Genomic DNA, 57,073 nt, shown 5'->3' with positions numbered 1-57,073 from the left:
CTCGCCGCCAACCTTCCGCGACCGGCCTCCATCGTCGAGACGGTCTCGCTGGCTTTCGGCCGCACATATGTCCGCGCGACCGATGCGCTATGGATCATCTCCGAGGGCGTGGTGCTGGAGGACGTGCGCGCCGGGGTGATGACCCTCCTCGCCATCCCGACGGCCGACACGCTCGGCCCGGTCGGCATCTCGACCCGCGCCGGCCTGCCGCTGTCGCCCTCGGCTGAGCTGCTCCTCGCCAACCTGCGGCTGGTCGCCGCGGAGATCCGGGCAGAGCAGGCCAACTCCGGCGAGTGACCCGGCGCCGATGTTGCAATCACGAACTAGTTCGTACACTTTCGGAAAGACCCGCTGGGACAAGCGGGAGCCATTCTGGGAGGAAGTCGACGCATGTGCCCCCCGAACTGTCTGCATTCCGTCTGCGAGACGGCGACACGCCGCGGCCTCCTGAAGGGCGGCTTCGGCCTTGGCCTGGGGCTCGCCGCCGCCGGTCTCGGCCTCAGCCCGCCGGCGCAGGCCGCCGCCCCCGCACCCGAGTTTCGCTTCTCGAAGGTCCACGACCTCACCCACACGCTGTTCGAAGGCTTTCCGACCTTTAGCGGGGAGAAGTGGTTCACGGTCGAGAAGCCGGTGACCTGGGCGAAAGACAAGGTGAACCTCCACCGCTGGACGCTGATGGAGCACACCGGCACGCACATCGACGCGCCGCTGCACTTCTCGGAGAACGGCATGAGCGTCGACATGATTGATATCGCCGACCTCGTGGTGCCGCTGGCGGTGATCGACATCCGCGCCCGGGCGGCGGAGGACGCCGACGCGGCCCTGACGCCGGACGACATCAAGGCCTGGGAAGCCGAAAACGGCGAGCTTCCCGAGGGTTGCTGCGTGGCGATGAACTCCGGCTGGCACAGGCTTCTCGACCAGCCGAAGTTCACCGGGCGCGATGCCGAGGGCCGGAACCATACGCCCGGCTTCCACGCCGAGACGGCCGACTTCTTGATCACCGAGCGCCGGGTCAAGGGGATCGCCGTCGACACGCTGTCGCTCGACCGGGGCCTCGCCTCCGCCGGCGACTTTCCCGTCCACTACCAGTGGCTCGGCAGCGGGCGCTGGGGCGTCGAGGCGATCGCCGGGCTCGACGACCTGCCCGCGAAGGGCGCGATGCTGGTCGTCGCCGGCCCGAAGGTCCGGGGCGGCACTGGCGGCCCCAGCCGGGTCATCGCCCTCGTCTGAGCCGGCAGACGATCTGAAGACCGCCGGCCGGTGCCTCTTGCGACCCGGCCGGGTCCCTCGCCCAGCGGAGCCACGCCATGAAGACCTCGATTGCCACCGTCTCCCTCTCGGGCGACCTTGCCGACAAGCTGAGCGCCACGGCGGCGGCCGGGTTCGATGCCGTCGAGATCTTCGAGAACGATTTCCTCGCCTTCGATCTCGGCGCCCGCGACGTCGGCAAGATGGTGCGGGATGCCGGGCTGGAAATCTCGCTGTTCCAGCCGTTCCGCGACTTCGAGGGCCTGCCCGAGCCGCAGCGCGCGAAAGCCTTCGACCGGGCTCGGCGCAAGTTCGAGACGATGAACGAGCTCGGCACCGACCTCATCCTGATCTGCTCCACCGTCTCGCCGCTGGCGCTCGGCGGCATCGACCGGGCCGCCGACGATCTGCGTGATCTCGGCGAGATCGCGAGGGCCGCCGGCGTGCGCATCGGCTACGAGGCCCTCGCCTGGGGCCGCTATGTCAGCGACCACCGCGATGCCTGGGAGATCGTGCGGCGCGCCGACCATCCGAATGTCGGCCTGATCCTCGACAGTTTCCACACTCTTTCGCGCGGCATCGACCCCGGCTCGATCCGCTCGATCCCGAAGGACAAGATCTTCATCGTCCAGATGGCGGATGCGCCGAAGCTCGACCTCGACCTGCTCTCGTGGAGCCGGCACTACCGCAACATGCCAGGCCAGGGCGAGCTGCCGGTCGCCGACTTCATGGCCGCCGTCGAGGCGACGGGCTATGCCGGCTACTACTCGCTGGAGATCTTCAACGACCAGTTCCGCGCCGGCTCGGCCCGCCAGACGGCGGTCGACGGGCGGCGCTCGCTGTTCTTCCTGATGGACCGGCTGAAGGCGGAGGGGCGCGCCTTGAATGGCCCCTCGGAGAAGGAGCCGTTTCCCCCGCCGGCAAAGACCAGCGGCGTCTCCTTCTGCGAGTTCGCCACCGACCGTGCTTCGGCGACGAGACTTTCGGCGCTGCTGACGTCGATCGGCTTCCGCCATGCCGGGCATCACCGCTCCAAGGATGTCGACCTCTACGCACAAGGCGATCTGCGCGTCGTGGTGAACACCGAGACGGAAGGCCTCGCCCACTCGTCCTACGTCGTCCACGGTACCAATGTCTGCGCGCTCGGGCTTCGCATGGCCGATGCCGCAGCGGCGCTCAAGCGGGCCGAGGGACTGCTCGCCGCGCCCTTCCGCCAGCCCGTCGGCCCCGGTGAGTTGGAGTTGCCGGCGATCCGCGGCGTCGGCGGCAGCCTCCTCTATCTCGCCGCCGAGGACGATGCGCTGGAGCGGCAGTGGGAGATCGATTTCGCCCTCGAGCCAGGCTGGAACAGCCATCACGGCGCGGGGCTAGCAGTGGTCGACCATGTCGCGCAGACCGTGCGCTACGAGGACATGCTGTCCTGGACGCTGTTCTACCACTCGATCTTCGATCTGAAGGTCATGCCGCCGATCGAGGTACCCGATCCCGGCGGGCTGGTGCTGAGCCAGGTGCTGGAGAATGCCGATGGGAGCTTGCGCGTCGTGCTCAACGGCTCGCAGTCGGTCCGCACGCTGTCGGCCCGCTTCGTCAGCCAGTTCGTCGGCCCGGGCGTCCAGCATGTGGCCTTCCGCACCGAAAACATAATGAAGACCGTCGAGACTCTCCGCGCCAACGGCGTCGAGCTCCTGCGCATCCCGCAGAACTACTATGACGACCGCGAGGCGAAGTTCGACCTGGCGCCCGAGATGCTCGACGCGATGCGCCGCGCCGGCGTCCTCTACGACCGCGACGAGGCCGGCGAGTATTTCCAGATCTACCTGAAGGCGCTCGACGGCGGCTTTTTCATCGAGATCGTCGAGCGGCGCGGCTATCGCGGCCTCGGGGCGGCCAATGCGGCGATCCGGCTGGCCACCCAGTCCCGCTCCTCACCCGCCGGCATTCCGACGCGGTAGCCATCGCCCGAGCCGCCCGCGTCAGGCGGTCCGCAGCAGCGCCAGGACGGCGTCCTGCAGCAGCGACTTCTGGCGGGCGCGGGCCGTCGGCTCGGCGAGGTCGCGGCCGAAGATCGTGCCGAACGTATGGCGGTTGGAGACGCGGAAGAAGCAGAAGGACGAAATCAGCATGTGCAGGTCGATCGGATCGACCGCGCGGTTGAACACGCCGCTCTTCTTGCCGCGGGTGAGGATCGTCTCGATGGTCGAGATCACCGAGACATTTAGCCGGCTGAGGCTGGTCGACTGGCGCATGTGCTCGGCGCGGTGGATGTTCTCGATCGTCACCAGGCGGATGAAGGCGGGGTGCGCCTCGTCATAGTCGAAAGTGAAGTCGATCAGCCTTCGCATCGCCTCGACGGGATCGAGCTCGGCCAGCTTCAGCTCGTCCTCGACCTTGCGGATGGCCGCATAGGCGTCCTCCAGAACGGCAAGGTAGAGCCCCTCCTTCGAACCGAAGTGATAGTAGATCATCCGCTTGGAGGTGCGGGTGCGGGCGGCGATCGCATCGACCCGGGCGCCCGACAGCCCGTTCGCGGCAAATTCCTCGCAGGCGACGCGCAGGATGTCGCTCCGGGTCTGCTCGGTGCGGTCGCGCTGGCCGATGCGGACGGCGGCTGCCCCGCCACCGCTCTGGTCGCCGACGGGCCGCTCCGACACCCCGTCCGAACTCTCAGTTGTCATCTCGCCCCACGTGTTCCGGACCCGACTTCGACAGATATCACCTGACCGCCTATACCGTGACATGCCGAACACCTTCCGGCCTACCACGAAACTCAGCATTTGACCTAACGAACCGGTTAGTACATCTTTCTTCCCGTCGGGGCAGCAGGGTGGAGCGGCTGCCGCGATGACAAGTCTCCGCCGTGCGCGACCGGAACTTCCCGAGGGAAGCCCGCCGCGATGCAGGCGGGGGACAGAACAAGCGCGAATGCGCCGATCGGTTCGGGAGGACATCTGGTCATGAAGCGAATCGTCGATGCCTATTTCGCCCTGCTGAAGGTCGCCATCGTGCTGCTTCTGGCCGGCATGGTCGTGCTGGTCTTCGGCAATGTCGTGCTGCGCTACGCCTTGAACAGCGGCATCACCATGTCGGAGGAACTGTCGCGGCTCGCCTTCGTCTGGCTGATCTTCCTCGGCGCGGCGCTTGCCTTGCGCGATCATGCCCATATCGGCATCGACAGCCTCATCCGGGCTTTGCCGCCCCTTGCCGCGAAGGCCTGCGTCCTCCTCGGCTACGCCCTGATGCTCGTCGCTTGCGTGCTGCTGTTCCAGGGCGGCCTCGAGCAGGCGATGCTGACCTGGACGGCGGTGACACCGGCCGCCGGCATCTCGATGAGCTGGTTCATGATCCCGGTCGTCGTCTTCGCCGTCACCGCCTTCCTCGTCCTCGGCGTCGAGTCCCTCGCGATCCTCACCGGGCGGATCGACATCGCCAGCGCCGTTCTCGTGCAGGAATCCGAAGATCTCCTGGACGCCGACGCCGCCCACCCGCACCCCAAGCCGGCTGCCGCCGGTCCTGGCCGCTGAGGAGACGGGCATGGTCGTCGCGGTCTTCCTCGGTTCGCTTCTCGGCACGATGGCGCTCGGCATGCCGATCGCCTTCGCGCTCGTCCTCTCCGGCGTCGCGCTGATGATCCACATGGATCTGTTCGACGGCCAGATCGTCGCGCAGACCATCCTGCAGGGCGCCGACAGTTTTACCCTGATCGCCGTCCCGTTCTTCATGCTCGCCGGCGAAATCATGAACCAGGGCGGCCTCTCCAAGCGGATCGTCAACCTGGCCGTAGCGCTGGTCGGCCACCGCCGCGGCGGGCTCGGCTTCGTCTGCATCCTGGCGGCCTGCGTCCTCTCCAGCCTGTCCGGCTCGGCGGTCGCGGACGCGGCGGCCCTCGCCGCGCTGCTGATGCCGATGATGGTGCGGTCCGGTCATGATCCGGCGATGTCGGGCGGCCTCATCGCGTCGTCCGCGATCATCGGCCCGATCATCCCGCCCTCGATCGGCTTCATCCTCTACGGCGTCGTCGGCGGCGTCTCGATCACCAAGCTGTTCCTCGCCGGCATCGTGCCCGGCCTGATGATCGGCGCGGCGCTCTGCGTTGCCTGGCTCGTCGTCATCCGCAAGGAGAACATCGCGCTGCCGGTGCGCGCGAGCGCCGGCGAGCGGCGGCATGCGCTGGTCTCCAGCCTCTGGGCGCTGATGCTGCCGGTCATCATCATCTTCGGCCTGAAGTTCGGGGTGTTCACCCCGACCGAAGCCGGCGTCGTCGCCGCGGTCTACTCGCTGTTCGTGGCGATGGTGGTCTACCGCGAGCTGACGCCGTCCATGCTCTTCGGCGTGTTCGCCGCCGCGGCCAAGACGACGGCGGTGGTGATGTTCCTCGTCGCCGCCGCCTCGGTCTCGGCGTGGCTGATCACCGTCGCCGACCTGCCCGGCGCGATGGTGGCGCTGCTCGAGCCGCTGATGGATAACCAGACGCTGCTGCTCATCGCCATCATGGTGCTGATCGTCGCCGTCGGCACCGCCATGGACATGACGCCGACCATCCTGATCCTGACGCCGGTGCTGCTGCCGGTGATCCGGGAGGCCGGCATCGACCCGGTCTATTTCGGCGTCCTCTTCATCATCAACAACTCGATCGGACTCATAACCCCGCCGGTCGGCACGGTGCTGAACGTCGTCTGCGGCGTCGGCGGCATCTCGATGGCGAAGCTGATCCGCGGCGTCTGGCCGTTCATGGTGGCGCAGCTGATCGTCCTGATGCTGCTCGTCCTGTTCCCGGCGCTCGTCATGGTGCCGGCTGCCTTCTTCTCCGGCCGCTGACCGCGTCGCTTTTCGCCCGCGCCTGACCGCACGGGCCATCACACCGCCTTCGGGCACAACCGGGACGGAACAATCCGTCCCCCTCGGGAGGAACCACACCATGCGCATGAGCACCACCATCGCCGCCGCTCTCGGCCTCGCCACGATCCTCGGCTCGGCCGGGATGGCCGGGGCGGAGATTCAGGAGCGGACCATCAAGTTCGCCGCGCAGAACTCCAAGGGCCACCCGCAGGTGACCGGCATGGAGCGCTTCGCCGAGCTGGTGAAGGAGAAGAGCGGCGGCAAGATCACGGTGAAGCTCTTCCCCGGCGGCACGCTCGGCGGCGACGTCCAGACCCTCGCCTCGATCCAGGGCGGCACCGTGGAGATGAGCGTGATGAACGCCGGCATCCTGTCGGGCACGGTGAAGGAGTTCGGCGTCGTCGACCTGCCTTTCCTGTTCGGCACGCCCGAAGAGGCCGATGCCGTGATGGACGGCAAGATCGGCACCGATCTGATGAACCGGCTGCCCGAGCACCGCCTCGTCGGCCTCGGCTTCTGGGAGCTCGGCTTCCGCCACCTCAGCAACAACCGCCACCCGGTCGAGAGCGTCGACGACGTCAAGGGCCTGAAGATCCGCACCGTGCAGTCCGCCGTGCCGCTCGCCACCTTCAACGCACTTGGCGCCAACGCGGTGCCGCTGCCCTATCCCGAGCTCTACAGCGCGCTGGAGACCGGCACCGTCGACGGCCAGGAGAACCCGCTCTCCAACATCGTCAACGCCAAGTTCACCGAAGTGCAGAAGTACCTGACCCTCACCGGCCACCAGTACAACCCGCAGATCGTGCTGATCTCGAAGGTGTTCTGGGACAAGCTGGACCCCGAGGAGCAGACGCTGCTGCAGGCCTCGGCCACCGAGGCCCGCGACTACCAGCGCAAGGTCTCGCGCGACGCCAATGCCGGCTTCCTCGCCGAGATCAAGAAGACCGACATGGCGGTCATCGAACTCTCGCCGGAGAAGCTCGACGCGTTTCGCAAGGCGGTCGAGCCGGTCGTCGCCGAGTTCCGCGAGACGATCGGCGCCGAGACGGTCGACGCGGTGCTCGCCCAGCTGAACACCCTCCGCGGCACCAAGTAAGCCGACGCCCGTGGCGGCGGGCACACGCCCGCCGCCACGGCATCCCCCTTTGCGCGAAAGCCACGTCATGCTCGACACCCACACCAAGGCGATCCAGGTCGGCCTCATCGGCAGCGGCATCCAGCTCTCGCGCTCGCCGGCGCTGCACGAGGCGGAAGGACGCGCCAACGGCCTCGCGCTCCGCTATGAACTGATCGACCTCGATGTCCGCGGCGTCGGGCTCGCCGCCCTCCCCGCGCTGCTGCGGGAAGCAGAGGAGCGCGGCTTTGCCGGCGTCAACATCACCCACCCCGCCAAGCAGGCGGTGATCGCCGAACTCGACACGCTCTCGCCGGAGGCCAAGGCACTCGGTGCGGTCAACACCGTGGTGCTGCAGGATGGCCGGCGCATCGGGCACAACACCGACTGTTCAGGCTTTGCCGAAAGCTTTCGCCGCGGCCTGCCGGACGCCGATCTCGCCGATGTCGTCCAGCTGGGTGCCGGCGGCGCCGGGGCGGCCGTCGCCCGCGCTCTGCTGCAGCTCGGCGCGCAGAAACTCACGATCTTCGACCAGGAGCTCGCGCGGGCCGAGCATCTCGCCGAAAAGCTGGCGCGGCAGTTTCCGGACGCAGCCGTCGGCGCCGGCACCGACCTCTGCACCGCCATGGGCGAGGCACGGGGCCTCGTCCACGCCACCCCGACCGGCACCGCCGCCCATCCAGGCCTGCCGCTCGACGCGGATCTGATCGAGCCGCGCCATTTCGTGGCCGAAATCGTCTACTTCCCGCTGGAGACGGCGCTGCTACGCCTCGCCCGCGGCAAAGGCTGCCGGACCGTCGACGGTGGCGGCATGGCCGTCTTCCAGGCCGCCGGCGCCTTCCGGCTGTTCACCGGCGTCGAGCCCGACGCCGAGCGCATGCTCGCCGCCTTCGCGGCAATGGGTGCCTGAGAGCGCAACGGGTGGACCGCGGCCGATGGAGTTTGGGGGGCGGGGTCCCAGCCGGCAGCTGTACTAGCGGCTCTCGTCTGAACGCCCCGACGCCCCGAACGGATTAGACGGATTGGGCGCCGTGTCAGCCCCCACAATGCTGACGGCATCACCGCATCCGGCTTTTGATCTTGCTTCGACGTGGCGCTGCGCGAAAGCCGCTCTACCTGATGGGCTCGCCTATATGCGCGCCGGAGGGCCGGAAGGCCACGCTCAAGGCGGCGACGGCCGTGGCAGTCACGGCTGCCTGCACGACGAACATCAAGGATACCAAGCATGAAAGACCTGCCGAAGATCATCTGCCACATGATGTCCTCCCTCGACGGCGGACTTCATCCCAGCCGCTATACGGAAAGCGCCGTCGGCGGCGTCAAGGATTGGAATGGCGCCTATGAGGCTGTCCATGACGCCCTGTCGGCCGATGCCTGGCTGGTCGGCCGGGTGACGATGGCAGAGATGGCCAAGGGTGAACCACATCCCCCGTCGGGCACGCCGACCGTCGAGCGGCCCCTCCACATCGCGCCGCGCGGGAGCGGGAAATATGCGGTCGCAATCGACCGGTCGGCCAAGCTTCACTTCCGCCAGGCCGAGATCAACGGCGACATGGTGATCGTGGTCCTCGGCAGCGACGTCGCGGACGGGCATCTGGCGGAGCTCGCGGCCGACGGGATCTCCTACATCGTGGCCGACGGACCGGAGATCGACCTCGCGGAGGCCCTTCGCACCTTGCGCCAGTCGTTCGGCATCGAAACCCTCCTGCTCGAGGGCGGCGGAAGCACCAACGGCTCTTTCTTCGCCGCAGGATTGGTCGACGAGCTCAGCGTCATCCTCGCGCCTGCGCTGGTCGGCCGGGTCAACGAGCAAGGCATCGTCGCCTTTGGGGATGAGGGTCTGAAGGGCAGGATCCGGCTCTCGCTGATCGGGGCCGAGCCACTGGCGCACGACCTGCTTCACCTGCGGTACGCGGTGAAAGCCGCCTGACGCGCCTCACCGGTCAAAGGACGCAATAGAGAGGCTCCGTCTGAGACGGTAGGTGTTCCTGCAGTCCGGTCTCTCCGGCCGGCCGCAGGGAGAACTATGGCACTGCGACGGCCTCAGACATTTATTTCCCTCCCAGCAGATTTTTCTTACGAAGACCGTTATTAATATTTATTGATGCTTACCCGCCTTGAGGGTGCGACAGGACAATATGCAACTCTGTACATTTCCGTACGGAACTTTCAAGAATTCCAAATGCTCGATGACGTCAATGTGATATGCAACCCATACGATAGCCGCAGAGGAGCGGCGATGATCGGATGATGTCGCGCTGCGACCAGATCGGAGCCGTTGAAGCGACGCCGGACGCTACGATCGAGTACGGAAAAGCGGTCGACGGCATCGCCGCGCCGAATGTAACTCGATCCTTCCAGGACGCTCGACTTGGCGGGCGCGCTGGCGCGATACGCCCGCTTTCCAGCAAGGCCGCTCGAAGCCGAACGTCCGCTTTCCACCCCGTTTGATCTCAGGCTACAGAGGAGACGACTCGCCGGCGGCTCCTTGTCCGCACCCGACGAAGCGGAGCGGCTACCGGATGCCGGATCGCGAGGCGAAGAAGCCGAGCGCCTCGCGGATGCCGGCAGGGATCGAGCCCATGTGATCGCCCGCGACCACGCGGTGCTCGGCATGCCCGCCTGCGGCGCGGGCGCGGGCGACGGTCAGGTCGATCGATGCGCTCGACCGGGTTTCCCGGTCGCCATGCGACATCAGAACCGGGCAGCGAAAGCCGGAGGCGAAGCAGACGGCCGAGCGCATTTCGATCTCTCGTGGATCTGACAGGTCGAACGGCGCCTCGTCGGCGAAGCGTTGGAAGAAGACGCGCGTGTCGGGCGAGGGCGAAAGCGCGGCCGAGCCCCGAAAGTTGCCGCTGAGTGCGGCGAGAAGCGTCAGCGTGCCGCCGACGCTGTGGCCGGCGACGAAGACGCGCTCCGGGTCGACGCCCGGCCGCGCGCGCAGCGCCTCGGCCGCCGCCAGCACGTCGTCGGTCTCGTCGTAGAAGGCGGAGAAGTCGCCGGGCTGCCCGTTCTCGCCGCGAAGCACCGGCATCAGCACCTGGTATCCCGCCGCGACGAAAGGCACCGCCAGATCCTGCCAGTGGCCGTGCCAGATCGCGTTGCCGCCATGGAGCACGAGCACGGCAGGCGTCGGGGACGAGGCGTCGCCTTTCGGGCTCGCCCAGGCGACGAGGTCGCGGCCCGCTGAGCGATAGCGCAGCGGTTCCGCTCCTTCCGGTGGATCCAGCGTATCGCCCTGGTCTGGTGCAGGATCATGTCGCAGAAGCTTCGTTCGAAACGCCGCCCGTGCGGCGCGATAGTCCCCGCCCAGCAGCGGCGGTTCAGGCAAGGCCACAGGGGCCAGCGTCTGAGCCAAGGCATGACGGGCGACGAACGGCGCAAGCGCGAGCGCGGCGATGGCGGCGCGGCGGTGGAGACGCATGGAGACACTCCGCTGTACGAAGGCAAGACATTCGCGCCCGGCTCGCGGCGGTTTCGTGGCAGGGCGAAGCGGTCGTGACGATCACGGCCGATGTAGGGTGCGCCCATCCAGGAACGTCTGCTTTCCCCTTCCGCTGAACCCGGACAGACCTGTGAAATCCGGCCGGAACTCCACTCGGTGCTCCGCGTCAGCCCCGCCCGCGAGATCATCCTCGGCGAAGTGGTCGGTCTCTTCGTTCGGAGCGACGCCCTCGACCCGACGAATCTCCATATCGACCAGCAGGTGATGGATGTCGTCGGCCGAATGGGCGGCCACACCTATGCAAGGACCCGCGACCAGTTCGACATCAAGACGAAGTCGAAGGAAGAATGGGCCGATCAAACTCGGCTCCGAGACTAAAGTCCCCTGAGAAGCGTCGGCGCCAGCTCCGGGGTCGTCACCGAGAACCCGGCGGGCCCGAGGCACCTGAAGAATTGACGGATGACGTCGATGCAGACCCGCACGAAAAGCGGTTTGACCGAGCCGTACATGTCGATGACCAGCAGCGTCGGGGCGGGCAACTCGTCGAGCAGAGGTCGCCGGGCGATCAGCTTGCCGTCCGCCGTCGCGCGGCCGACCGGGCGCATGTTCAGGATCGAGACGCCAAAGCCGCAGGCCACGGCAGAACGCACCGTCTCGTAGGACCGCGTACGGAACCTCACCTCGGGCCGTTTGGCCAGAATGTCGAAGAGGGTCATCAGGTAGGTCGCCGTCTGCGGCAGGTCGAGGAGGACCAGCGGCCGCTCCGCCAGGTCCGCCAGCCAGACCGCGTCCCGCTCCGCCAGCGGATCGTCGGCGTGGAGAACCGCATGCGCCGGCACGCGGCAGATCGGCGTGATACCGGTCGCCTCGATCGTGCCGATGTCATAGACGACGGCGAGATCAATCAGCCCGGCGCCGAGCCAGGCCTGGATCTGCACCTGATCGCCCTCCAGCAGGACGATCTCCACTTCGCCGACGCTCTCGACATAAAGTCGCAGCATGTCCGGCATGAAGAGCGCGCCGAAAGGCTCGAAACAGCCAATCCGCAGGACCTTCGGCACCGGCTGGCCGAGATCGCCAATGGCCCGGTCGAACTCGGTGGCAGCCAGCAGCATCGGCTGAGCCGCAGCGAGAAAACGCTCGCCGGCCGGGGTGACCGTCACGCCGCGCGCCGGCCGCCGATCGAAAATCCGCCCGCCGATTTCACCCTCGGCCAGATCGATCGCCGCGAGGATCGAGGACTGCGAAATGCTGAGGAGGCGCGAGGCTGCCTGCACGCTGCCGGACTGCGCGACGACATGGATGTAGCGCAAGTGCCGGATCGTGAGGTTCATCAGGAGAGTTCTTACATTTCGTGGAAGGGAGCCCCCAAAGAATACATTTGATGAAAAATTGGAAGGCGCATCAGATTGCCTTCTAAGCAGTCAGCCGCCTGCCCCCCGGCGGCGGCACCGACGAAACGAAGGATGCGCCGGCATGCCCCTCGCCGCCCCCCTAGCCGATGCACCAGACCTCGCACGGTTGGACGCGCTCGCTTTGGGGGAGGGATATGCGAGCGGCGATATTTCACCGGTCGCGGTGGCGAAGGCCGTGCTGGAGCGGGCCGAGGCGATCAATCCCAGCTTCAACGCCTTTATCCGCATCGACCGGGCCGGCGCGCTGGAAGCCGCTGCCGCGTCGGAAAAGCGCTGGCGCTCGGGCACCCCGCTCTCGGCTGTCGACGGCATCCCCACGACGCTGAAGGACATCGTCTGGGCCAAGGGCTGGAGCGTCCGCTACGGTTCCACGACGACCCCGACCGAGCCCTACGCCGCGGACGCGCCGGCGGTCCGCCTCCTGCGCGAAGCTGGCTGCGTCTTCATCGGACAGACAACGACGCCGGAATTTGGCTGGAAGGCCGTGACGGACTCGGCGCTCTCGGGCGTGACGCGCAATCCGCACGATCCCTCGAAGACCGCGGGCGGCTCGTCCGGCGGCGCAGCGGTGGCGGCAGCGGTGGGCGCCGGCGTCTTTCATCTCGGCACGGATGGCGGCGGCTCGATCCGCGTTCCCGCCGCGTTCACCGGCATCGTCGGGCTGAAGCCGAGCTATGGCCGGGTGCCGGCCTTCCCCGCCAGCGCCTTCGGCACGGTCGCGCATCTCGGCCCGATGACCCGCAGCGTGGCGGATACGGCGGCGATGCTGCGCGCAATGTCCGGCCGGAGCCTCGAGGACTGGGCGCAGGGACCGGGAACTCTGACGTCTCTCGATGCGTCGCCGCTGGAACTTGCCGGCCTGACCTTCGGCTATTGGTCGGAGCCGCCGGTCGGCAGCGTCGATCCGGAGGTCAGGGCGGGCGTCGAGCAGGCGATCGAAGCCCTGCGGGCAGCCGGGGCACACGTCGAGCCGGTCACGCTGCCCGGAGAGGACCTTCTCGGCATCTTCCATCATCACTGGTTCAGCGGCGCGGCCGCGCGCCTGGCGCAAGTGCCGGAGGCGGAACGCGGCGCAATCGATCCAGGATTTCTCGACATCGCGCGGCAAGGCGCCGCCTTCGGGGCGGTCGATCTGATGACCGCCCAGGCGAAGCGCGCCGAGTTCGGCGCGGCGATGGACAGGCTTCTGGCCGGCCTCGATGGCCTGCTGTCGCCCGGTGCCGCCATCCCCGCCTTCGGCGCCGGTCTCGAAGTGCCGGCCGGCGGCCCCTACGAGCGCTGGACCGAGTGGGCGAGCTTCAGCTTTCCGATCAATCTCAGCCAGCAGCCCGCGCTGGTCCTCCCCTGCGGCCTCACCGCGGGCGGGCTACCCATCGGGCTGCAGATCGTCGGCGCACGCGGCGAGGACGCCAAAGTCCTCGCCATGGGCGAGGCCGTCGAGCGCATCCTATCCAGCCTGCCGGCGTGAGCCGGACGTCCTTCGCCGCCATCGTTCCGAACCCGAGGAGACAAACACCATGACAGGGATCAGCAGACGTTCGATGCTTCAAGGGGCGCTTGGCGCAGGCGCGGCGGGCACCATGCTCGCCGGGCTGAACGCCCCTGCGCGGGCGCAGGATGCGACGCCGATCCCGATCGGCTCGGCCTTGCCCATGTCAGGCCTCGCGGCGGCCGACGGCATCGAGTTCAAGAACGGGCTGGATCTCGCCGTCGAGGAGATCAACGCGGCCGGCGGCGTGCTCGGGCGCCCCTTGGAGCTTCACGTCGAGGATACCAAGGAGATGGGGGCCGACCTCGTCAGCCAGTCCATGCAGCGGCTGATCGACCGCTACGAGACGCCGCTCGTGATCAACGGCTACAATCTCGGCACCAACATGATCGAGATGGACGTCGCCGCCGACAACGACGTCATCATGATGCACTACAACACGCTGATCTCGCACAACGAGAAGTTCAAGACCGACCCTGCCCGCTACTACGGCTCCTTCCAGGGCGATCCGCCGGAATACTGGTACGGGCCGGGCTGCCTCGATTTCCTGAAGAAGCTGTCGGAGGGTGGCAGCTGGACGGCGCCGAACAAGAAGATCGCGATCATCCCGTCCGCCAACGAATATTCGATCGTCATCGCCAACGCGATCCGCGACAAGGCGGCAGAGTACGGGTTCGAGGTCAGCCTGTTCGAGACCGTGCCCTTCCCGACCAACCAATGGGGCCCGACGCTCGCCAAGCTCCGGCAGGACCCGCCGGCCGCGATCCTCGTCACGCATTTCCTGCCGCAGGACCTCGCCCAGTTCATGGTGCAGTTCCTGGCGCAGCCGACCAACAGCCTCGTCTACATGCAGTACGGCCCGTCGCTTCCCGCCTTCCGCGAGATCGGCGGTGAGGCGATCAACGGCGTCGTCTACTCCACCGTCATCGGCTGCCTGCCCGACGATTTCTCCGCCGCCTTCCGCAAGACCTATCGCGAGAAGTTTGGCCCGAACGCCGCCTATCTCACGGGCTCGCAGACCTATGACGGGCTTTGGATGTGGGCGCTGGCCGCCGCCATCGCGGGCGGTCCCGGCGCGCCCTTCGAGAAGGAGCAGGTGTCGAAGGTGGCGGGCGCCATGCGCCGGCTCGTCTATCGCGGCGTCAACGGCACCTACCGTGCGGACCCCGAGGGCCAGTCGGCCTATTGCTATCCGACGCAGGTCGCCGATCCCTCGCTCGGCATGCCGCATCAGTTCCTACAGCACCAGGACTACAAGACCGACGCCAAGCTGATCGCGCCGACGCTCTACGCCAAGGACGCCTTCATTCTGCCGCCCTGGATCAAGGCGTGATCGCCGGATGATCCCGACCGCCGATACCATCCTCGTCTGCGAGGGCGTCACCAAGTGCTTCGGTGCCCTGGCAGCCGTGGACGGCGTTTCGCTTTCCGTCGGGCGGGGCGAGATCGTCGGGATCGGGGGACCGAACGGGGCGGGCAAGACCACCTTCTTCGACACCGTGACGGGCATCACGCCGGCCACCAGCGGCCGCGTCCTGTTTGAGGGGGTGGAGATTTCCGATCTCGGCGCGGATCGGATCTGCCAGCTCGGCATCGCCCGAACGTTCCAGCTGAACGCGGCTTTCGAGAGCCTGACGGTGCGCGAGAATGTCGAGATCGCAGCTTATTTCGGGCGCACGCGCCGGCGCTTTCCCGGCTTTCGCCTCGGGACCGCCGTCCGGCGCGAGGCCGAGGAAGCGCTGGCGTTCGTCGGCCTTTCCGACAGGGCGGGCGAGACCGTCGCCGCCCTCCCCGTCCTCGACCGCAAGCTCCTGATGATCGCCGGCGCGGTCGCGACCAAGCCGGCGATGCTCTTTCTCGACGAGCCGGTGGGTGGGCTGAACCTTGCCGAGATCGACCGCATCATGGATCTCGTTCGCAAGCTCAAGGAGGCCGGGCTGACCATCGTCCTCATCGAACACGTGATGCGCTTTCTCGTCGCGCTATCGAGCCGCGTCGTCATCATGCACCACGGCAAGGTGATCTTCGAGGGACCGCCCGCCGCCGTCGCGGAGGATGCAACGGTGGTGGAGACCTATCTCGGCGAGGGCGCAAGCCGGCGCATGAAGTCGTATTTCCAAGGCTCGGATTTCCAAGGCGCGGAGGCCGGCGCGTGACACCCGTCCTCAGCCTGCACGACGTCGTCTCCGGCTATGGCGAACTGGAGGTCGTGAAGGGCGTCTCGCTGGAGGTCGGCAAGGGCGAGTTCGTCACCGTCGTCGGGCCGAACGGGCATGGCAAGTCGACGCTCCTCAAGACCATCAGCGGCCTCGTGCCGGTGCGCCGCGGCGAGATCCGGATCGACGGGCAGAGGGTCGAGGGCCGGCCGCATTCGGTCGCAGCGCTCGGCATCGCCCACGTGCCGCAGGGCGACCTCTTGTTTTCCGAGATGAGCGTCCTCGAGAATCTTCTGATGGGCGCCTATCTCGCGCCCGGCAAGGCCGAGACGGACCGCCGGCTGGAGGAGGTCTATGCGCTGCTGCCGAAGCTCGCCGACCGCCGGCACCAGATCGCCTCCACCCTTTCCGGTGGCGAGCGGCGGATGGTCGGCATCGGGCGCGGCCTGATGATGGGGGGGCGCGTGCTGCTTCTCGACGAGCCCTCGCTCGGCCTCGCACCGCTCATCATCGAGCAGATCTACGCCGTCATCGCCGAACTCAGCCGCGCCGGGCGCACGATCCTCCTCATCGAGGAGAACCCGGCTCGCGTCGCCGATCTCGCCGACCGGCTGCATCTTCTCGACGACGGACGGATCGTCTGGTCGGGCCCGCCCGCCGAGCTGCTCGCGCGCGACGAGCTTCTCTCGACCTATCTCGGAGGGTGACGGGCATGCAGGATATCGTGATGGCGATCCTCGTGGCCGGCCTGAGCTCGGGGGCGCTCTATGCGCTGGCCACCGTCGGCCTGTCCCTCGTCTGGGGCTCGATGGGCATGCTGAACATGGCCCATGCCGCCATGCTGACGCTCGGCGGCTATGCCGCCTACACCGCCGTCACAGCGCTCGGACTTCCGCTGCCGCTCGGCTTTCTCGCGGCGATCGCGGCCGGCAGCGCGGCCGGCGCGCTCCTCTACATCCTGATCGTGCGCAATCTCCTGAAAAGCGACCGGGCGAGTTTCGAGGCAAACGTCATGATCGCGACGGTCGGCATCGGCATCGCGCTGGAGAACGCCATTCTCCTTACCTATGGCGGTCAGCCGCTGCGCCAGCCTTTGACGGTCTCCGGCATGATGGCGCTCGGGCCCGTCTCCGTGCCGAACCAGAGTGTCGCCGTGATCCTCGTCGTGGTCGTCCTGATGGCGCTCCTGGCGCTTCTCCTCGGCCGCACGCGGATGGGCCGGGCGATCCGCGCGACAGCGCAGAACCGCGATGCGGCACAGCTGATGGGCGTCGCGGTCGACCGCGTCTATTTCCAGGTGCTCGTCCTGTCCGGGGCGCTCGCCGGCGTCTGCGGCGTCATGGTCTCCTCCGTCACCCAGCTCTCGCCGCCGCTCGGCGCAGATCCGATGCTGAAGGCCTTCATCATGTGCGTCGTCGCAGGCCTCGGCAACCTGCCGGGCGCGGTCGCCGCCGCCTTCGGCCTCGCTCTGCTGGAGGCCTTCGTCCAGTATGCCGCCGGGGCTCGCTGGGGTTTTCCCGCGCTCCTCTTCGTCGTCATCGCCGTGCTGATCTGGCGGCCGTCCGGCCTCTTCGGCCGCGCGCAGATCCGGCGCATGTGAGGGCACCATGAGCACGCTTCCCATTTCTCCCGCCACCATTCGTCGCCCGGCCTCCCGCTCCGGCTGGGCCGACCTCTCCGTCGCGCTGGTCGTGGTGGCGCTTGCCGTCGCCCTGCCGTTCTTCGTCGACAGCCGCTACATCCTCGGCCAGGTCGTGCTCGCGCTGTTCTACGCGACCGTCGCCTCGCAGTGGAATTTGCTCTTCGGCTTCTCCGGCATCTTCTCGCTGGCGCAAATGGCGATCTTCGCGGTCGGGGGCTACGCGACCGCCATGCTCTGCTTCTATCTCGGCTTTTCCGTCTGGGCGGCGATCGTCCCCGGCGCGCTGGCAGCCGTCGTCTTCTCGCTCGTCATCGGGCTCGCCTGCCTTCGGCTCACCGGCGTCTATGTCGCACTTCTCACCCTCTGCATCGCGCAGACGCTCTATGTCCTCATCGTCACCGACACCGATTGCTTCGTCATGGTCGGCTCGATCTGCCGGCAATTCACCGGCGGGGCTGTCGGCTTCGCGCGCTTCGGCGATCTCGGCACGCGCGCGGCGCTGAAAGGGCAATGGCTGGTCGGAAACTACGCGATCGTCGCCGTCCTCTTTGCAGCGACGATGCTGTTCACCTATGCGGTAGTGAAGAGCCCGATCGGCCTCGCCTTCCGGGCGCTGAAGGACAATCCGGCCTATGCGGTGGCGCGCGGCGTCGGGCGCTTCCAGGCGCAGCTGCTGGTCTTCGGCATCTCCGCCTTCTTCACCGGCCTCGCCGGCGGGCTCTATGCCGCGCACTTCCAGGCGATCGGACCCGGGGTCCTCTCCATGTCGCAGCTGATGTTCATCATCGCGATCACCGTGGTGGGCGGCGTCGGCACGTTCTGGGGCCCGCTGGTCGGGACGGTGGTCCTGATGGCCGCGGACGAGCTGATGCGGGAGGCGGGCGAATTTCGCACGCTCGGCCTCGGCCTCATCATCGCGGCCTCGATCGTGCTGATGCCGCGCGGCCTGGTCGGCCGCATCGGCGACCTTCTCGCCTGGAGCCGGCGCCGGGCCCGCACCTCGTCCGCTCCCATCCCGCAAGACCTGACGGCCGCCGCCGGAAAGTGAGGTTCCATGTTCGACACCATCATCGTCGGCGCCGGCTCGGCCGGCTGCGTTCTCGCCAACCGCCTCAGCGCCGATCCGACGCGCAAGGTGCTCGTGCTGGAGGCCGGGGGCGCCGCCCCGCTCGCCTCGGACGTGCCATCCGACTGGCCGACAATGTTCAACACCCATGTCGACTGGGGCTACTACACCGAACCGCAGGCAGGCTGCCGGGGCAGGCGCATCTTCTGGCCGCGCGGGCGCATGGTCGGCGGCTCAGGCGCGCTGAATGCGATGATCTACATTCGCGGCCTGCCCTCCGACTATGACGGCTGGGCCGCGCGAGGCTGCCCCGGCTGGTCCTGGGCCGACGTGCTGCCAAGCTTCATCGCTTCGGAAGACAATGCCGAACTCGGCAACGATCCCCTGCACGGGCAGAACGGCCCGCTCCACATCGGCAACGTGCCGCATGTCGATCCGAACGAACGCCTGTGGATCGAGGCCTGCCGGAAGGCGGGCTATCCCCTCAATCCCGACTTCAATGGCCAGACGCAGGAAGGCGTCGGGCTGTTCCAGTTCACCATCAAGAACGGCGAGCGTTGGGGCACTGGCAAGGCCTATCTCCGCCCCGCACTGGAGCGCCCCAACCTCACCGTCAGGACCGGCATCACCGCCACCGGCCTGATCGTCGAGGGCCGACGCGTCACCGGTATCCGCTACCTCGTCAACGGCGTCGCGGAGACAGCGCATGCGGACGAGGTCGTGCTCTCCTCGGGCTCGATCGGCACCTGCCAGCTCATGCTTCTCTCCGGCATCGGCCCGGCGAAAGAGCTGGCATCGGTCGGCGTTTCGCCCGTTCATGACCTGCCGGGCGTCGGCAAGGACCTGCAGGACCACATCAACATCCCCATCACCTTCTATACCAAGGAGAAGATCGGTGTCGGCGCCTGGACGGACGAGACGCTCGCCCGCGACTTCGCCGAATGGGAGGCGACGCGCTCCGGGCCGCGCTCCTCGCCCTGGGTCGCGGCCGGCGGCTTCGTGAAGAGCCGGCCCGGCATCGAGCCCGACCTGCAGCTCTACGGTGCGATCAGCCCGCATCGGGACTATGTTCGCTTCCTGTCTTCCAAGCCCGGCATCACCCTCCACACCACGCTGCAGCGGCCGGACAGCCGCGGGGAGATCAGCCTGCGCACCGCCGATCCGCTGGAACGCCCGATGATCGATCCCCGCTATTTCGCGAGCGATCCCGATGGGTCGGATCTCGCGACCATGGTCGAGGGTGTGCGCATCAGCCGGCGCATCGCCGCGCAGTCGCCGCTGGCCGAACTGATCGAAGGCGAGGTCTCGCCCAGCGCGGAATGCGAGAGCGACGAGGACATCGCGAACTACATTCGCGGTCACTGCACCACGCTCTACCACCCGACGAGCACCTGCCGGATGGGAACGGACGCGATGGCGGTGGTCGATCCCGCCTCGATGAAGGTGCACGGCCTCGAGGGCCTGCGCATCGCGGATGCCTCGGTCTTCCCGAAAATGGTCTCCGGCAACACCAACGCGCCGACCATCATGATCGCCGAGCGCGCCTCGGCAATGATCATCAGAGGTTGAATACCCACGTATAGAGGGAGGACGAGATGGCCACAGGCTGGAATTTCCACGAGCTCTACCTCTGGCACGAGACCGGCAATGCCGCCGGCCTGTTCGCGCCGGGCCTCACCATCGAGCCGGGCCAGCACTTCGAGAATGCCGAGACCAAGCGCCGCTTCCGCAACCTGATGGAGGTCTCCGGCCTTCTCGACCGGCTGACGAACATCGCCTCGATGGCCATCGACGCCGACGATCTCGCCCTTGTCCACGACCGCGCCTACATCGAGCGCATCCGCACCGAGAGCGCCGGGCACGGGGGCGATGCGAGCCCGCTGACGCCCTTCGGCACCGGCAGCTACGAGATCGCCTGCAAGGCAGTGGGCGGTACCACGGCGGTGATGGACGCGGTGCTGAAGGGCGAGGTCGCCAATGGCTATGCGCTGGTGCGGCCGCCTGGCCACCACGCGGAGCCGTCGGCCGGCATGGGCTTCTGCCTCTTTGCCAACATCCCTCTAGCCATCCGCAAGCTGAGGCCACTCCACGGCTTCTCCCGCGTCGCGACGGTGGATTGGGACGTCCATCACGGCAACGGCACGCAAGCCGTCTTCTACGACGACCCTTCGGTCCTCACGATCTCGCTGCACCAGGATCGGCTCTATCCGCATGCATCGGGCCTTTGCGACGAGCGCGGCACGGGTGCCGGCGAGGGCTACAACATCAACGTCCCCTTGCCCGCCGGCTCGGGGCACGGCGCCTATCTCGCGGCGCTCGAGCGCGTGGTGCTGCCGGCGCTTCGGCGCTACAAGCCCGACCTCATCGTCGTACCGTCCGGCTTCGACGCGGCCGCCGTCGATCCGCTCGGCCGGATGATGCTGCACAGCGACACCTATCGCGCGATGACGCGGCTGCTGATGGAAGCCGCGGACGCGCTTTGCGGCGGGCGGCTCGCCCTGTCGCACGAGGGTGGCTACTCCTCCTCCTACGTGCCGTATTGTGGGCTGGCGGTGATGGAGCAATTGTCCGGCTGGCGTTCACCGATCGACGATCCCTTCCTGCCGGTCTTCCAGAACTACGAGGGCCAGACGCTTCAGCCTCACCAGGAGGCGGCGATCATGAAGGCGGCCGATCTCGTCGAGGCAGTCCGCTGACGGTCTCGCACGCCAAGCCCGGACCAGACGATGCTGAACAGGGACATCCGATGACAACATCCGCCTTCGATCCCGGCCGCCCCGCCGGCACCGATCTGTCCAACTGGCGCGAGGCGCCGCAGAACCGGTGGAGCTTCCGCCACGTGCGCGAACTCGTGCCGTCGGCGCGGATACGCGCAGCGGCAACCACCGGGCCCAAGCCGGAAGCAATGGGCTGCGAGCTGGATCTGCTGAACGTCGAGCTACCCGGCGGGGCGCGGGGCGACCTCGCCTCGCTGCTCACCGCCACGCATGCCGACGAGCTTCTCGTCTGGAAGAGCGGGCGACCGGCCTATCACTGGACAGCGCCCGGCAGCGACCCGGCCGAGCCGCATCTGCTGTTTTCCGTCTCCAAGTCGATCACCGCCCTTATCGCCGGCATCTTGGAGGGGCAGGGCCGCCTCGATCCGCAGGCGGCCGTCACGGCCTACGTCCCCGAGATGGCGGCCTCCCCGGCCTATGGTTCGGCGGGTGTGCGCGATGTGCTCGACATGACCGTCAGCCTCGATTTCGAGGAAAGCTACCTCGATCCAGACGGCGCCTTCGCGCGCTACCGGCGCGCCATGCTTTGGAACCCCTGCCCGCCCGATGCGGCCGAGGGCGATCTCCTGACCTTTCTCGCCAGCCTGCCGCGCCAGGACCATGCGCATGGCGTCCGCTATCACTACGCCTCGCCGAATGCCGATCTGCTCGGCATCATCGTCGAGCGAGCGGGCGGCGCGCCCTTTGCGACGCTTCTCCAGGCGCTTCTCTGGCAGCCGATGGGTGCCGAGGACGACGCTTCCGTCACGCTCGACCGGCGGGGTGCGGCGCGCACGGCCGGCGGCGTCTCGGCTACAGCGCGCGACCTCGCCCGGCTGGGCGATCTCGTCAGGCGCGGCGGTGGCGGGATTTTGCCGGCAAGCTTCGTCGAGGATCTCTGGCGAGGCGGCAGCCGCGAGGCTTGGCTCGCGGCTGAGGATCCGTTCGAAGCCATGCCGCAGGCGCGCTACCGCAGCCAGTGGTACCCCGTCGGGGACGAGGACGACTGCCTCTGCGCCATCGGTATTCACGGACAATGGATCTTCATCAATCCGGCCCGCGAAACGGTGATCGTGCGCCTGGCCTCGCAAGTCCTGCCGCTCGACGACAGGATCAAGCTCGCGACGGTGCGGAGCTTCGACGCCATCGCCCGGGCCGTCTGACCGGAAGCCCCTCGAACCGGAGACCGTCCCGTGCCGCCATCGCTTCTAGTGCGCAACGCCCGCATCCTCACCATGGACCCCGACCACCCCCGCGCGGAGGCGATCTTCGTTCGCGGCAACCGCATCGTGGCGGTCGGAGCCGAGGCCGATATCGCAGGCCTGACGGATGCCGAGACGGAGTTTCTCGATGCGCGTGGCGGGACGGTCCTGCCGGGTTTCGTGGAAAGCCACATTCATCTTTTCGCCGGTGCCGACGAGATGGGCCATCTCAGTCTCCTCGGCGTCGGCGGCTTCGACGCGCTGCGCACGGCGGTGCTGGCCTATGCCGAAGCGCATCCCGACCTGCCGCTCGTGATCGCGCAGAGTGCCGACTACACGATCCTCTCCGACCATGAACGCCTGACGCGCCAGCATCTCGACGCCATCCTCGCCGATCGCCCGCTGGCGCTCGTCGCGCCCGACCATCACACCGTCTGGGCCAACACGCTGGCGCTGAGCAAAGCCGGCATCCTCGGCGGACGCGTATTTGGTCCCGGCAACGAGGTGGTGATGGATGCCGGTGGCACGGCGACGGGGGAGTTGCGCGAGCGCGAGGCGTTCGAGCCGGTTCTGGCGCTCGGCGGTGGCGGGCGCGCCTCGCTCGGCCTCGCCACCGGCGGGGAGCCCGACCCGGCACCGGACGAGGCTGCCATTGCGGCCGACCTTGACACGCTGCGGCGCGGCCTTGCCTATGCCGCATCCCTCGGCATCACCGCCATCCACAACATGGACGGCAACCGCTACACGCTGGACCTCCTGGCCCGGCTCGATGCGGCGGGCGAGCTGACTTCTCGCGTGCGCGTACCTTTCCACTACCGCAACCATCGCCGCCTCGCCGATCTCGAGATTGCCAGCGCCATGGCGCGCGACTTTGCGGGCGAGCGGCTCGAGAGCGGCTTCGTCAAGGTGTTCTACGACGGCGTCCTCGACAGCTGGACGGCCGTGATGATCGAGCCCTATGCCGACCGGCCGGACACGCGGGGCGACCCACTCTTCAGCGCCGCCGATTTTGCGACGCTGGCGATCGAGATCGACCGGCGCGGCCTGCAGATCGCGGTCCATGCCATCGGCGACGGCGCGGTGCGCACGGTCCTCGACGGCTACGAGGCCGCCATCGCCGCCAATGGACGGCGCGACAGCCGCCATCGCATCGAGCATATCGAGGTCGTTCACGAGGACGATATTCCCCGCTTCCAGCAGCTCGGCGTCGTCGCGTCGATGCAGCCGACCCATCCGCCGGGCAGCGCCGGCCTGCCGCTGGAGCCGACGGTGTCGCGCATCGGGTCGCAGCGCTGGCCGCTCGCCTATGCCTGGCGCCGGCTGAAGGATGCGGGCGCGCGCATCGCCTTTTCGACGGACTGGCCGGTCTCGCCATTGTCGCCACTCGGCGCGATCGAGGCCGCGATGACGCGCCAGCCTTTCGCACCCGGGCTACCAGACCAGCGACTGACGCTGCACGAAACACTGGAGGCCTATACGGCCGGCGGTGCCTATGCGGGTTTTGCGGAAACGCGCATAGGCCGGATCGCGCCAGGGCTCCTCGCCGATCTCGTTGTTCTCGCCGGCGATATCGAGACCGCGGCACCGGCCGAGATCGGCGGGCTCGGCATCGCCCGCACGATCTGCGATGGCAAGGTGACGTTCGAAGCGAAACGACCCGGCTGAAATTTGGTCGATCGACTTGCACTGCCAAGATTTTGTGCATAGCCTCCGATGACTTCGTTTTATAGCAGATGGCGGGCATCGGGCCGCTCGTCTTCCAACGTGGAGAGGCTCTTGAGCGTCGTGGATGCCGGTCTGCCCGCCGCCGTGGAAATTCGCCGCGTCTCCAAGACCTTCGGCTTCGGCCCGACGGTCTTCACCGCGCTGGACGATGTCAGCCTGTCGATCCGGCGCAACGAGTTCTTCACGCTGCTGGGTCCTTCCGGCTGCGGCAAGACCACGCTTCTCCGGCTGATCGCCGGTTTCGAATATCCGACCTCCGGCGAAATCCGCCTGGAGGGTTTCGATATCGCGGCGCTCCCGCCCTTCAAGCGCCCGGTCAACACGGTCTTCCAGAACTATGCGCTGTTCCCGCACATGACGGTCGCCGAGAACATTGGCTTCGGGCTGAAGATGCTTGGCCGTCCGAAGGCGGAAATCGCTTCCACCGTCGACGAGATGCTGCGGCTGGTGCGCATGGAGACGATGCGCGACCGGATGACCTCGGCCATCTCCGGCGGTCAGCAGCAGCGCGTGGCGCTCGCCCGCGCGCTGGCGCCCCGTCCGAAAGTGCTCCTTCTGGACGAGCCTCTCTCGGCGCTCGACCTGAAGCTCCGGCGCGAGATGCAGGTCGAGCTGAAGCGCCTCCAGGCCGAGACGGGGATCACCTTCATTTTCGTGACGCATGACCAGGACGAGGCGATGGCCATGTCCAACCGCGTGGCGGTGATGAGCGCCGGCCGGGTCCACCAGGTCGGCGCGCCGCGGGATATCTACGACCGGCCGCAAAGCCGCTTCGTCGCCGACTTCATCGGCGAGACCAATTTCTTCGAGGCCGAGATCGTCGCGCGCGACGGGGATTGGGTGACCGCGCGCCTTGCCGGCATCACGTTGCGCGCCGCGGCGCCATCCGGAATGACATGCGATGGCAGGTCCGGCCGTGGGCCTGCCGAGATCGTGGTGCGGCCCGAGCATCTGCGATTCGCGCCGGCCGGCACGCCCGAGACGATCGCGGGCACCGTGGCGGATGCGAGCTTTACCGGTGCGGATACGTTCGTCCTCGTCGCGATCCCCGGCCGGGCAACGCCGGTCGGCGTGCGCATCGGCAACGATCCCGCCTCCGGCAGCGGACCGCGCATTCCCGCGGCGGGCGCTGCCGTCTCGCTCGCGATCGTGCCGGGCGGCGCGACGCTGCTGGGGCAAAGTGCATGAGCGACGCGCTTGTCCCTCGCCTCGACACTACCAAGCCTGGCGAGACCGGACAGGCGATGCGCGTTCCGCCGCAGAGCGGCAATCCCGGCCGTCGCTGGCTGCTGGCGGCACCGGCGATCCTCGTCATTCTCCTCGCCGCGGCGGGACCGCTTCTGGTGGTGCTGGTCTATTCCTTCCTGTCGCCGGGCGATTTCGGCGGGGTGGTCTGGCGCCCGTCGAGCGAGGGCTGGCTCGGCGTCGTTGTGCAGCGGGACATCTTCGACGACAGCCTGTCGTTCGCCAGCGCCCATCTCTCGATCCTGGCGCGCTCGGTCTACCTGTCCTTCGTCACGACCGTGGCGACGCTGGTGCTCGGCCTTCCCACCGCCTGGTTCATCGCCACCCGTCCACCGTCCTCGCGCAATTTTTTCCTGTTCCTCGTCACCATCCCGTTCTGGACCAACCTCCTGATCCGGACCTTCGCGATCATGGAGGTGATCCGCAACGAAGGCGTGCTCAACACGCTGCTGCTGAAGGCCGGCCTGATCCACCAGCCGATCCAGATTCTCTTCACCGATACCGCGATCATGATCGGCATGGTCTACGTCTACCTGCCGCTGATGGTCCTGCCGCTCTACGCCACGATCGAGAAGCTCGACTTCCGGCTGATGGAGGCGGCCTACGACCTCTACGCCACGCGGTGGCGCGCCCTGCGCCTCGTGGCACTGCCGATCGTCAGGCCAGGCCTCGTCGCGGGCGCGATCCTCGTCTTCATCCCCTCGCTCGGCGCCTATGTGACGCCGCGCGTCCTCGGTGGCGGGCGCCAGCTCATGCTCGGCAACCTCATCGAGCTGCAGTTCGGGCAAGGCCGCAACTGGCCGCTGGGCTCGGCCCTCTCGATCACCCTCCTCGCGCTCGTGATGATCGCCCTCCTCTTCTACGTCCGCACCGTTCGCGACGGCGAGGGCTCCGCGCATGGCTGAGCGCTCCGGCCAGTTCGACGCGCGCCGCATGCCGGGGTTCGGGGCAACGGCCGGCTTCGCCTTCGTGCTCCTCTATGCCCCGCTGGCGGTGCTCGTCGCCTATTCCTTCAATGCGGGCTCCTCGATCGCGCTCTGGGAGGGGCTGTCGCTGCGCTGGTATGCGGCCGCGCTCGCCAATGATGCGGCGCAGGACGCGGCGATCCGCTCGCTCTGGCTGGCCGTGCTCGCCTCGGCAGGCGCAACCACCTGCGCCGTCCTCGCGGCGCTCGCGACCGCACGGGGACGGCCATTTCGCGGGCGCACCGCGATCTACGCCCTCATCAACCTGCCACTGATCGTGCCGGAGATCGTGACGGGCATCGCACTGCTGATCGTCTTCGCCGCCATCAAGGTGGCGACCGGGTATCAGGGCCTGCTCTATCTCGTCGCCGCGCATACCGCCTTCTGCATCCCCTTCGCCTACCTGCCGATCCGGGCCTGCCTCCAATCGATGGACGCCTCGCTGGAACGCGCGGCCGCCGATCTCTACGCGACGCCGCTGCGCACCTTCCGGCATGTGACGCTGCCGCTGATCGCGCCGGGCATCCTTGCCGGCGCGACGCTGGCCTTCGTCATTTCGCTCGACGACGTCGTCATCTCCGAATTCGTGAAATCGGCCGGCCAGGAAACGCTGCCAACCTACCTGCTCGGCCAGGTCCGCCGGGGACTGACGCCGGAGATGAACGCGCTGTCGACCATGCTCCTGGCGCTTTCCGTCGCGGCGGTCAGCGTCAGCTTCTTTCTCACCCGCAAGACATCCTGACCTCACCAAGGAGACCGACGGCGATGCACGATCTTGACCACAGCCGAGTTCGAAAGGCGGCGCTGGCCGCCTCCATTGCCCTCGCGAGCCTTGCGCTTCCGGGCGTCGCCGAGGCGGCGGGCGCGCTGAACATCTACAACTGGGGCAACTATACGAGCCCCGAGTTGATCAAGAAGTTCGAGACTGCCTTCGACGTGAAGGTGACTGTCACCGACTATGATTCAAACGACGTCGCGCTCGCCAAGGTAAAGGCGGGCGGCCACGGCTTCGACATCGTCGTGCCGTCCGCCTCCTATGTTCCGATCTGGATTTCGGAGGGCCTGCTGATCGAGACCCGGCCGGACCAGATGCCGAACTACAAGAACATCGACGACCGCTGGGTCGACGTACCGTTCGATCCCGGCCACCATTATTCCGTGCCCTGGCAGTGGGGCACGACGTCGATGACCGTGAACAAGTCCGTCTACGCCGGCGATCCGAACACGTCCGCGATCTTCCTCGATCCGCCTGAGGAGCTGAAGGGCAAGATCAACGTCCTGCCCGAGATGATCGATGTCATGCACCTGGCCATCCGCTATGTCGGCGGCGAGCCCTGCACGACCGACAAGGCGGTGCTGAAGAAGGTCCGCGACAAGCTGGTGGCGGCCAAGCCCTTCTGGCTCTCGATGGACTACGGCACGGTCGAGAAGTTCGCCAAGGGCGACATCGGCGGCGGCACCAACTGGAACGGCGCCTCGTTCCGCTCTCGGCTGCAGAACCCGGATATCGTCTACGGCTATGCCAAGGAGGGCTATCCGATCTTCATGGACAGCGTCGTCGTCCTTGCCGACGCCAAGAACGTCGAGAACGCCAAGCTCTTCCAGAATTTCATCATGGACCCCGAGAATGCCGCGATGATCTCGGCCTTCGCGCGCTACGGCAATGGCATCAAGGGCTCTGAAGCCTTCATGCCGGCCGACATGAAGGATGCGCCGGAGATCAATATTCCGGAGGCTTACAAAGCCGCCGGCTCGTTCCAGGTCACCTGCTCGCCCGAGGCGCAGAAGATCTACACGGCCATCTGGACCGATCTGCAGAAGTAGCGCTTCGATCTCCCGGGATCGGGCAGCCTTACAGAACGGGCGTGGCGGTCAGCCGGCGAAGATAGTCGCGGGCCGCCACGACCAGCGTGTCGATGCCGGCCCGCGCCGCCGCCTCGTCGCGGAGCGAGAAGGACTGGAGGATCAGCCCGTCCAGCCCGCACAGGATGAAGCGACCGAGCGCCAGCGCTGCCGTCTCGGCCTCGGAACGCGGCAGTTTGATCTCGTCGACGATGAGATCGGCATAGACCGCGACATAGGCCTCGTACTGGCGCGCGGCGAGCCACTGCGTCCCAGCCGAGCGCAAGGCGAAGAGCGTCAGTTCGATCTGGGCGATCTGCTTGTCGCGGGTAGAGGTCACATGGTGCCAGGAGGCTCGGATCAATGCATCCAGCCGCGCCTCGATGGCGAGGTCCTGCCCGATCTGGCGCAGCGACTCGATCATCGCGGCGTTGAGCTGGTCGAGAACCGCCAGCAGCAGGGCTTCCTTGCTGTCGAAATGATAGTGGAGCGTCGCCAACTGCACCTTTGCCGCGGTCGCGATGCGGCGGGTCGTGACCTCGGATATCCCGTGCGTCTCCAGCGAACGGATAGCGCCGGCGATGATGCGCGCACGGGTCTCCGCGCTTTTGGGCGTGATGCGCGCGGGTGACGCAGGGACAGATTCCGGGCCGCCCGCATTTTTGGTCGTTTGACTGAATTTCACGCTCGGTCTAGCCTTCTCTCACTGTCGATCCCGAAGCTTTTCCCAACCGCGCCTGCGCCGCGCCACACATAATCCGCCGCCAGACCCTCTCGTCCCATAACCTCGGACCTGCCCGTCCCAAAACAAGGTCGATCGCCGTCATGCTGGATAGAAACAAGAACCACAACGACACGCTCACCCGCTCCATGCTCTACCCCTTCGCCAATGTGACGCACCTGGCGAAGAACCCGCCGCTGGAGATTGTCGGCGGCGAGGGCGTTCATGTGTTCGATCGCACCGGCAAGCGCTACATCGATGGGCAGGCAGGGCTCTGGAATGTCAACGTTGGCCACGGACGCGAAGAGATCAAGGCGGCGATCCGCGACCAGCTCGACAAGATCAGCTACTACTCGGTCTTTGGCGGAACCACCGTCACGCCGGCGGTCGAACTGGCAGACCTCCTCTGCGAGATGACAGAGCCTGAAGGCATGGTGCGCGCCTTCTTCTCGTCCGGTGGCTCGGAGGCGGCGGAAGCCTCGTTCAAGCTCGTGCGGCAGTACTGGCGCCAGCGCGGCCAGCCGACGCGGACCAAGATCGTCTCGCTGAAGCGCGCCTATCATGGCGTCACGCTCGGCGCGCTCTCGGCCAACGGCACCACGGCCTATCGCGAGGCCTACGAGCCGCTGGTGCCCGGCTTCTTCCAGGTCGAGACGCCGCATCTCTATCGCAACCCCTTCACCAACGACCACGAGGCGCTGGGGCGCCTGTGCGCCGAGCTTCTGGAGCGCGAGATCCTCTATCAGGGTCCCCATACGGTCGGCGCCTTCATCGCCGAGCCGGTGCAGGGCGCCGGCGGCGTCATCGTGCCGCCGGCCAATTTCTGGCCGCTGGTGCGCGAGGTCTGCGACCGCCACGACATCCTCTTCATCGCCGACGAGGTGGTGACCGGTTTCGGGCGCCTCGGCTCGATGATGGGTTCGCGGCACTGGGGCGTGAAGCCGGACATCATGAACTTCGCCAAGGGCATCAACAGCGGCTACGTGCCGCTCGGCGCGACGATGATGAACGCCAAGGTCGCGGACGCCTTCATCACCGACGACGATGCGCAGTTCAGCCCCGCCGCCTTCTTCCACGGCAACACTTATGCAGGCCATCCCCTCGCCTGCGCCGCCGCGATCGCCAATATCCACATCGTCGCCGAGGAGAACCTGCCGGAGAACGCCGGCCGCGTCGGGGCGTATTTCCTGGAGCGGCTGAAGGACGTACAGACCCGCTATCCCATCCTTGGCGACGTGCGTGGCCTCGGGCTGATGATCGGCGTCGAGCTGGTTTCCGACCCCGAGACCAAACAGCCCTTCGATCTCAGCCAGGATGTCGGCGCCCGTATCGCGGACCATTGCCGCCAGCGCGGTGTCCTCATCCGGAACCTCGCCGATACGTTCATCATCTCTCCGCCGCTGACGCTCAAAACCGGCGAGGTCGACGAGATGGTGGACGCCTTCGAGGAGGCACTTGCGATGATCTGAAGGGAGCGCGTCGGTCCCGCCCGAACAAATCGCAACGTGAGCGCCGAGAACGACAGATTGGCTCACTTAGTTGGCGAAGGCGGTGTAGCCGCTGCCCTCGCCTAAGCCGTGACATCCGGGATTTGTCCGCCCGCATCAAACTAAGCGTCGTCTATACGAACGGCGGCGCTTGGATCGGCCACATCGCAACTAGATGACCGACATGGGCGCAAAGCTGCCGTTCACTGGACGGCGAACCTCAAAGCCGGGACAAGATAATCCTATTCCAGCGAATGCTGACAGGGTCCATCCGAACCTACCCCGGTCAGAGCGCCCGCAAAAAGCCTGGAAAACGAGGGTCTCTCAGTATCGAGCGGGCACGCATGTATTTCCAGGCGCCGTATTTGTAGAAGTCGAAGTCGAGCGTTGAGATCTTGTTCTGCACCATGGCCCAGGTCGACCATTTGATATCGGCCAGCGCCTTGTGCACCATCGTCCGCGCATAGAGGCTCTCGTCGTCGCGGCCGAAATATTCCTCGATGATCTCCCGGTCGATCGCCTCCTCGAAGAACATCTCGCCGCTCCAGATCGCGAGGTCGTAGAGCCGGTCGTTGTTGGAGGCATATTCGAAATCGATCAGCATGATTGACTTGTCCACGCCGATCAGGAAGTTCCCCGGCATCGGATCGTTGAAGCAAGGCACTAGATCGAGCCCCGCGGCCTCAAGCGCCGAACGCGCCAGGCGGTACTGCTGGTCGAGCCAGGCGATGTCCGCCGGCACGCTGCCGCCAAGTTCGGCGACCTGCGCGAGATGCTCGTCGATCATGTCGAACACCGTCTTAGTCAGCGGCAGCGACGGCGAATCGTGGAAGCGCCTGTAACAGCGCAGCGCCTCCTTGCGGATCGCCGGATCGGCGAAGTCGCGGTGGGTGGAGGCCCGCCGTCCCTCTATAAACTCGGCGATCTCGATGCCGTCCGCCTCCAGATAGTCGAAGGTCTTCGGCCCGACCCCGATCGCCTCGGCTTGGTAGCTCGCCGCGCATGCGGCCTTGCGGTCGATGAACATTTCCGTGCCACGGCCGGGCACCTTCACGAAGTAGGCCCGCGGATCGCCATCGATCTCAACGCGCCAATTGGTGTTGCTGATGCCGCCGAGCACGGGCCTGTAGCGCGGCGAGCGGCCCTGCCAGAGGGCGACGCGGCCGATCGCATCCTCAATGTCGCGCTCCGCGGTGCTCGCAGCCATTCCGAGATGGTTCATCGGGTTCCCCTCAAAGCGTTCGCAGCAGTTCGACGAAATCCGGCCGGTTCAACAGCATGCGGCAGCGCAGGAACCGCCAGCCGGCATATTTGCGGAACTCCAACCCCTTGCGCGGCGACAGCCGGTCGAGCAGTAGGCCGCGCAGCGCCCAGTAGAGATCATCCGCCGCGCCGTAGAGCCGGCAACGATTGAAGGTGCCTTGCCGGAAGGCGCCGTCGTGCATTTCGAGCCCTGCCTGCATCTCGCTGTCGAATTGGAACGCTTCGTTCAAGATGACGCCGAGCAAGTAATAGAGATCGACGTTTGCGGCCATGTCGAAATCGACCAGCTTCACCGCGCCATCAGGGCCCAGCATGATGTTGGAGGGGTGCGGGTCGGCCTGCGCCGGCTTCAGGTCGACGCCGGCGGCTGATATCGCCGCCTCGACCGGCGCCATCGCCTCGACCAGCCGGAAGGCATCCGCCGGCAGCACCGATGGATCGTCGACAATGATGGTGTACAATTCTCGTATGCCGTCGAAGACAGACCAGTTCCGGCCGAAATGCTCGCCATCGGCGATGCGCTTCTGCGCGGCGATGATGGCGGACAGCACGTCCGGCTTCAGCACGTCGTCCATCCGCGCCGCGCGCCAGTCCGGCCCGAGATGGCGGAACAGCGTCGCACCTCGGCTGGCGTCGAGATACAGCTGCTCCGGCGCGAGTCCGAGGGCTGCGACCTTGCCGGCGGCGTCGAACGCCGCGGCATGGTCAATCGAGCCGGCGATTTCCGGTGCCGAGATTTTCAGGAAATAGGCTGGCGGTTCGTCATCGAGGGCGACGGCGTAGGTCGACGATTCGACGCCATGGTAGGAGGGCGAGGCGACGCCCGAAACCGCGGGGGCATAGCTCAAAACCCGCCCGTCGAAGTCCGGAATGCCAGCAAGCACAGTTTCCGCCAGCGCTTCCACAGGATCCAAAGGCGACCCGACTGGTTTCATCCGGCAACTCCGTCTCGGCCGATGGTCGACATGCCGTCGGTGGCCAACCGATGCAGCATGTCGGCGAGTATCTGGGTGCCGAAGGCCTGGTCTTCTGGCTTGGTGAACTCGGTCGGGTGGTGGATGACGCCGCCGACGCTTGGCACCGCCAGGACCACTGCCGGGCAGACCGCCGAAAGGCTCACAGCATCATGACCGCCGATGGTGTCGAAGTGCAGCGTCTCCTCGCCAAACTTCTCTGCGACCTCACCGGCCAGCGCGACGAGACCGGCATCCATCGTGCCGGCGCGGCGCCGGTCGATCGAGCGGACCTCGTAGCCGATGCTGGCCCTCTCGGCGGCTGCCGCCATCATCCGCTTCAGTTCTTCTTCCGCCGCAGCGAGGATGTCCTGCGAGCCCGAGCGCAGTTCGATGAACAGGACTGCCTCGCTCGGCACGGTGTTCGGCGAGTTTGGATAGACCTCAACGCGGCCGACCGAGGTGTGCAGGTCGAGGCCGGACCGGTCGGCCAGCGCCTTCAGCTCGGCAATCAGGTAGGCGGCGCCGAGCACCGCATCCTTGCGCTCGGCCATCGGCGTCGGGCCGGTGTGCGCCTGGTGGCCGAGGAAGGCCATGCGGTATTTTGTGGCGCCCCAGTAGCGGGTAAAGGCGCCGAACCGCTTGCCGGTCTGCTCCAGCACCGGCAGGCCCTCGATGTGCAACTCGATGAAGGCATCGGGGATCGCGACCACGTCGGTGCCGGCGTAGCCGATCGAATGAAGCGCCTCGCGCACGCTGATCCCGTCGCCGTCGCGTCGCTCCAGCGCCCAGTCGAGCTCTGCGGCACCGGTGAAGACGCTGCTTCCGAGGAGGCTCGGCTGGAATCGCGCCCCCTCCTCGTTCGTCCAGTTGGCCACAATGAAATTGCACGACGGCAACGTGCCCTTGTCCTTCAACGACTCGGCGACGGCAAGGATCGCCTCGCAGGCCGAGATCACGCCGAGCGCGCCGTCGAAGCGGCCGCCGTTCGGCTGGCTGTCGATGTGCGAACCGACCATGACCACCGGCGCGTTCGGCCCGGCGAGGTCGAGGCGTCCGAACTGGTTGCCGATGGCGTCGACCAACACGGTGAAGCCGTGCGCCCGGAGCCAGGCGGACAGCCAGTCGCGCGCCTTGCCGTCTTCGACGGACAGCGTCAGCCGGTTCATCGACCCGTCCGAACCGCCGCCGAAGGGCTCGATCGCGTCCATCATCGCCTGCAGACGCGCTGCGTCGATCGGCGCAGCGGCCATTGTTTCACTGGGCATGCACGACATCCACTTTCGATTGCGAGAACTGTTCGAGATATTCAACGGCTGGCATGGTGTCGGTCACGAGGACATCGACGTCGCCAAGGTCGAAGGTGCGCACCGAACCGAGGCGGCCGAACTTGGCGCTGTCGGCTAGCATGATGGAGTGGTTGCCCTGGGCACGGGCGGCACGGCGTAACACCGCCTCCTCCTCGCCGAAATCCATGAAGCCGTGCGCGGCGTGCACCGTGCAGATGCTCATCACCACGGCGTCGTAGACGTGTTCCTGCACCGCGCGCACCGTCTGGTGGCCGAACAGCGCCTTGTAGGAGGGTTTCAGCGACCCGCCGAGCACGGTGACGTCAGCGGCGGGATTGCCTGACAGCAGCGAGACGATCTCGATCGAATTGGTGTGCACCGCGACCTTCGGCCGGTTCACCAAGTGGCGGGCGAAGGCGAGCGTCGTCGTGCCGGTGTCGACAAAAATTTTCATGCCGTCCTCGATGAAGGACATCGCCGCCGCGCCGATCCGCGCCTTGCCGCGGGCGTTGACGCGCAGGCGGTCGACGAAGGGCTGGTCGCCCTCCTTGCTGTCGATCACCGCGCCGCCATAGACGCGGCGGGCATGGCCGTGCTGCTCCAGCTCCTTCAAGTCGCGCCGGATCGTCTCGGTGCTGATCAGCAGCCGTTCGGCCAAGTGCTTGACGCTTACCCGCGCATCTCGCTGCAGTTCGACGAGGATCAGCTGCTGGCGCTGCTCGATGATACCCATGAAACGACGCTCCCCAGCCCTTCCCGGCCCTGCCCTATGCGCAAGCAATGGATTGGCATGCAACCCGCGCCGCGGCAATTCGGCTGGCAGCATCATCGTCATGCCGGCCCGAGCGTGGCAGCCTGCACCGCCAACTGCTGCGGCGAGCGCACCAGATGGCAGGCAGCGAGATCGTTGTAGCCCCGGATGGTGAGGATCGGATCGTCTAGCGCACAGGGCGCGAAGGCGTTCGGACAGCGGCTGCGAAAACTGCAGCCGACCGGCAGGTCGATCGGGCTCGGCGGCTCGCCTTCCAGCAGGCAGTCCTCCGGCCGGTAGCGCCGCTCCTCCAGCGTCGGCATCGCGCTGAGCAAGGCCTTGGTGTACGGGTGGCCAGGATCGAAGAAAAGCCGTTCGTTGTCGGCAAGCTCGACAACCTCGCCGAGATACATCACGGCGACCCGATTACAGACTTTGCGCACCATTGCGAGGTCGTGCGAGATGTAGATGTAGGTGAGGTCGTGCTGGCGCTGTAGCTTCTCGAACAAGGCCAGGAGCTTGAACTGCTCCGTTTGGTCGAGGGAGGATAGCGTCTCGTCCATGATCAGGATTTTGGGGCTCAGCACCATCGCCCGGGCGACGTTGACGCGCTGGCGCTGGCCGGCGCTGAGGCCGAGCGGCAGCTCCTCGTAGAGATCGAGCGGCAGGCCAACCTCGGCCATCACCTCCTCGACCCGGGCGCGCACCATCTTCATGTCGCGCCAGCCATGCGTCTTCAGCGGCTCGGCGATGATCGGGCCGATCGCGGTGCGCGGCGGCAGTGAATTGAACGGATCCTGCAGCACCAGCTGCAGATTGCTGCGGAAGGCGAGCAGATCTTTTCCGCGCAGCCTGCCGATTTTTTGGCCGTCAACGACGATCTCGCCGCCCTTCGGCTGTTCCAGCCGGCTGAGCAGCCGCATCAGGCTGGACTTGCCGCAGCCGGATTCGCCGACGATGCCAAAGCTGTCGCCGCGAAAGATGTCGAAGGTGACGTTGCGCACGGCCTGGACGTGATTGACCGTGCCGAAGCTGCCGCGTTTCTTGACGTGGTAGGTCTGCGAGACGTCGCGCAGGCTGACGATCGGCTCGCCCTCCCGCGCCCGCGGCTTGGCGGGGCTCGGCTCGCTCCAGATTTTCGGGATCTGCGCCACCAGTTCGCGGGTATAGGCGTGCTCCGGCCTGGCGATCAAAGCCTCCGTCGCCTGCTCCTCGACGAGGCGCCCCGCGTCCATGACGAGAATGCGGGCGGAGGCGTCGCGCGCCACCGGCAGCGAGGAGGAGACGAACAGCACCGCCGTGTCGAAGTCCACCGTCAGCTCGCGCATCAACCGGATCACCTGCGCGGCGACGGTGACGTCGAGCGGCTGGGTAACGTTGTCGGCGACCAGCAGCGCCGGATTGCTGATCAGCGCGTCGACGATCAGCACGCGCTGCATCATGCCGCCGCTGAACTGCGAGGGGTAGTCGTGGAAGCGCGCGGCCGCAGACGGGATGCGGACGGCGTCGAGCAGCGCGACGACACGGCGCGCCGCCTCGGCCCGGTCGGTGCCCGGCACCACGGCGCAGAGTTTCTCGACGATCTGGCGGCCGACCGGCAGCGTCGGATCGAGCGCGCCCATCGGGTTGGCACCGACATAGGCTACCTCGCGCCGCAGTTTCCGCATACCACCGACGGGGAGCTTCAGGATGTCCTGGCCGCGAAAGTTGACCGTGCCGGCGGTGATGGCCAGCGGCGGGTCGATCCAGTTGACCACGGCCTTGGACAAAACGGTCTTGCCGGAGCCGCTGGCGCCGACGATGCCGACGATCTCGCGCGGGGCGAGGTCGAAGGCGATGTCGGAGATGATCGGGCGCCAGCCCGCGCCGTGGCCAACGCCGACGGTGAGGCCGCTGACGGACAGGATCGCCGGGCTCATCGTGCGCCTCCGTGGATGGCGTTGCGGGCCCGCTCGAACGAGGCGCCCATCAGGTTGATGCTGATCAGCGTCAGGCCGAGGAACAGGCCCGGCATGGTGGCGATCCACCAGGCGTTCAGCAGGTACTTTCTCCCGTCGGCGATGATGTTACCGAAGGTCGGCGTCGGCGGCTGCACGCCGAGGCCGAGGAAGCCGAGGATAGACTCGAAGATCATCATCCGCGCGACATCGAGCACCGAAGTGAAGATGATCGGCGGCAGCAGCAAGGGCACCAGCAGCGTCAGGATGATGCGCAGGTGCGTGCCGCCGATCACCTGTGCGGCGCGGACATATTCGCGTTGGCGCTCGGTCATCACCACGCTGCGCATGACGCGGGCATAGACCGGCCAGTTCGACAGGCCGAGCACGAGGATGATCGCCGGGATCGTCGGCCTCGACACGCCAAGGACGGCGATGGCGAGGATGATCATCGGGATCGACAGCTGCGCGTCGGTGAGGCGCATGATGATGGTGTCGGTGCGCCCGCCGAAATAGCCGGCGATGACGCCGAGCGAACAGCCGATGAACAGCATCACCGCCACCGACGAGACGCCGATCAGAAAGGAATAGCGCAGGCCGACCAGCGTGCGCACCAGCATGTCGCGGCCGATCTGGTCGGTGCCGAGCGGATGCGCCCAGCTCCATTTGTCACCAAGGAAGACCGGCGCCATCAGCCGCTGCGAGACGTTCATCTTGGTGGGGTCGAGGCCGCTGATCTCGGGATAGAAAGCGGCGGCGAGCAGCAGGATCAGGAACAGCGCGACCCCGAAGCGGAACTCGAAGGCGGAACCGGCGCGGGCGAGAATGCGGCGGGAGATCGAGCGGGCCGCGGTCGGCACCGGCATCGCGGCGATGGTGGGATCGAGGATGGTCATCAATATTCCAGTCTCGGGTCGATGCTGGTGGCGGCGAGATCGACGAGGATGTTGATCACGACGAAGATCGCCGAGGTGACGATGGCGATGCCCTGGATCAGCGGGAAATCGCGCTGCAGCACGGCATTGATGGTGAGGAGGCCAAGGCCGGGATAGTCGAAAATGTATTCGACGATGATCACCCCGCCGAGCAGGCTGGAGAACTGCACGCCGAGGAGGTTCAGCAGCGGCACGGAGGCGTTGCGCAGCGCGTGGTTGGCGATGATGCGCGAATGGCCGAGGCCGCGCACCTTGCCGACGGCGACGTAGGATTCAGCCATCTGCGCCGCGACCGAGCTGGTCAGCGTACGGATCAGCACGGGCGACAACTCCACCGCGAGCACGATCGCCGGCAGGATGGTGTAGGCAAATCCCTGGTACCCGATCGCCGGCAGCCAGCCGAGTTTGACGGAGAACAGCAGCGCCAGAACGATGCCAAGCCAGAAGTTGGGCAGCGAGATGAAGACCGAGGAGATGTAGAAGGCGAGCTTGTCCGGCCATCGCCCGGGCGACAGGCCGCCGGCGACGCCGACGATGGTTGAGAACACCAGCGCGATCACCAGCGTAACGCCGGCGAGTTGCAGCGTCATCGGCAGCGTTTCGAAGATCAGGTCGGCGACTTTCGCGCGCTCGCCGCGGGTGGAATCGTTGAAGCTCGTGCCGCCGGTCGAAGCGCCGTTGGCGGGCCGGACGAAGGACTGGCCGAAATCGCCTTGCACGACACGGCCCATGTAGCGGGCGAACTGAACTGGAATGGGGTCGCGTAGGCCCATGTCCTTGGCGATCTGTTCGATCAGCGCCTCCGGTGCCATGCCGCCGGCCATCAGCCGGACCGGATCGCCCGGCACCACGCGCAGGAGCGTGAAGATCAGGAGCGAGACGAGGAAGATGATCAACGCGCCCTGTAACAGGCGGCGGCAGAGAAAACTGAGCACGAACATGCCGGACTTTCAGATGTCTGGGCGTGCCAACGCCTTGGCCGATGGCGGGGGTGGCAGGCACCCCGGCTGAAGTCCTCCGCGGCATGCTGCGCCGCGGAGGGAGACGCTTTAATCAGGCGGGCTTGGAAGCGTCGATCGAGCCATCGGGATAGATGTAGAGACCGACGAGTTCCTTCTGCATCGCGTGGATCATCACCGAGGTGAACAGCGACAGCGCCGGCATCTTCGAGGCGATCAGCGGCATGGTCTCGGTCTGCAGGATCTTCTTGCGCTCTTCCAGCGTCGGCGCGCTGCGCTCCTTGTCGAGGCTCGCGTCGATCTCGGCATCCTCGATACCGCAGATGCGGTGCGAGGTAGAGTGGAAGTGCGTGCGGAGCACGAGATCAGGCTCCGGCGAACCGGTCGACCATCCGCAATCGACCATGTGGCCGGGGCCGCCGCCGGGACGGTGGTAAAGCTGCTCGTTCCACGCGGCCGGCTCCAGAACCGTGAGGCTCACCTGGAAACCCTGCTCCTGCAGCATGGCGGTGATGATCTCGCCGTATTCCTTGGTCTTCGGGTAGAAGCCGACCGAGGTGATGTATTCCAGCGGCGGCAGTCCCTCGCCCTTCGGGAAGCCGGCTTCGGCCAAGAGCTTCTGGCAGGCGTCCGGATCGTAGGCCGGGTAGTTATCGAGGTCGATATAGCCGAACTTCACCGGCGAGACGAAGTTAGACGAGGCATGGCCGGCCGAGCCCAGCACTTCGAGCAGCATCGAGCGGTCGATGGCGTGGCAGGCCGCCATGCGGACGCGCACGTCGTCGAACGGCTTCTTCGAGCAACGGAACCAGAGATACTTGTTCTCGACCGAGACGACGTTGTTGATCGCGATAGCCGGGTTGGCGGCGAGCGTGTCGACCTGTTCCGGTTCCAGCCGCTCGACGATTGAGGCCTGGCCGTTGAGCAGCGACAGCATGCGCGTGGTGCTATCGCCGACGAAGGTGAAGTTAATGCCGGGAATGCCGGGCTTGCCGCGGAAATAGCCGTCATGCGCGACGAGCACTGTGTCATTGCCCTTCTGCTCGACGAACTTGAAAGGCCCAGTGCCATTGAGGCGCTGCGACAGCGGGCCACTCGGGCCACCGGCAATATCCTTCGCCGACATGATGGGCAGAAAGGACGCCAGAAAGATGAAAAGATGGGCGGGGTAGCCGCCCTTCGAGGTGTCGACGATCACCGTGTAGTCGTCGGGCGTGGTGATGGTCAGCGTCTCGGTCGGGCCGGGATACCACTGCGCCGGACGGTCCGGCAGCGCGCCGTACTCGAAGGTCGCCTTGACGTCCTCGGCCTTGAACGGCTTGCCGTCGTGAAAGGTGATGTCGTTGCGCAGCTTGATCTGCAGGCGGTTGGGATCGAGCAGTTCGATCGAGGTTGCGAGCTCGTAGACGACCTCGTCCGGCTTCTCGAGCGTCATCGGGGAGCGCGTGAGAAAGCCCATCACGAAGCCTTCGATGTTCTTCTGCGACAGCGTCGTGTGGGCGCTCGGATCCCAGTTACCGGTGATGTTCTCGGCCGACAGGAAGACCATGGTCTTGCCCTCGGCGGCAAACGCCGAGGAAATCAGGAAATCGGGATTGATCTGCGCAAAGCCGGCCGCGCCGGCCATCAGTGTTGCGCCCTTTAGAAAACGGCGGCGGTCCAGCATGTCACCCATTGAGCTTCTCCGTTAAAACCACGCAACGATCAAAGTGGTCAAAAACCACATTGCAAGCGGCGTGCCAGCTAGAAGCGGATTGAGAAAATGGTTCCCTCGGCTGCGGTCCGGGCTCCACGGCTCAAGAAAGAGCCAGAATCTCGTCGGACAGAGGCAATAACCGCCGAGTGAACGCTGACCCAGCGCGCCGTCGATGACCAAATTGGCGCCACAGAGGAAGCAGGAAGCAGGCGATGCGAGGAATACGGCGTCTGCAGAATGCTCCGCGGGTCAGGCGTGCGCATCCCGACAGTCACCCATTTTCGAGGGTCATGGCGGCAGCATTCAGCGTGTGGCGCTTGTCGTTTTCGTGATTTTGAAGGGCAAGTGTGAACGGGGGAGAAAATCCAGGCCAGCGTGGCGGAGTAAAGCCAAGCCAGGTGTCCGAGAGGTGCGCGATACATGAAAGGGCCCGATCGGGCTTTCCAGCCGACCTGGCTACTTCGCACACTCCAGTTGCGGACGTAGAAGCTGGCGGTCACCGGCTCGGAGTCGAATGTCTGCTGAAAGGCAGTCTGCAAGGATCGTTTTCGGCCTAGAGGGGCGCAGTGCTGCCGTTCGGCGACGGTTATCCGAAGTGTTCGCAATCCACCCGGCATCGACGTGGAGCGCTCGATAGCCGAGATTCCAGAGCGGGCCAGCTGGGTGCGGGAAACGAAGACAAGGGTCGTTGTTGCTGAAGTGGGGCGCCAGCTGGACGTCGCCGAGGCATGCTGCCACTGCACAACGGAAGCAGGTCGTTCTCACAGAAATGAGACAAGAAACCCGGCGCAATCGACCAAGTCGGTCGCGTTGGCTTCCGACCGCAACAGCTAACTCATTGAGAATGCTGGTCGGAGTGGCAGGATTCGAACCTGCGACCCCCTCGTCCCGAACGAGGTGCGCTACCAGGCTGCGCTACACTCCGTGACCTGCGAGGGCTCTATAGCCGCCGCCGCACGCGGCTGCAAGTTGGTTGGCGTGAATCTTTTTCAACGTGCCGGTCGCGGTGAGAGCGGCGTTGCAAGCCTCCGGCGGAGGCGGTATAGAACCGCCGTTCGGCTGAGCCGCCGATGGGGCGTCGCCAAGTGGTAAGGCAGCGGCTTTTGGTGCCGCCATTCCCAGGTTCGAATCCTGGCGCCCCAGCCACGGCATGGCTCTCTTGCTTAAATAATTATCTTACAAAAATGCCAAAAATAAGATGTTCTTATTTTTGATGGATGCATACTTTATTCCTGCATTGCCAGCAGGCGTTGAATGTCCTATATTTTGCACTGCGCAGACTGTGTGGCGCCGTTTACGTTCCTGTTTACTTCATCAAGGGAACTGACAATGGCAGCTCGTCGCTCCGCTTTCGATATTAAGCAGACAACTGCTCTTATTTTAGCAATTACCGCACTGCTGCATGAGGTAGCGCTAATTCTCTCCATTATTAATTATTGATATTTAAGGAGGCGCCATGTCGCGCCTCCTTAAATATATTATTACGCGCATAGAATAATAGAGTCCTGACGTTATTATTATAAAATATAACCGTCCAAATTTTTACTTATTCAAGATGAACTCCTGCCTCCATCTTTCGCTGCATCAGATGCACTCCTCCGGGATCGGCAACGGCACCGGCGGCAGGACCCAGGACTGGTGGCCGCCGGGCTTGGCGCCGGCTGGGTGTGCGCCGACGGCGGGGCCGAGGAGGGATTCGGCATAGGCGTGGGGAAACGGGATGAAGGTCCTGTCGCCGGGCCGCGCGCCGAAATTCGCCCGCCAGGTCAGCGGCAGTTCGAACCAGACCGCGCTGTACCAGAGCTTGGTGATGTTCCGGGCGATCGGGCCGAACTCCGGATGGTTGAGGATCGCCCCTTCGAGGCTGCGCGCCGAGGACGCGCGTTGTCCCTCGGCGTTGCGGACGGCCTCGCAGGCCTCGTAGGCATCGAGAAGCCGCTGCAGCCTCTCGGGGCCGACTATGCGCTCGACCGTTTCGAAATAGCGCGGACCGTAGCCCGTCCCCAAGAGATCGAAGCGCGAGAGGCCGCAAAGCTGGACAGAAAGGCTGAGAAAGCTGTCGAGGGGATCACACATGGCGGCCCACCTCTTCTGAAGGGGCCGCGGACGGAGCGGATGCCGGCGGCCCCCCGGGAGCGGAGGGAATCCGGGAAGCCCCTTTCAGCAGGGTCTTCGGCACGACGTCGGGATGGAGGACCTCGTCCATCTCGAAGGTCGGTGCCGCATGGAAACGGGTGCCGGGCAGCGGGTGGCGCACGAGCCGCTCCATCGCGTCCTTGATCGCGAACATTTCGGCGGTGAAGACGCTGCCGAGCATCTCGGGATGGCCGTTGAAGGCCTGGGTGAGAAGGCCGAGGAAACGCTGGTAGCGGCCGTTGAACAGGCGGGCGTGGCGCTGGAGCTCGGGATGGCCGGCGTAATCGGCCACCTTGGCATTGGCCTTGACCGGGAAGACCGCCGCCATGTCCACCGGAAACCGGCCGCCCGTCGGGTGGCCGGGCGCATCGCCCGTCCCGTCCTTGTTCGGATCGCGGTAGTAGCGCCGCTGGCGGATCTGGTCGAAGCGGTAGTAGTGCGCGAGTTCGCCGCCGGGGTCGTAGACGCTTTCGGTGCCGCCCTCGCCCTGGCTGGCGATGAAGTCGATCGCCTTGAGGGCGCTGGTGAGGTCGCTCACCACCGTCAGTTCGCCGCCGGCGGAGTAGTAGTATTTAGGGTCGACCTGCCGCCGGGGATCGCCGCAGAACAGCGCGGCGTTGCCGAGCTTTACGGTCAGCTCGACGAAGCCGAGATGGATGGCCTTGTAGAACTCGCCGATGCTCCAATAGTGCAGCTCGATATCGTCGCCATCGTTGGTGCTCGCCGTGACCCGCGGGATCAGGCTTTTTCCGGCCCTCGAGATCGACCGGCGCCTGTCGGTCAACTGGTGGTGCGGCAAGACGGCGATGTCGTAGTGCAGCTCGAAATTTCCGTCGCCCCTTTCGGTGATCGGCACCAGCGTGTTCTCGGCGTCGAGAACGGACGGATCCATGTGGCGTTTGGAAACCACGACGGTCTTGCGGATGTGCTCGACGCCGGGGTGCTCGGGCTGCAGGCTGGTCGGCCGCTCGATCGCCAGAAAGATCGCCAGCGCATGGTCGCAGAGCGTCTCGATGCCGACCTCGAAATCGTCCTGTCCGGTCGGCAGCGGCGCCGGATAGTCCGGGACGAAACCGTCGCTGCTGAGATCGGGGGCGCCGCCGATGGCGTTGAGGAGGTTCGCCGCAAAGGTCAGATGCAGCATCTCCTCCTTGGCGACGGCGCGGATGATGTCGATCGCCGGCCGGTTGACCTCGGCATTCGCCGCATAGGCGGCCGTGAGATAGGGCGGAATGGTCGCATGCTCGAGCTGCAGGGCGACCTGAAGATACTGCTTCAACTGGCCGACGGTCTCGATGATCGTGCTGGGCGTTTCCATGACAGGCTCTCGCTTTCGGAGGGAGGTCATATGCGTGCGAGGTGGTCGAGAAGGGCGTCCGCGGTCTTCAGGCAGAGCGCCGCCGCCGTCAGCGTCGTGTTGGACGATCCGATCGAGGGCATGCTGCCGGGCCCGACGAGGTAGAGGTTCGGGTGATCCCAGGACTTCTGGTCGACGTCGACGACCGAGTTCTCCCGCCCCGTCCCCATCACATGGGTGCCCGAGAGATGGTTGCCGCCGCGGATGGCGTAGCCTTGGCCGTTGTAGGGGACGTAGCCGTAGTCCCACGGGTCGTAATGGGTGAAATCCTCGACGCCGAGTTTTTCGAACATCCGCCGCACAGGCCGCGGGCGTATTCCGCCGTCGCCATGCTGTAGTCGCCGATCTTCATGTCGACGACGGGCCGCATGTTGCCGAGGCGATCGACATGGCGGGGATCGACGGTGACGCGGCTCGCGGGATCGGCCGGCATCTCGATCATGAAGGCGAGCAGCAGCTGGCGGGACAGGCGCCGGCCGAGCGCCTCGCGGAGGGCGCGGCCGGAGAGATTGTCCTCGTCGACGAACTCGACGAGATCGGCCAGCGGCGACCCGGTCGCCCAGCCCCAGCCGTCATTGTGGATGTCGGCCGCGAACGAGGCGTAGCGGTTGCGGAAGTCACCTTGCCGGAAATTGCAGAGCCCGGAGGTGCAGGAGGGGCCCCTTCCCGTTCCCGCGTCCTCGGGCAGCAGGCCCCAGGTCAGGAGATAGGGATGGTCCATCAGGTGGCGGCCGGTGAGATCGTTGACGGGGTGGCCGTTCTCGGCCGCCGAGGCCAGCATCAGCCGGGCATTTTCGACCGCATTCGCCGCCAGGATGAAGACTTTCCCGCGCACGCGGCCGACCGTGTGCGCCGGCGATCCCCGGTCCGAATAGCGCTTGAACTCGATCTCCGTCACCGTGCCGGTCTCGGGATCGAGGATGATGCGGCTTGCCACCGCCTGGTGAAGCAGCTTGGCGCGGCCGGTGCCGAGGGCCTTGACCAGCGTCTTGCGCGCGTCGTAGCGCGCCTGGACCGGGCAGAGCGGGACGCAGTTGGTGTTGCCCTGGCAGCGCTCGCCCTCCTGGGTCTGGTGCAGGCTGGTCGCGCCGGAGGGCGAGAACGCCTTACCACCGTTGAACTTGGCGTAAGCCGGGTTCGGATCGGCATTCTTGGCCTGCGGAAAGGTGATCCAGTCGATGTCGACCGGCTTGCCGTCGATCGCGTCGCGCATGCCGGAGAGGCGCTCGGCGACGATCCGGTCGAGGTAGCTCGGCTGCAGCTCGACCATCGGATAGACGTAGTCCTCGCTGCTGTACTCGACGCCGACCGTTCGCTGCGCCGCCGCGTCGCCGGAGACGCCGAGCAGGAACTCCGCGCGGTCGTAATAGGGCTTCAGATCGTCAAGCGTGATCGGCCAGTCCAGCCCGCGGCCGAACCGGCTCTTGAGGCGGAAATCCTCGCGCAGCATGCGGATGGTCTTGGCTTCCCAGTGGACCGTCGTGCCGCCGAGCACGCGGGTGTAGACGGAGTCGCTGACATAGGGGCCGGACTGGACCCAGTAGGCCTCGGTGTTCGTCTGCCCCGCCTTCAGGCTGCGCAGGTCCGGTCCGCGCGGCATCTCGGCGTTCGGATTGCGCGGAAACGGCGCGTTGTTGTCCTTGTTCGGGTTGCCGTAGAAGGTTTCGAGAAACCGCTGGAAACCGTTCTGCGAGAGGTCGCGGCCGAGCCCCGCCTCGAGGATCAGGACGCGGTATCCCTTCTCGGAGAGCGCGCTGGCGATGATCGAGCCGGAAATGCCGGAGCCGACGATGACTGCATCGTAGTCGCCGGCGATGGCCTCCTCGGTGGCGACGGCGGGCGCAAGGCTGGCGCCGGTAGGCGCGAGGTTCGCGCCGGGGTGTTCGGTATCTGACAGGGCTTCTGACATCTTAAAACCGACCGTCTAGGGGTGAAGGTTGATGGTGAAGTCGGACCCTTGCCAGCTCTGGCTGGAGAGCCAGTAGAAGGTGAAGGTCAGCGCCGATCCGGCCGCGCCGGGAAGGGTCGGCAGGTCGGCGTAGTAGATGCCGACCTCGGTGCCGGTGGCCGTGAGATCCTCGAAGCTCTGCCAGTCATCCTTCGTCCAGCGCAGGCGGAAGGAGGATGGCAAGGGGATACGGACGGTCTTGCCGGCTGGCATCGACAGGAACTGCCGGTCGAAATTCCAGACCTCGAGCGGGCTCTTGGCATGCGGCTTGAGGTAGCGGTCGGCGACCGGATCGATCCGGTCGAAGACCCGGCCGTCCGACACCGAGCGCACCAGCTTGATGTATTCCGCATGCCCCCAGGCGAGCGGCATGGCCGAGCCGGTGGGGCCGCCCTTCGTGAGCGGCGGATAGACGTTCGGCAGGTCCGGGGCATTCCACAGCTGCTCGGCGATCAGGCCACGCGCGCCGGCAAAGGCCTCGAGGGTGCGGACATAGGACTTGGCGTCGCGGCCGGCGGCGACCTCGTAATGCGCGCGCTCGCCGGTGAGCAGCGGCCAGGGGCGGCCAACGCCGGTCGAGCCGAAAGGCTCGCCGTTGTCGCCTTGCCCGTAGCCATCATGGTTGTAGCGGCGGTAGCAAGGCCCTTGCGGCAGATCGTCCTTCAGCTTGGCATCGATGACCGCGACGGTGTTCTTGATGATCGGATCGTCGGCCGCGCGGATGCCGAAGCGGACGAGTTCGAGGAAGCCGCCGTCGACGACGTTGCGGGCCGGAAAGGCGCCGCCGCCCTGGATGTTCTTCAGGTAGATCGTGGCCGTATCCGGATCCTCGGGCAGCGAGGGGTTGCGCTCGCCCCAGGATTTGACCTCGGTCGGCAGCAGGCGGATGTAATGCTCGGCAATTCCCAGCACGAGTTCGCCCTTTGTCGTGACGCACCAGGCCTCGAGGTGGGATTCGAGGAAGTCCGCGTGCTCGCGCAGGAACTTCGCCGTCACCGGATCGCCCCAGTTGTTCTCGGCAAGATCGGCCGCACAGATGAGACCGGCGATGTTGGCGGCGAGCGTCGAGGGCGAATAGCCCTCGTTCTCCTCCCAGCGCTCCTCCTGCGTCATCGGCCCCTTGGCGATCACCGCGCCCGAGGCGGCCAGCACCATCGGCCGCGGATTATAGGCCTGCAGCGCCTTCGCCCGCGTCAAATGGTAGGCGAGGATGACGGGATAGGAGAGTTCGTCGAGCTGGACGCCGTCCCAGTAGGGCTGGCCGTTGATGAAGAAGTTCTGGTGAAACCCGCCGTCCGGCGACTGGTTGGTCGCCAGGAACATCAGCGCTCGCAGCGGCAGGTCCATCTCGCCGGCCGCCAGCAGCGCCGTCGCGCTCTGGCACATGTCGCGCGGCCAGACGAGGTGGTAGCCGGCGTTCTCGTCGCGGTTGTTGTAGCCCCAGGGGATCGACAGCGAGGCGATCAGGGCGCCTTGCGAACTCTTGTCCTCGTGCGTCATGAGGACGTTGCGGCTGAGGTTGAACAGGCGGTCCTTGTCGCCCGTCGTCTTCGGCACCGGCTTGAAGCCAGGGGAGGCAAGGCGCGCCTCGACCCAGTCGTTGATGTAGGTCTGCAGCTGGCCGCGCGGCGCCTCCTGGTCGAAGGGATAGCTAAGCGCCTCGCGGATCATCACCATCGCCGGGTTCGGCTGCGAGGAATTGCCGTCCCGGTCGAGGCAGAAGCCGAGGCCGAGGACGAACTCGGTGTCGGTGCCGCGGGCGATCTCGCCCATCAGCGCGACATTGCCGTTCTCGGCGCAGTGATAGTCCCAGACCGGCAGGCGGCGGTTGCCGATGATGTCGGTCCAGCCGTCGTTCACCCCGACATAGCCGCAGCTGGTATGGCCGAGGCCGCAGCTGGCATTCAGCGCCAGCCAGTAGTCGCCGTGCCGGGCGACGAGCTTCTTGCCGTCGGTGGTCGCCGCGACATAGGCCGAGTTGCTCGATCCCTGTCCCTCCAGATGCGGCGCGAGGAGCGCGTAGACCTTGAGGCCTGCCAGGAAGGCCGGGTTGTCGCTGATCAGACGGGTGCGGATGAGCAGGCAGGAAGAGTCCGAGGAGGAAATGATCTCCTGGACGACCGAATAGGGCTGGCCGATCGCCGTGCTGGTGAGGCGGAAGGCCGGGGCGCGCGGGTCGATCGCCTCCCACGCATGGGTGAAGTCGCGCTGCGCGTCGTGGAAGAAGGTCACGCCATCGGTGAACATCAGCTGGAGGTCGCGGATCTGCGGCGTGTCGACGTCGGGAAAGTAGATCTCCGTGACGATGCCACCGGCAGCGGTGAACCAGATCCGGCTCGCCGACGAGAAGGCGGTCCCGATCGCGTCCTTGTCGGCACGGGTCCACATGGCGATGGCGCCAGGGCCGCCGGGGGCTGGGTGGTCGGTCAGCAGCGTTGCCATGGTTTTCCCCTGTTCGGGTTGTGGCCACCGGACGGTGGGCCATGCTGCGGGACGAAAGGATGCGGCAGAAGATGCGGGGGATGCACGGGGATGCGGCAGGCCCTGCGGCGACGAAGCGGCGCTAGACCTTTTTCCAGGTCGCGTTGGTCGGGATCGAGTGGTCGGCGACGACGACCTGGATGATCGACGGACTGCCGGAATGCGCCTTGGCGGAGAGGATCGCCTCCTCCAGCGCGCCATAGGTCTCGACCTTCCAGCCGCGGCAGCCGAACACCGTAGCCAGTTCGCTGTAGTTCCAGGGATGCAGGATGCAGGCGGTGTAGAAAGCATCGCCCGACGTGAACACCGAGGCGTCCGCCAGCCACTGCTCGACGCCGTAGACGCCGTTGTCGATGACGAAGATGATCGGGTCGAGCTTCAGGCGGGTCTGCGTCGAGAGGCATTGTGCGGTCATCTGGAAACCGCCGTCGCCGGAGAACACCATCATCCGCTGGTAGTGTTCTTTGGCGAGGCAGACGCCGGTCGCGGCCGGGCCGCTATAGCCGATCGCCGAGTAGGAGGACTGGACGATGAAGCCGCGCGGCTGGCTGATCTTCAGCAGCAGACTGCCGAAATAGTTGAGACTGGCATCGCTGCCGACGATCGTGTCGGCGTCGATGTGCCGGGGGATGACGTGGTAGAAGCCCTGGTAGGTGATGGCCCCGCCGGGGTCCTTGGCGGCGGGAACGGGCTCGCACTCGGCCTCGGGACGTTGGAGATCACGCCGCAAACCTTGCTGCAGCAGGCCATCGATCAGGTCGCCGAGGTTTACCTGCGCCCCGAAGAAGGTGCCGTGTTTCACCGTCTCCATCGAGACGAACGCCGTCTTGTCGTAATCGATGGTCCATCCGAGCACGTTGATGTCGTTCAGCCAGACCCCGAGCGCCAGGACGAAATCGGCATCCTCGACGAGCTTCTGCGTGGCTGCGGCGGAAGACATGCCGTCGAACACGCCGGCGAACTGGTCGTCGTCCTCGGACAGGACCGCCTTGCTGAGGAGTTCTGTCACGTACGGAAGGTTCAACTGGCGGATAAGGCGCTCGGCCTCTGCGTGCAGGCCGAAACGATCGACCTCGACGCCGATCCAGAGCAGCGGGTTCTTCGCTTGCTGCAGCCGGTCGCCGAGCCGCTCGATCGCGTCGGCAAGGCTCTCGGCATCGGACAGCCCGCGCGCCGGGCGCAACGGCCTTGCCGGGCGCGGGCATTCGAGGTCGATCATGTCCTCCAGAAGCTCGATATAGACCGGGCGTCTTTCGGTGATGCACTGGGTCAGCGCATAGTCGATCTGCATCGGCCCGATCTCCGGGCTGTCGACGCGCACCGCGGCCACCGTGATGTATTCGAAGACCTGCAGGTCGGTTTCGCGTCCGCTGATGAAATGATGCGAGCTGAAGCCGGTCTGCTCGAAGGTCAGCGTGCGCTTGATGCTGGGGGCACCGTTGATGAGGACGACCGGCACCCGCTCGACATAGGCGCCGGCCACCGCGTTCACCGCGCAGAGGGCGCCGGCCGAGTAGGTGGTGCAGAGCGCGCCGATCCCCTTCAGCCGGGCATAGCCGTCGGCGGCGTAGCCGGCATTCAGTTCGTTGACCTCGGCGACGACCTCGATGCCGCTGGTCGCGGCGTAGCGGGTGACCCACTGGATCGAATAGTCGCCGGCGATCGAGAACAGATGCCGGAGGCCGAGTTCATGCAGCCTGTCGGCGAGGTATTGTCCGACCGTGTATCGCTGTTCCATCGGGATGAAGCCTTCTTGGCTGAGGGCATTTTACGGGGCAGCAGACCGCCATGCGCCGGGCCGGACGCACATGGATTGCTCATCTCTCTGTTTCCGAACGTTTATTTGCCGGCGGGGCAGATCACCCCGTTGCAGGATCCGCTAGTAGTCGCTCGCGCTGCCGAACAGGCGCGGCAGGTAGATGTCGAAGATCCCGGGGCAGAGACGGCCAGGGTAACGCTGCAGCAGGAAGTGCTTGAACGCCTCGCCGGTGAGGCCCTCGCCCACTGCCGCAAGGGCCGCGGACAGGTATTCGACGTTGCCGGCAATTTCCGCCTTGCCCGCGGGAACCCCGTGCCCGGGCAGGAACAGGTCGTAATCCGACAGGAGCAGCCGCTTAAGGACACCGATCCAGTGGGCCATGTGCTGCGTCAGGTAGAGATGCGTGCCGCTGTAGATGAGGTCCTGGGCGATGAAGACGCCGTGGTCCGGCAGCCCGATCGTCAGCAGGAAATCGATCTCCGTGTCGACGATACGGTCGAAGACATACTTGATGCCGTCGATGTGCTCTTCGCCCGGACTGATGCTGTGGGTCGGAATGACGACCGTCTCCGGCGCCAGCCGTCCGAGCTTCCAGTGATCCTGACGCGAGTCCTCGCCATGTTCTTCCAGGAAGCTGATGGTTTCCGGCAGCGCATGGATGGCGACGTCGGCGAAGGCATCGCCGAGGCCGAACCAGTGGTCGGGGTGGCGGTGCGACAGGTAAAGCCGATCGATCGGCTTGTTCAGGCTGTCCGCATAGGCCCGGAACTGCCGGGCATAGGGCGCCAGAAACTGGCCGTCGACGAGGACCAGAACGTTCTGGCTCTCGACGATATGCGTCGCATTGGCGATGTTGTCGCCGGTATAGGCCGAGATGAAGGTGTGGACCCGGACGTCGCCCGCCTGGTGGGCGATGATGATGGGATCCGGCAAGGGCGCGACCATGGGAGTCTCCGGGCTTCGGCCGATAGGGAAAGCTGCAGGTGCATCCGCGCCGGCTTGACCAGAGCGTCGGCGCTCTGTGCTGGCGGGCCGAATAGGCAGGCTCAGGCGTGGACGGTCGGCTGGGCCGCCGCTCGGCGTGTGGCGTTGATGGCGATCTGCTCCCGCAGCACGGTCAGGCCGGCGTGGGCGACGTCGTAGGCGCTGTCGCGCCCCTTCTCCGGCGCGTCCTCGCCGGGCCGCCAGAACCGTCGGCGCGCCATCCGCATCGAGCTGTCGAAAGGCGGGATCGCGTTGAACACTTCGACGAGATACGGACCGGCATAGACAGGCTCGATCTCGCCGAGCATGACGTCCCAGGGGATCCAGCTGTCCTTCACCGCCCCGCGGTCGGGGGCCGAGATGTGCACGTAGAACAGCCGCTTCTCGCGGGCGGCGCGGGCGACGTTCTGGCGGAAGATCGCCGGGCCCTGGCTTTCCATAACCACCTGGGCCGTATCGATCGTCACCCCGCAGCGCGGACTGTCGGCCTGCGCGAGGAAATCCAGCGCCTCCGACACCATGTTCGGCGGCGGCGTCTCCCAGCTCTTCACCGGCTCGATCGCCAGCTTCACGCCCTTGCCGGACGCGTATTCGGTCAGCGCGTGGAACAGCGGCCGGGCCGCCTCGTAGCGCGGCTTCATCCAGTCCTGCAGCGCATCGCTGACGATCGGATCGCCGCCGTCGGTCAGCGGGAACACGCCGTAGGGATAGAGGAACGGGCCGGACATGATCGAGTCGCCATCGCCGAGGATGGCCGTGATGTCGACGCGCGATTTCAGATAGGACAGGGCCTCGCGGCGCTGATCCTCATAGGGCGATGTCGGATCGAAGGTGCGCGTCGTGCCGACATTCGTCGTGAACTTCAGGCCCTTCAGCCCGGCAGCGTCGAAGGTCTTCTTGAGGATCACATAGCGCTCGACCTCGGCGCGATGGTCGCGCTCCGCGGCGCCGACGGCGATGTGGAGATCGAAGCCGGTATAGCCCATCTCGGCCAGCACCTTCATGTGCCGGACCAGCAACTTGGCGTATTCAGCGTCGCCGGGGCGCAGGTCGGCGGTGAACATGAAGAAGCTGAAGTAGATCTCGCGCTGGACGGCCTTGGTCATCTCACCACCGGTCATCTCACCACCCCAGATGTTGGCGCAGAAACGCGCGGGCTGTGCGGGCGCTCTGCAGCGGATTGGCCTTGGCGGGATCCTGCTCGGCCTCGATGACCATCCACCGGTGATAGCCGACCTGTTGCAGGATCTGCAGGACGGGGCGAAGGTCGAGGCTCCCCTCGGGATCGCCGGGCACCGTGAAAATGCCCTGGAGGATCGCTTGGTAGAAACTGAAATCCTGGTCCACCGCCGGCGCCAGAACCGCGCCGCGCACGTTCTTCAGATGCACGTGGGTAATGCGCCCGGCATAGCGGCGGGTGAACTCGACCAGCGCCCGCTGGCCATCGGCCGCGTCGTGCCCGGCGTCCCGCTGCGCCAGGGCACTGCCATAGTGAAGGTGCGCGGTGTCGAGGCAAAGGCCGACATAGGCGGGGTTCGTCGCGTCCATCAACCGGCCGGCCTCGGCATAGGTCATGACACCGGTGCCGACATGCGGGTGGTAGCTGAGCTGCATGCCCTGTTCGTGCGCGTAGCGACCGGCCTCGTTCAGCGAGCGCGTCAGGAGATACCATTGCGGCTCGTTGAAGACCGGCCGCCCCGTCAGCACCGGCACCGTCCGGATCTGGTTCACCGCGCCCGCGAGCTCGGCGACGACCACATCCTGCGCCCCCACCGTCTTCAGGAAAGCCACCTGCGCCTGGAACGCCGCCATGGCGGCCGCCGCGTCGATGCCGGTGGTGAAACTCGTGCCGGCCCAGGTGCTGGCGATCTTCAGCCGGCGCGTGGCGAGTGCCTCCAGGAGCGAGGGAGTCTGCACCGGATAGTTGTGTCCGGTGCTACCGCCCTCGAAACCGGCCTCGGCGGTCTCGTCGAGGATTTTCTGATAGGGCACGTCATTTCCGATCTCCGGAAAGTCGTCATTGGTCCATCCGGTCGGCTGAATGCCGAAGATCATCCGCTGCGGGGATGTCGTCATGGATCTGCCTTTTCTCTCGAATGGAGGAAATGCCGGATACCCGTGTAAACTGCTGACTCTCTGAAGACGCTGAGGAAAAAAGATCGCTTCGTTATTTCTGCGGGCAAGGAACGTGTGCTCAGAAGAGACGCCGCACGGCCTCTGCCGCCTTGCCGAAAGCCTCTCCGCCCCGGATCGTCGCCGGCCGAAGATCATGTCCCGGCGATGTCAGATGATGTAGCAGACGCTATTTCTGGTTGCAATTTCAGATTGCATTGCCAGCAAATTGCCTAACCTTTACGCGAGGCTCGCGGCAGGCAAGGTATCGCTGGAGGACGTGCCGCGGGTGTCGCCGCGGCCCAGCGGATTGTGCCCCCGTCGCAGGTCCGGCGCGCCGGGTCGGTGCATCCGCGAAACCCCTTCCGGAGCCATCCGGGACGGGGCCGATTCATCTCTCCGCACCACGGCGACGGAAAAGCCGGCCGGCAAATTGCGTCGGGGGGGCGATCTCGGCTAATCGTCGCGCAGCGCGGCGGCAGGCGGCGCGCGATGCGAGGAACGGCGATGACGATCTACCCGGTGATCCTGTCCGGCGGCTCCGGCACGCGGCTCTGGCCGCTGTCGCGCGCCATGCATCCCAAGCAGTTCATCCGCTTCTTCGAGGACCGGCCGAGCTTTCTCGGCGCCACGCTCGAGCGGCTCGGCACGACCGCGGGCGTCGCGGCACCGACGATCCTCTGCAACAACGACCACCGCTTCCTCGTCCGCGCCGAATGCGATGCGGCCGGCATCACGCCGAAGATGATGGTGCTGGAGCCGGAGGCGCGCAACACCGCCCCGGCGATCGCGGCGGCCGCCATGCTGCTCGTCGACGAGGATCCCGAAGCGATCCTCTGCGTCATGCCCTCCGATCACCTGATCGCCGACGTGCCGGGCTTTGCCGCCGGCGTCGCCAAGGCGGCCGAGGTGGCGCGCACCGGCCGGCTGGTGCTGTTCGGCATCACGCCGACCGAGCCGAACACCGGCTATGGCTACATCCAGTCCGGAGACGCGCTGGCCGGGGGGGCGGCCGCGAACGTCCGCCGCTTCGCCGAGAAGCCGGATGCCGAGACCGCGCGCGGCTATCTCGCCAGCGGCGACTACGCCTGGAACAGCGGCATCTTCCTGCTGCACGGGCGCACCTTCCTGTCGGAAATGGCGCGGCTCGAGCCGGAAATCCTTGCCGCCGTCAGGGCCTCGGTCGACGGCGCGGTGCGCGATCTCGACTTCATCCGGCTGGAGACGGCGAGCTTTGCGCGCGCGCGCTCGGTGTCGGTCGACTATGCCGTGATGGAGCGCACCGACCGGGCCGCCGTGGTGCCGCTCAGCGTCGGCTGGAGCGATGTCGGCTCCTGGGCGTCGCTCTGGGACGCCTCCGTGCACGATGCCGACGGCAATGCCGTGCACAGCGACGCCGTGCTGATCGACACCCAGAACACCTACATTCACTCGGAGCGATCGCTCGTCGCTACGCTCGGCGTCAGCGACCTCGTCATCGTCGACACGCCGGACGCGCTGCTGGTCGCCGACCGCTCCCGCTCGCAGGAGGTCGGCGCGATCGTCCAGCGCCTGAAGCTCGGCGGGCGGCGCGAGCACGAGCAGCACCTGCGCGCGCATCGGCCCTGGGGCTATTTCGAAACGCTGTCGCTGCAGCAGCGCTTTCAGGTGAAGGTGCTGCACGTAACGCCGGGCAGCCAACTCTCGCTGCAGATGCACCACCACCGCTCCGAGCACTGGATCGTCGTCAAGGGCACGGCGAAGGTGACGGTGGGCGACGAGGTGCGCTTCGCCCGCGAGAACGAGAGCCTCTACATCCAGGCGACGCAATGGCACCGGTTGGAGAACCCCGGCAAGGTGCCGCTCGAGCTCATCGAGGTGCAGATCGGCAGCTATCTCGGCGAGGACGACATCGTGCGCAGCGACGACGTCTATAACCGCTCGCCCGGCGAGACCAAGTAGGCCGCTCGCCCTGCGGCGAGATCAGCGCGGTCATAATGCAGCGCCTCCGGGAAGAGGCCCGACTGCAGCCGCCAACAGCCAGCCGGGCGACAAGCCTCAATCGTCCGGGCCCACGAGCCGCCCTTGCTCGGCCTTGTGGAAATACTGGCTGGCGACGAGCCATCCCTTCAGCGGCCGCAGCGGCAGGAGGCAGCTGAGGAGGATGACGGGGACGCTGACGAAGAGGTGCACCCAGATCGACACGTCGAAGGCGACCTCCAGCCAGACGGCGAAGAGCACCGAGGGAATGCAGGCAAAGCAGATGACGAAGAAGGCCGGGCCGTCGGCGGGATCGGCAAAGCCGTAGTCGAGACCGCAGACCTCGCAGCGCGGGGCGATGGTCAGGAACCCGTCGAACAGCGCCCCCTCTCCGCAGCGCGGGCAGCGGCAGCGCAGGCCGACCTTCATCGGATCAAGCGGCGGCCATTCGGAGGAGATCGGCGGGACGGTCATCGGCACTTTCAGCTCAAGAAAAGAAACAGCGGGCCAGAAAAGAAACCGCGGGCTCGGCGTCGTCGCCGCGCGGGATTGCTGCTCTTCTCGCCCTTGAGGCCTGCGAAGAGAAGAGGACCGATCGTCCACCTCCCCAACTCCCTTGGGGCCTTTACGGCAGCGCATCCTCGAGCCAACGCGCCGAAGACCGGGCCGTTGCAGCCGTTGCAGCCCCTGCGGCGCCTCTCGCCCCAAGCCGGGGTAAAACCTGCCTCCAAACGCCGTCGTGAACGGAAAATCCTTGCTCGGCACCGCCGGGGGGCTTGGCTATCGTCGTCGCTGGACCAGTTCCGCTGTGGGAATGCCAGACGGCGCCCCGAGCTCACTGCGGATTGCCCGATACCGCCAGACCCGGCAGGGCCAGACCCCATCAAGGATTGCATCATGCGTTTCGGCAAGACCCTTCTCGGCGCCGCCATCGCCACCGGCCTTCTCGTCGCCTCGGCGAACGCGCAGGTGGTGGTGTCCTCGAAGATCGACACCGAGGGCGGCGTTCTCGGCAACATCATCCTCGGCGTACTCGAGGCGAACAAGATCGCGACGACCGACCGGCTGCAGCTGGGCGGCACGCCGATCCTGCGCCAGGCACTGATCGCCGGCGAGGTCGACATCTACCCAGAATACACCGGCAACGCGGCGTTCTTCTTTGAGAAGGCCGAGGATCCCGCCTGGAAGGATGCCGCCAAGGCCTATGCCGAGGCGAAGAAGCTCGACTACGACGCCAACAAGATCGTCTGGCTGACGCCCTCGCCGGCGAACAACACCTGGGCGATCGCCGTCCGCAAGGACATGGCGGAGGCCGACAAGCTCGCGAGCCTCAGCGACTTCGGCAAGTTCGTCGCCGGCGGCGGCACGGCCAAGCTTGCGGCCTCCGCGGAGTTCGTCAACTCGGCCGCGGCCCTGCCGGCCTTCCAGACCGCCTACGGCTTCACGCTGAAGTCCGATCAGCTGATCACGCTGTCCGGTGGCGACACCGCCGCGACCATCGCGGCTGCCGCCAACCAGACCAACGGCGCGAACGCCGCGATGGTCTACGGCACCGATGGCGGCATCGCCCCGTCCGGCCTCGTGGTGCTGACCGACGACAAGGGCGTGCAGCCGGTTTACCAGCCGGCGCCGATCATCCGCGAGGCCGTGCTGAAGCAGCATCCGGAGATCGAGGCCTTGCTGAAGCCGGTGTTCGAGAAGCTCGACCTCGTCACCTTGCAGGAGCTGAATGGCCGCGTGCAGGTCGGCGGCGAGCCAGCAAAGGCCGTGGCGCAGGAGTTCCTGACCAAGAACGGCTTCGTCAAATAAGCCTCCCGCCGATCCCGTCGGCCGCTGAAACGCGGCCCCTGCCGCCGCCCCTCCCCCGACGGGCGGCGGCAGCCGTATGGCGGCCAGACAAGCTCGGCATCGCCATCGCCCTCATCATCGGCGCCGGCGCGCTTCTGCCTTTCGCGACTTTCCGCGCCAACCGCATCGTCCCCGGCACTGCCGAGACCATGACCGTGGCTTTGCCCACGGCGGCCGCATTCGTCTTCGTGGCGGCGATCCTCGCGACGCTCGCGATCGCCGCGCTGCGCACCCCCGGGCTTCTGCGCCTTGCCGCCAGCCTCGTCGGCCTTGCCACCATCGCCATCCTGATCGGCGTAGCGGCCGGGCACCTCGCGCCGGCCGCCAACCCCTATGCGCGGGTTTCGCC

General features: G+C 66.4%; 48 protein-coding genes, 2 tRNA genes and 1 pseudogene (2 of these 51 only partly in view). 28 read left to right on the top strand and 23 right to left on the bottom strand.

The window, feature by feature from the left end; genetic code table 11:
• The 3 genes from pcaQ to ACZL02_RS01050 all read left to right on the top strand — a co-directional run.
• Nucleotides 1–297, top strand: the 3' end of a protein-coding gene (gene pcaQ, locus ACZL02_RS01060) for a pca operon transcription factor PcaQ (protein ID WP_472938346.1). The gene continues 642 nt to the left of window position 1, outside the view; only the last 297 of its 939 coding nucleotides appear in the window; its start codon lies beyond the left edge, outside the window; the stop codon is at nt 295–297.
• Nucleotides 298–390: 93 nt separating this feature from the next.
• On the top strand, nt 391–1,233 hold the full coding sequence (locus tag ACZL02_RS01055) for a cyclase family protein (RefSeq protein ID WP_472938345.1): 843 nt from the start codon (nt 391–393) through the stop codon (nt 1,231–1,233).
• A gap of 77 nt (nt 1,234–1,310) precedes the next feature.
• Complete coding sequence (locus ACZL02_RS01050) at nt 1,311–3,203, top strand: bifunctional sugar phosphate isomerase/epimerase/4-hydroxyphenylpyruvate dioxygenase family protein (protein ID WP_472938344.1); 1,893 nt, start codon at nt 1,311–1,313, stop codon at nt 3,201–3,203.
• 21 nt (nt 3,204–3,224) lie between these two features.
• Here the strand turns inward: ACZL02_RS01050 and ACZL02_RS01045 are convergent, their stop codons facing one another.
• A complete protein-coding gene (locus ACZL02_RS01045; protein ID WP_472938343.1) occupies nt 3,225–3,926 on the bottom strand; it encodes a TetR family transcriptional regulator in 702 nt (233 codons plus the stop codon).
• A 279-nt stretch (nt 3,927–4,205) separates the two neighbouring features.
• Between ACZL02_RS01045 and ACZL02_RS01040 the strand changes: the two genes are divergently transcribed.
• The 5 genes from ACZL02_RS01040 to ACZL02_RS01020 all read left to right on the top strand — a co-directional run bounded on the left by ACZL02_RS01040 (nt 4,206) and on the right by ACZL02_RS01020 (nt 9,131).
• Entirely contained in the window at nt 4,206–4,772 is a 567-nt protein-coding gene (locus ACZL02_RS01040) for a TRAP transporter small permease (RefSeq protein WP_472938342.1), read from the top strand.
• A gap of 10 nt (nt 4,773–4,782) precedes the next feature.
• The gene (locus tag ACZL02_RS01035) at nt 4,783–6,066 is read left to right on the top strand and encodes a TRAP transporter large permease (protein ID WP_472938341.1); all 1,284 of its coding nucleotides are present in this window, start codon (nt 4,783–4,785) and stop codon (nt 6,064–6,066) included.
• Between the two features lie 100 nt (nt 6,067–6,166).
• Entirely contained in the window at nt 6,167–7,183 is a 1,017-nt protein-coding gene (locus tag ACZL02_RS01030) for a TRAP transporter substrate-binding protein (protein ID WP_472938340.1), read from the top strand.
• Between the two features lie 67 nt (nt 7,184–7,250).
• Complete coding sequence (locus ACZL02_RS01025; protein ID WP_472938339.1) at nt 7,251–8,111, top strand: shikimate dehydrogenase; 861 nt, start codon at nt 7,251–7,253, stop codon at nt 8,109–8,111.
• A gap of 315 nt (nt 8,112–8,426) precedes the next feature.
• Nucleotides 8,427–9,131, top strand: a complete 705-nt coding sequence (locus ACZL02_RS01020) for a RibD family protein (RefSeq protein WP_472938338.1) — start codon at nt 8,427–8,429, stop codon at nt 9,129–9,131.
• A gap of 585 nt (nt 9,132–9,716) precedes the next feature.
• On the opposite strand, the gene ACZL02_RS01015 is transcribed toward ACZL02_RS01020, so the two are convergent.
• Nucleotides 9,717–10,625 carry an alpha/beta hydrolase family protein gene (locus ACZL02_RS01015; protein WP_472938337.1) on the bottom strand — a complete coding sequence of 303 codons (909 nt, stop codon included), beginning with the start codon at nt 10,623–10,625 and terminating at the stop codon, nt 9,717–9,719.
• Nucleotides 10,626–10,796: 171 nt separating this feature from the next.
• On the opposite strand from ACZL02_RS01015, the pseudogene ACZL02_RS01010 reads away from it, so the two are divergent.
• Nucleotides 10,797–11,024: pseudogene (locus ACZL02_RS01010) on the top strand (flavin reductase family protein); the annotation flags it as partial.
• Here the strand turns inward: ACZL02_RS01010 and ACZL02_RS01005 are convergent.
• Entirely contained in the window at nt 11,021–11,980 is a 960-nt protein-coding gene (locus tag ACZL02_RS01005; RefSeq protein ID WP_472938336.1) for a LysR family transcriptional regulator, read from the bottom strand. The pseudogene ACZL02_RS01010 and the gene ACZL02_RS01005 overlap by 4 nt on opposite strands.
• 142 nt (nt 11,981–12,122) lie before the next feature.
• Between ACZL02_RS01005 and ACZL02_RS01000 the strand changes: the two genes are divergently transcribed.
• The 14 genes from ACZL02_RS01000 to ACZL02_RS00935 all read left to right on the top strand — a co-directional run bounded on the left by ACZL02_RS01000 (nt 12,123) and on the right by ACZL02_RS00935 (nt 28,131).
• Complete coding sequence (locus ACZL02_RS01000) at nt 12,123–13,529, top strand: amidase (protein ID WP_472938335.1); 1,407 nt, start codon at nt 12,123–12,125, stop codon at nt 13,527–13,529.
• A 49-nt stretch (nt 13,530–13,578) separates the two neighbouring features.
• Nucleotides 13,579–14,883, top strand: coding sequence for an ABC transporter substrate-binding protein (locus ACZL02_RS00995; protein ID WP_472938334.1), 1,305 nt, complete (start codon nt 13,579–13,581; stop codon nt 14,881–14,883).
• Nucleotides 14,884–14,890: 7 nt separating this feature from the next.
• Entirely contained in the window at nt 14,891–15,706 is an 816-nt protein-coding gene (locus ACZL02_RS00990; RefSeq protein WP_472938333.1) for an ABC transporter ATP-binding protein, read from the top strand.
• Nucleotides 15,703–16,413: an ABC transporter ATP-binding protein gene (locus ACZL02_RS00985; RefSeq protein ID WP_472938332.1), complete on the top strand. Its 711-nt coding sequence runs from the start codon at nt 15,703–15,705 to the stop codon at nt 16,411–16,413. The genes ACZL02_RS00990 and ACZL02_RS00985 overlap by 4 nt, the downstream gene beginning before the upstream one ends.
• A gap of 20 nt (nt 16,414–16,433) precedes the next feature.
• The gene (locus tag ACZL02_RS00980) at nt 16,434–17,306 is read left to right on the top strand and encodes an ABC transporter permease subunit (RefSeq protein WP_496258385.1); all 873 of its coding nucleotides are present in this window, start codon (nt 16,434–16,436) and stop codon (nt 17,304–17,306) included.
• Nucleotides 17,307–17,313: 7 nt separating this feature from the next.
• Nucleotides 17,314–18,396 (top strand): branched-chain amino acid ABC transporter permease, encoded by a 1,083-nt coding sequence (locus ACZL02_RS00975; protein ID WP_472938330.1) that lies wholly within the window; start codon nt 17,314–17,316, stop codon nt 18,394–18,396.
• 6 nt (nt 18,397–18,402) lie between these two features.
• A complete protein-coding gene (locus ACZL02_RS00970; RefSeq protein WP_472938329.1) occupies nt 18,403–19,983 on the top strand; it encodes a GMC family oxidoreductase in 1,581 nt (526 codons plus the stop codon).
• Nucleotides 19,984–20,009: 26 nt separating this feature from the next.
• Nucleotides 20,010–21,110 (top strand): histone deacetylase-like amidohydrolase, encoded by a 1,101-nt coding sequence (locus ACZL02_RS00965; protein ID WP_472938328.1) that lies wholly within the window; start codon nt 20,010–20,012, stop codon nt 21,108–21,110.
• 50 nt (nt 21,111–21,160) lie between these two features.
• Entirely contained in the window at nt 21,161–22,333 is a 1,173-nt protein-coding gene (locus ACZL02_RS00960) for a serine hydrolase domain-containing protein (protein WP_472938327.1), read from the top strand.
• Nucleotides 22,334–22,405: 72 nt separating this feature from the next.
• Complete coding sequence (locus ACZL02_RS00955) at nt 22,406–24,037, top strand: amidohydrolase (protein WP_472939082.1); 1,632 nt, start codon at nt 22,406–22,408, stop codon at nt 24,035–24,037.
• Nucleotides 24,038–24,148: 111 nt separating this feature from the next.
• The gene (locus ACZL02_RS00950; RefSeq protein ID WP_472938326.1) at nt 24,149–25,285 is read left to right on the top strand and encodes an ABC transporter ATP-binding protein; all 1,137 of its coding nucleotides are present in this window, start codon (nt 24,149–24,151) and stop codon (nt 25,283–25,285) included.
• A 56-nt stretch (nt 25,286–25,341) separates the two neighbouring features.
• Nucleotides 25,342–26,247 (top strand): ABC transporter permease, encoded by a 906-nt coding sequence (locus tag ACZL02_RS00945; protein ID WP_472939081.1) that lies wholly within the window; start codon nt 25,342–25,344, stop codon nt 26,245–26,247.
• Nucleotides 26,240–27,049, top strand: a complete 810-nt coding sequence (locus ACZL02_RS00940; protein ID WP_472938325.1) for an ABC transporter permease — start codon at nt 26,240–26,242, stop codon at nt 27,047–27,049. Before ACZL02_RS00945 ends, ACZL02_RS00940 begins: the two co-directional genes overlap by 8 nt.
• 23 nt (nt 27,050–27,072) lie before the next feature.
• The gene (locus ACZL02_RS00935; RefSeq protein WP_472938324.1) at nt 27,073–28,131 is read left to right on the top strand and encodes an ABC transporter substrate-binding protein; all 1,059 of its coding nucleotides are present in this window, start codon (nt 27,073–27,075) and stop codon (nt 28,129–28,131) included.
• Between the two features lie 28 nt (nt 28,132–28,159).
• Here ACZL02_RS00935 and ACZL02_RS00930 read toward each other — a convergent pair whose 3' ends face one another.
• Nucleotides 28,160–28,834, bottom strand: coding sequence for a TetR/AcrR family transcriptional regulator (locus ACZL02_RS00930; RefSeq protein WP_472938323.1), 675 nt, complete (start codon nt 28,832–28,834; stop codon nt 28,160–28,162).
• Nucleotides 28,835–28,974: 140 nt separating this feature from the next.
• Here ACZL02_RS00930 and ACZL02_RS00925 point away from each other — a divergent pair, with 140 nt between their 5' ends.
• Nucleotides 28,975–30,339 (top strand): aminotransferase class III-fold pyridoxal phosphate-dependent enzyme, encoded by a 1,365-nt coding sequence (locus ACZL02_RS00925; RefSeq protein ID WP_472938322.1) that lies wholly within the window; start codon nt 28,975–28,977, stop codon nt 30,337–30,339.
• Between the two features lie 304 nt (nt 30,340–30,643).
• Here the strand turns inward: ACZL02_RS00925 and ACZL02_RS00920 are convergent, their stop codons facing one another.
• The 9 genes from ACZL02_RS00920 to ACZL02_RS00880 all read right to left on the bottom strand — a co-directional run bounded on the left by ACZL02_RS00920 (nt 30,644) and on the right by ACZL02_RS00880 (nt 41,065).
• Nucleotides 30,644–31,579, bottom strand: coding sequence for a phosphotransferase (locus ACZL02_RS00920; protein WP_472938321.1), 936 nt, complete (start codon nt 31,577–31,579; stop codon nt 30,644–30,646).
• Nucleotides 31,580–31,589: 10 nt separating this feature from the next.
• Entirely contained in the window at nt 31,590–32,555 is a 966-nt protein-coding gene (locus ACZL02_RS00915) for a phosphotransferase (protein WP_472938320.1), read from the bottom strand.
• Nucleotides 32,552–33,841, bottom strand: a complete 1,290-nt coding sequence (locus ACZL02_RS00910; protein WP_472938319.1) for a Zn-dependent hydrolase — start codon at nt 33,839–33,841, stop codon at nt 32,552–32,554. Before ACZL02_RS00910 ends, ACZL02_RS00915 begins: the two co-directional genes overlap by 4 nt.
• Nucleotides 33,831–34,595: a DeoR/GlpR family DNA-binding transcription regulator gene (locus ACZL02_RS00905; protein ID WP_472938318.1), complete on the bottom strand. Its 765-nt coding sequence runs from the start codon at nt 34,593–34,595 to the stop codon at nt 33,831–33,833. Before ACZL02_RS00905 ends, ACZL02_RS00910 begins: the two co-directional genes overlap by 11 nt.
• Nucleotides 34,596–34,693: 98 nt before the next feature.
• Nucleotides 34,694–36,532, bottom strand: coding sequence for an ABC transporter ATP-binding protein (locus tag ACZL02_RS00900; RefSeq protein ID WP_472938317.1), 1,839 nt, complete (start codon nt 36,530–36,532; stop codon nt 34,694–34,696).
• The gene (locus tag ACZL02_RS00895) at nt 36,529–37,446 is read right to left on the bottom strand and encodes an ABC transporter permease (RefSeq protein WP_472938316.1); all 918 of its coding nucleotides are present in this window, start codon (nt 37,444–37,446) and stop codon (nt 36,529–36,531) included. Before ACZL02_RS00895 ends, ACZL02_RS00900 begins: the two co-directional genes overlap by 4 nt.
• The gene (locus ACZL02_RS00890; protein WP_472938315.1) at nt 37,446–38,426 is read right to left on the bottom strand and encodes an ABC transporter permease; all 981 of its coding nucleotides are present in this window, start codon (nt 38,424–38,426) and stop codon (nt 37,446–37,448) included. The genes ACZL02_RS00895 and ACZL02_RS00890 overlap by 1 nt, the downstream gene beginning before the upstream one ends.
• A 112-nt stretch (nt 38,427–38,538) precedes the next feature.
• Nucleotides 38,539–40,119: an ABC transporter substrate-binding protein gene (locus ACZL02_RS00885; protein ID WP_472938314.1), complete on the bottom strand. Its 1,581-nt coding sequence runs from the start codon at nt 40,117–40,119 to the stop codon at nt 38,539–38,541.
• 869 nt (nt 40,120–40,988) lie between these two features.
• Nucleotides 40,989–41,065 (bottom strand) — tRNA-Pro (locus ACZL02_RS00880).
• A 146-nt stretch (nt 41,066–41,211) separates the two neighbouring features.
• Between ACZL02_RS00880 and ACZL02_RS00875 the strand changes: the two genes are divergently transcribed.
• Nucleotides 41,212–41,286: transfer RNA gene (locus tag ACZL02_RS00875), tRNA-Gln, on the top strand.
• A gap of 438 nt (nt 41,287–41,724) precedes the next feature.
• Here the strand turns inward: ACZL02_RS00875 and ACZL02_RS00870 are convergent.
• The 9 genes from ACZL02_RS00870 to ACZL02_RS00830 all read right to left on the bottom strand — a co-directional run bounded on the left by ACZL02_RS00870 (nt 41,725) and on the right by ACZL02_RS00830 (nt 52,881).
• A complete protein-coding gene (locus tag ACZL02_RS00870) occupies nt 41,725–42,216 on the bottom strand; it encodes a hypothetical protein (RefSeq protein WP_472938313.1) in 492 nt (163 codons plus the stop codon).
• Entirely contained in the window at nt 42,209–43,594 is a 1,386-nt protein-coding gene (locus tag ACZL02_RS00865) for a ferritin-like domain-containing protein (protein WP_472938312.1), read from the bottom strand. Before ACZL02_RS00865 ends, ACZL02_RS00870 begins: the two co-directional genes overlap by 8 nt.
• Before the next feature lie 26 nt (nt 43,595–43,620).
• A complete protein-coding gene (locus ACZL02_RS00860; RefSeq protein WP_472938311.1) occupies nt 43,621–43,803 on the bottom strand; it encodes a GMC oxidoreductase in 183 nt (60 codons plus the stop codon).
• Entirely contained in the window at nt 43,803–45,542 is a 1,740-nt protein-coding gene (locus ACZL02_RS00855; RefSeq protein ID WP_472938310.1) for a GMC family oxidoreductase N-terminal domain-containing protein, read from the bottom strand. The genes ACZL02_RS00860 and ACZL02_RS00855 overlap by 1 nt, the downstream gene beginning before the upstream one ends.
• 15 nt (nt 45,543–45,557) lie before the next feature.
• Nucleotides 45,558–48,023, bottom strand: a complete 2,466-nt coding sequence (locus tag ACZL02_RS00850; RefSeq protein ID WP_472938309.1) for a glycoside hydrolase family 15 protein — start codon at nt 48,021–48,023, stop codon at nt 45,558–45,560.
• Between the two features lie 121 nt (nt 48,024–48,144).
• Complete coding sequence (locus tag ACZL02_RS00845) at nt 48,145–49,800, bottom strand: alpha-keto acid decarboxylase family protein (protein WP_472938308.1); 1,656 nt, start codon at nt 49,798–49,800, stop codon at nt 48,145–48,147.
• Between the two features lie 141 nt (nt 49,801–49,941).
• Nucleotides 49,942–50,766, bottom strand: a complete 825-nt coding sequence (locus ACZL02_RS00840; RefSeq protein ID WP_472938307.1) for an MBL fold metallo-hydrolase — start codon at nt 50,764–50,766, stop codon at nt 49,942–49,944.
• A 101-nt stretch (nt 50,767–50,867) separates the two neighbouring features.
• Nucleotides 50,868–51,911, bottom strand: coding sequence for a sugar phosphate isomerase/epimerase family protein (locus ACZL02_RS00835; RefSeq protein WP_472939080.1), 1,044 nt, complete (start codon nt 51,909–51,911; stop codon nt 50,868–50,870).
• A 16-nt stretch (nt 51,912–51,927) separates the two neighbouring features.
• Nucleotides 51,928–52,881: a TIM barrel protein gene (locus ACZL02_RS00830; protein ID WP_472938306.1), complete on the bottom strand. Its 954-nt coding sequence runs from the start codon at nt 52,879–52,881 to the stop codon at nt 51,928–51,930.
• Nucleotides 52,882–53,424: 543 nt separating this feature from the next.
• Between ACZL02_RS00830 and ACZL02_RS00825 the strand changes: the two genes are divergently transcribed.
• Nucleotides 53,425–54,858: a mannose-1-phosphate guanylyltransferase/mannose-6-phosphate isomerase gene (locus ACZL02_RS00825; protein ID WP_472938305.1), complete on the top strand. Its 1,434-nt coding sequence runs from the start codon at nt 53,425–53,427 to the stop codon at nt 54,856–54,858.
• Nucleotides 54,859–54,954: 96 nt separating this feature from the next.
• Here the strand turns inward: ACZL02_RS00825 and ACZL02_RS00820 are convergent, their stop codons facing one another.
• Nucleotides 54,955–55,350, bottom strand: a complete 396-nt coding sequence (locus ACZL02_RS00820; RefSeq protein ID WP_472938304.1) for a DUF983 domain-containing protein — start codon at nt 55,348–55,350, stop codon at nt 54,955–54,957.
• Between the two features lie 423 nt (nt 55,351–55,773).
• On the opposite strand from ACZL02_RS00820, the gene osmF reads away from it, so the two are divergent.
• Complete coding sequence (gene osmF / locus ACZL02_RS00815; RefSeq protein ID WP_472938303.1) at nt 55,774–56,685, top strand: glycine betaine ABC transporter substrate-binding protein OsmF; 912 nt, start codon at nt 55,774–55,776, stop codon at nt 56,683–56,685.
• A gap of 11 nt (nt 56,686–56,696) precedes the next feature.
• A protein-coding gene (locus ACZL02_RS00810; protein ID WP_472939079.1) for an ABC transporter permease crosses the window boundary here: on the top strand, nt 56,697–57,073 show its 5' end (the start). The gene runs 853 nt beyond the window's last position; the window shows 377 of its 1,230 coding nt (coding positions 1–377); the start codon lies at nt 56,697–56,699; its stop codon lies beyond the right edge, outside the window.

It is taken from the genome of Mesocryomonas fontinalis (assembly GCF_055730125.2).
This window is presented reverse-complemented; position numbering and strand designations above follow the sequence as displayed.

Bases quoted from the DNA above. Each gene is read 5' to 3' on its own strand.
- ACZL02_RS01045 (WP_472938343.1), bottom strand. From the start codon at position 3,926: ATGACAACTGAGAGTTCGGACGGGGTGTCGGAGCGGCCCGTCGGCGAC.
- ACZL02_RS00990 (WP_472938333.1), top strand. From the start codon at position 14,891: ATGATCCCGACCGCCGATACCATCCTCGTCTGCGAGGGCGTCACCAAG.
- ACZL02_RS01020 (WP_472938338.1), top strand. From the start codon at position 8,427: ATGAAAGACCTGCCGAAGATCATCTGCCACATGATGTCCTCCCTCGAC.
- ACZL02_RS00945 (WP_472939081.1), top strand. From the start codon at position 25,342: ATGCGCGTTCCGCCGCAGAGCGGCAATCCCGGCCGTCGCTGGCTGCTG.
- ACZL02_RS00885 (WP_472938314.1), bottom strand. From the start codon at position 40,119: ATGGGTGACATGCTGGACCGCCGCCGTTTTCTAAAGGGCGCAACACTG.
- ACZL02_RS00995 (WP_472938334.1), top strand. From the start codon at position 13,579: ATGACAGGGATCAGCAGACGTTCGATGCTTCAAGGGGCGCTTGGCGCA.
- ACZL02_RS00895 (WP_472938316.1), bottom strand. From the start codon at position 37,446: ATGACCATCCTCGATCCCACCATCGCCGCGATGCCGGTGCCGACCGCG.
- ACZL02_RS00820 (WP_472938304.1), bottom strand. From the start codon at position 55,350: ATGACCGTCCCGCCGATCTCCTCCGAATGGCCGCCGCTTGATCCGATG.
- ACZL02_RS00870 (WP_472938313.1), bottom strand. From the start codon at position 42,216: ATGTGTGATCCCCTCGACAGCTTTCTCAGCCTTTCTGTCCAGCTTTGC.
- ACZL02_RS00960 (WP_472938327.1), top strand. From the start codon at position 21,161: ATGACAACATCCGCCTTCGATCCCGGCCGCCCCGCCGGCACCGATCTG.
- ACZL02_RS00905 (WP_472938318.1), bottom strand. From the start codon at position 34,595: ATGGGTATCATCGAGCAGCGCCAGCAGCTGATCCTCGTCGAACTGCAG.
- ACZL02_RS00940 (WP_472938325.1), top strand. From the start codon at position 26,240: ATGGCTGAGCGCTCCGGCCAGTTCGACGCGCGCCGCATGCCGGGGTTC.
- ACZL02_RS00910 (WP_472938319.1), bottom strand. From the start codon at position 33,841: ATGCCCAGTGAAACAATGGCCGCTGCGCCGATCGACGCAGCGCGTCTG.
- ACZL02_RS01050 (WP_472938344.1), top strand. From the start codon at position 1,311: ATGAAGACCTCGATTGCCACCGTCTCCCTCTCGGGCGACCTTGCCGAC.
- ACZL02_RS01040 (WP_472938342.1), top strand. From the start codon at position 4,206: ATGAAGCGAATCGTCGATGCCTATTTCGCCCTGCTGAAGGTCGCCATC.
- ACZL02_RS01055 (WP_472938345.1), top strand. From the start codon at position 391: ATGTGCCCCCCGAACTGTCTGCATTCCGTCTGCGAGACGGCGACACGC.
- ACZL02_RS00840 (WP_472938307.1), bottom strand. From the start codon at position 50,766: ATGGTCGCGCCCTTGCCGGATCCCATCATCATCGCCCACCAGGCGGGC.
- ACZL02_RS00860 (WP_472938311.1), bottom strand. From the start codon at position 43,803: ATGGGGACGGGGCGGGAGAACTCGGTCGTCGACGTCGACCAGAAGTCC.
- ACZL02_RS00890 (WP_472938315.1), bottom strand. From the start codon at position 38,426: ATGTTCGTGCTCAGTTTTCTCTGCCGCCGCCTGTTACAGGGCGCGTTG.
- osmF (WP_472938303.1), top strand. From the start codon at position 55,774: ATGCGTTTCGGCAAGACCCTTCTCGGCGCCGCCATCGCCACCGGCCTT.
- ACZL02_RS01025 (WP_472938339.1), top strand. From the start codon at position 7,251: ATGCTCGACACCCACACCAAGGCGATCCAGGTCGGCCTCATCGGCAGC.
- ACZL02_RS00970 (WP_472938329.1), top strand. From the start codon at position 18,403: ATGTTCGACACCATCATCGTCGGCGCCGGCTCGGCCGGCTGCGTTCTC.
- ACZL02_RS00925 (WP_472938322.1), top strand. From the start codon at position 28,975: ATGCTGGATAGAAACAAGAACCACAACGACACGCTCACCCGCTCCATG.
- ACZL02_RS00865 (WP_472938312.1), bottom strand. From the start codon at position 43,594: ATGGAAACGCCCAGCACGATCATCGAGACCGTCGGCCAGTTGAAGCAG.
- ACZL02_RS00845 (WP_472938308.1), bottom strand. From the start codon at position 49,800: ATGGAACAGCGATACACGGTCGGACAATACCTCGCCGACAGGCTGCAT.
- ACZL02_RS00835 (WP_472939080.1), bottom strand. From the start codon at position 51,911: ATGACCAAGGCCGTCCAGCGCGAGATCTACTTCAGCTTCTTCATGTTC.
- ACZL02_RS00900 (WP_472938317.1), bottom strand. From the start codon at position 36,532: ATGAGCCCGGCGATCCTGTCCGTCAGCGGCCTCACCGTCGGCGTTGGC.
- ACZL02_RS00980 (WP_496258385.1), top strand. From the start codon at position 16,434: ATGGCGATCCTCGTGGCCGGCCTGAGCTCGGGGGCGCTCTATGCGCTG.
- ACZL02_RS00965 (WP_472938328.1), top strand. From the start codon at position 20,010: ATGGCCACAGGCTGGAATTTCCACGAGCTCTACCTCTGGCACGAGACC.
- ACZL02_RS00850 (WP_472938309.1), bottom strand. From the start codon at position 48,023: ATGGCAACGCTGCTGACCGACCACCCAGCCCCCGGCGGCCCTGGCGCC.
- ACZL02_RS00975 (WP_472938330.1), top strand. From the start codon at position 17,314: ATGAGCACGCTTCCCATTTCTCCCGCCACCATTCGTCGCCCGGCCTCC.
- ACZL02_RS00955 (WP_472939082.1), top strand. From the start codon at position 22,406: ATGGACCCCGACCACCCCCGCGCGGAGGCGATCTTCGTTCGCGGCAAC.
- ACZL02_RS00825 (WP_472938305.1), top strand. From the start codon at position 53,425: ATGACGATCTACCCGGTGATCCTGTCCGGCGGCTCCGGCACGCGGCTC.
- ACZL02_RS00830 (WP_472938306.1), bottom strand. From the start codon at position 52,881: ATGACGACATCCCCGCAGCGGATGATCTTCGGCATTCAGCCGACCGGA.
- ACZL02_RS00920 (WP_472938321.1), bottom strand. From the start codon at position 31,579: ATGAACCATCTCGGAATGGCTGCGAGCACCGCGGAGCGCGACATTGAG.
- ACZL02_RS00855 (WP_472938310.1), bottom strand. From the start codon at position 45,542: ATGTCAGAAGCCCTGTCAGATACCGAACACCCCGGCGCGAACCTCGCG.
- ACZL02_RS01000 (WP_472938335.1), top strand. From the start codon at position 12,123: ATGCCCCTCGCCGCCCCCCTAGCCGATGCACCAGACCTCGCACGGTTG.
- ACZL02_RS01005 (WP_472938336.1), bottom strand. From the start codon at position 11,980: ATGAACCTCACGATCCGGCACTTGCGCTACATCCATGTCGTCGCGCAG.
- ACZL02_RS01030 (WP_472938340.1), top strand. From the start codon at position 6,167: ATGCGCATGAGCACCACCATCGCCGCCGCTCTCGGCCTCGCCACGATC.
- ACZL02_RS00915 (WP_472938320.1), bottom strand. From the start codon at position 32,555: ATGAAACCAGTCGGGTCGCCTTTGGATCCTGTGGAAGCGCTGGCGGAA.
- ACZL02_RS01015 (WP_472938337.1), bottom strand. From the start codon at position 10,625: ATGCGTCTCCACCGCCGCGCCGCCATCGCCGCGCTCGCGCTTGCGCCG.
- ACZL02_RS00935 (WP_472938324.1), top strand. From the start codon at position 27,073: ATGCACGATCTTGACCACAGCCGAGTTCGAAAGGCGGCGCTGGCCGCC.
- ACZL02_RS01035 (WP_472938341.1), top strand. From the start codon at position 4,783: ATGGTCGTCGCGGTCTTCCTCGGTTCGCTTCTCGGCACGATGGCGCTC.